Consider the following 57671-nt stretch of genomic DNA (forward strand, 5'->3'; position numbering starts at 1 on the left):
ACGGGCGATCTCACCCTGAATGTCAGGGCCTTCGGGATCGATGACGATGGGGTCGGTGTGGTTCTGCACGAGAACTCCAATCCGACCGTAAAGCGGCGGACGGGAGCTTGCGATCCACCCCCTCGGCCTCCAGGGCCCTGGGCAACCGCTTATACCGTTGCCTCTCTATCCTTTTCGGAGCAGTTGTCACGTCGAGCGGTCGCGCGCAGATTGACGCAACAGCACAATGATTTTCACGAGATGAGAGCCATTTGACTGGAGCCCACAACACATTTCGGCATTGCTCTGGAGGCCCCGTCACGCCCAACAACACAAGAACGACCGCAACCGATACCCCAGCGCTCACGAAGACGCCCCTGGCAGGCGTTGACCGCCCCGCCGTGGCGTTACCGCCAGCAAACTGGCTCAGGTCGCACCCGTTGCCGAAATCGACAGCCAGACAATCCTCGACAACTGGTCAGCCAGCCTGTCGCTGCCTCGCGAAACTATAGCCACACGGCACAACTGCATGGCTACGATCGCATCATGAGGATCAACATCGCCGCGGTGCTCGGTCTTGTCGTCGCGACCAGCGTGGCGCTGAGCGAGCTGGTCTGGCAATGGGGTCCGGCGTGGTTCCATCAGGCGAGCACCGGACTAATCGTCCTGGGATGCATCGTCGGACTGCTGGTTCCTGCCGGACTGTGGCTGCGTGATGACCGCGCGGGCGGTCCCCCGATCGGCATGATCGGGATGTATCTCGGTGGCGCGGGGATGGTCGGCTTCATCGTTGTCAGTCAGATCCGGCTGTCGGAACCCTGGCAATCGACTGCGAGCATGGCGTCCACCGGGATGTTCTTCATCGGCATGGCGATCGTTGCGATCAATGAAGCCGGGAAGCAACCAGGGGCGGATACGGAAAGTGTTGGAGCACAGATCATGTCGCTGCTGCTGAGGAAGCTCCGCGCAGAGGCGAGACCGCTCGACCGTTCACTTCCCTTGAACGCGCCGGTCGGCACCCACCTGGCGACTCTGGCCCAGCGAACCGACACTGTGTTTCAGCTTTTCCCGCCGCGCTGAACGACAATCACATCACACTCAGAGCCAGCCGAACCTTCTTCTGGACACGACGACTGAGTCCGCGCTCGCGCAGAATGCCTTGCGCGATGTAGTGCGCCGGGTCGGGGCGGCCAATCGCACCGAGTTCCTGAACAGCGCGAATTCGAAGGTCGATGTGCAGGCCGATCTGTGCGAGCATTGCCGCCACAAGGAGGCCCCACATACGATCCGGATCACCCGTGATGTCGGAGATGTCCCAGCGGACGGCCCAGTCACCGATATCCGATCGATGCGCTGCCGCAACGAATTCCCGCATCTGCCGCAATGCCTCGGCACCACGATGACCGCCGACTATACCCTCCATGATCGCGACCGCCACGACCTCGGAACCACACCGGGAGATCTCGGGTAGGCACCTGAGCCGAATGAGCAAGGGCACGTCAGGATCCCGCGCCAATTCGGTCAGCTCATGTGTCGCAACAGTATCCGCGGCAGCCTGGTCGGCAAGGTCGAGCATGGCGGTCAGGCGTGTGTCGAAGTCGATCCGTGCGTCAGCGGCGATCTTCCGCAATGCCTCCGGCTGACGGTGGTCGCCGCGGAGTCGCTGTAGATGTGGAGCATTCGGAAAGAGCGGGATACCGGCGACATCGCCCTCGCGCTGGTCGGGAGAGTGCACCTCCGGCCGCGGCGGATCGTCAGGCAGATCGGATAGCCGCTGCCAGGCCAGCTCGCTGATTCGGCGAAGAGTCAGGTGGCTCGACAGCTCAGGGTCACCGGTCGCCAGCACGTCCAGGATCGCTTGCCCGAATCGTGTTCCCGCGCCGGACGGATCCAATCGTGCGGGAGATTTCGCATCTGCGGCACAGAGCAGCGCGACACCTCGCGGCCCCGTTCGGACAGCAGCCTGCAGCGCCACCGATGTGAGGCTTCTCGATTGGAAGTGCTTCGCGGCCTCGCCCGCGAAGCAAGCGTCCAATATGCAGATTCGCATGCTTTCAGGAGCGGCGGCGCGAAGGAGCCCGGCGATATCGGTGACGCCCAAAGTGGAGGTAGACATCAGTGGTTCGTGTGACGATCGCACCAGCAACGAGTACTCGGACTGTCTGATCGTCGGGTCACCGTGGCCGACATAGATGAACAGGATAAACAGCCCACGTCCGCGCTTGGTCCCCAGTCGGCCGGATTCTGTTTCGATGAATGAATGGATCCGACCGAGTTGCCCGGACGCGCTGTCCTCGCTGTCGAATAGCGACAGCACTTGTCCGGGAGAAAGTCTCAGCCCTCGAGGACTATGCAGGTAGGTTTGCAGACGCATCGCCGTGTCGGCGAACCCAGGCGAGTCCTGCACGTTGACCAGGTGCGGCCACGACTGCGCACCGCACAGGATGGCTATCGTATGGGACGCCGACAACAAGGGAGTCCGCTCAATTCTCTAGGAAGTCGCGCAGCGCACGTTCTTTTCGCGCGTCGAGCGGGCCTTTCAGGACAATCTTGGTCCCCACGCCGTGGGCGTCCTTGCGCTCCATGACCAGTTCGTTCTTGTGCCTGAGCGCCAACCACTTCGATACTTCCCGTACCACGACCATCACCACCGGTGAGCTCATCACAATCAATAGCGTCGCTCCCAGATCTTGAGTGTGAGGGTCCAGGCGGAGGCGCCGAGTTTCCAGGTCAGCGGCGATGTCGATGAGGTGTTTGTCGAGATCCGCGCACGCCTGGTTCGCCTCTACCGGATCAATGGAGGGGAACGAGCACGCGATCATCAACTCGGTCATAGATACTCCCTAGCTAGATACCAACCGACCGGACAACTTTACGAATTTCATATGCCGACAGGGCAATTGACGCCATGGGACCGAGGAATGCCACCAAGATTCCGACGGCGATCGGGAAGGACGGATTTAATCCGCCGCCAACGGTTTTGACGGCGGTATTGATCAGGCTCCATAACGAAGACAGCAGGATCACCAACGCGGGCAAGGCCGGATGGGCTTCGCCGAGACGGAACTGGTCCGCGGCGGCCAAGCGGAGGGTGTTGACGAACGCGGCGATTATCAGGCCCAGGAAGGGCACGATCAAACACGCTGCGCCGCTGCTCCCCCCGATCGCACCCAGTATCCCCAAGAAGATCCCAATCGCCATCGCAGGACCACCGAGCCGTCGGATGAACCAATACTTGTCGACCTGGGCGCGTGAAGTCGGTCTGAACAGGGACACGGCAGCCAGCAGCACGACGGTGGCCGTCGAGATCAGGAAGATTCGCATCACCGAACCAGTGAACGAACCGAGGATGTCGTCGATGTCGAACGATTCGAGAGACCAGTACATGTAGGTGGCGAACAGGATTGCGATGCCGACCATGGTCACCACGCTGGAGATCCGCTGATACACCCGCCCTGTTCGACTCCGCATCGCCCAGGCCGCCCAACGCCATCCGTACCGGTGCTGATTGAGGAACAGATCCTTGATGCCGGTGGGAACGAGGCCCACCTGCGCCTCGGCGGAGGGATTCCAGCCTGTGGCTGCGGGGTTGGGCCGCGGCGGCGGCTGTTGCGGCCGGAACCACACGCCGCAGTGCGTGCATCCGTTCGCGCCCACAAGCACCGGACCACCGCATCGACCGCATCGAGTGATCTGCGGACCACCATGCATGTGAAAACCCCACTTCTCGATATCTCGACCCCGTGCCCGGCGCGCGACTTCTGCTTCCGAGAAGTGCTCGAGCATGTCGGTGGTGCGGAAAGTGCTGTGCTTGCCACCGCAACTCACATGATCGGCGGGGCTGTTTCAGGGTATGAGCAGGTCACTGGTGTGAACCACGCAGAATGCGCAAGCTTGTCGCCAGTTTGCGCACGGGATAGGGCGAACCGGCCATATCGGCGAGGAGTAGTCGAACTCAGCGCAAGGAGGATCGCTGTCTGCGCACCTGAGCGGGGGGCTTGCCGAAATGGCGGCTGAAGGTGCGGTTGAAGGTACTGAGCGTATCGAAGCCGCATGCGTAGGCGATATCGCTGATACTTGCGGTTTCATAGGGATCGATCAACCGGCGATACGCGCGCCCGGCCCGCGTATCGGCGATGAGACGCGCGGGCGCTGGCGCCCCGACGGTGTGCAAGGCGTATTCCAGTTGTCGCCGCGAACAACCGAGGTCCCCGGCGACAGAACTCGGTGTCAGTCGCGGATCGTCGCTGCGTTCGGCGATATGAGCATGCGCGGCCCGCGCCCGCGTCGCGAATCGGGTTTCTTCGTCTGAACTCTGCTCGTGCAGTGAGAGATTCAGCAGTTCCATCAATCGAGAGTTGATCGCTGTGAATTCCGAGCCGGACAATGCACCCGCGTAGTCGGACACGGTGCGTAACAGGGCCAGTGCCGCCGCGACGGAGGCTCGCTCCGAATTCAGGAGCAGTGGCATCCCGGCCCGAAACGCCTTGGTCGGCATATATTCCTCGGGAATATTCGCTGCCCAGACCCGGGCGTGGGTGCGGGTTGACACGCACATCGCCCGGCCCATGTCCACCAGGCCGATCTGACCGTCGGCAACCCGAATCTCGTTGTCGCCGTGGCTGAGTAGGACGTCACTGCCATGCGGCACGATGATCCGGCCGGTGCGGTCGTCGTCGCAGTGGGCCTGCCGCCGAGTCCTGGAGTAGTCGGCCGCGCCGGCGGTGAAGTCGACGAGTTGGAAATCGCCGCCGCGCTGGACACTCATGGTTCCGGTGAACTGTTGGGGGCTTGCGAAATCACAGCTCAGCTCCCCCTGGTTGGTTCAGCAGTCCCGTGCGTGATCCAGTAGTCGATCCGGTCGGTATTCGAGACAAGGGGGGTATCCACATCCACTGCCACTGCCTCGTACCCAGCGCCCATTGCGGCCCCCACACGCGAATCCAGAAAGTCTGCGCGACATGCACGGAGCTGGGCCCCTGCTACCTCATCATAGCCGACAGCATCGTCTTGATTTCGTGAAAAACCTTGAACTTCAAGGGCTTCGACATTCCAATAGTTGTTCAAACCAACATGACCGGACTACCCGCCAGGGCACTCGGGAAGGCCACACTGCCTCCGACGATCCACGGGATGCCGTTCCCGCCCGCGATGATCGGGCCGGCACTGGCCATGGGCTGGGTTCGCCGCATTCAGTCCGGTATCCGCACGTCCTCCACAGCGATTCGCGGTAAAGGCGTGCGGTTTCAATCCGGTCCGGAATCAGCGCACGAAGCGGACAGTGTCGTGCCGGTGAGGATCAGAATCGCGACGGCTGCCGTCCGGATCCGGGTTTTCATTGTGGTTTCTCCCCGAGAAATGGTGCGCAGGAGGCCAGGGCTCAGATGTTGTGTGCCGCCCACCCCTCGACCGGGCGGCACACGATCCATTACGTGTAGTAGCGGCCGACAAGGACAATGCGACTGGGCGAGGGATCCTCTGCGGAAGCGAACAGTGGCGTGGTGTGGTGTTCGATTCGGGTTGCTTCGAAAACCACTGCGTCGCCGGCGGAGAGGAAGAGTTCTGTCCCCGCAATCACAAGGGATCCGCCTTGGTATTGAGTGCGCACGGATTTCAAACAGACAAGCAGCTGAACAGTTCCGTACCGGTCGCGATGTGGGTTGATGTACTCGCCGGCGCCGTAGTGGGATGTCCAGCACATCAGGGTGTTGATCGTGACGGGACCGACCAACGCTTGAATCAGGCGAATGAGCTTCGGATGCCGGAAGAAGTCGTAGCCGGGATCCAAGGCTACGAGTTCCTGTTCCTCCCACGACACATTCTCGAGTCCGCATCGCACACGCCTCGGGAGGTTTCCGTCCGTTGATTCCAGCAGGTACGCGGCCTGGTCCGGGCGAATCAACCCCGGTAGGTGAACGAAGCGTTGTGCCGTGAACAGGGAGATCAATTCAGGCAGGTCGGCATATCGCACGACGAGTTGGTCCTCGGACTGGAGAATGCGCTCCCTCATCCCATCACCTCACCCCGGTCGGTTCCCTGACGTCTATCACTTGAAGGGGTTACAGATGAGACCAGGCGCACAGCGCGGCCCGCAGCCAGGGTGGCAGACCGGATTGCAATTCGGATCACAACTCCCGTCCCGGTGACGCTGATTCGCTGCGGTGGCGTTCCCGATGGCGGTCCTCGCGGTCGCCAGCTGGGGGCTGTCGATAACCTGTCGCAGGCTGGACTCCAGCACGTCACCCACCCGGAGGGACCGGGTGAAGACGCACGGGCGCACCGCGCCATCGGGATACACGGCAAGGACATCGCCGGCGCATTGTCCGCATAATTCCTCGAGCGGCGTATCGACATCTGTATTCGCCCGCCCCGCGCGGCGAACATGATCGATATCGATGTTTTCGACTCCCAGGTCAGCCAGGAGTTGGCGGGCTTCGTCGATCCGCTGATCCTCGAGCACCGACACGATGCCGACCCGAACCGGAATACCCAGTTCGATTGCCTTGCTGATGTTCTCAGTGGTCCGTTTGTGTGCCAAGGCATTTCCGGTGATCAGCCGATGCTGTTCGGGCTGGTCCGAGTAGTAGCTCGTCGCCAGACGGACCTTGTACTCGACCAGCGTGTCCCAGATGTCGGCACGGATGCGGACCAGATTCGAGTACACCTCGGTGGCGATCCCACGCGACGAGGCGTACCCGATGAGTTTCGGCAACGCGGGGTGCAATGTCGGTTCGCCGCCAATGAACTGGATTTCCCGGACACCGATATCAGCGGCATCGTCGATGACCGACAGCCAGTCACTCGTCGTCATCGTGCCATGCGATTTCGTGGGTCCGCTGTCGGCGTAGCAGTGTGTACAGCTGAGCTGGCAGCGCTCGGTCAGTTCCAACCAGAGGAATGTTGCGCCCTGCCTTGATGATTCGACCGTAGTCACTACGTTCAACTCCCTATTCCACGGATGATCATTCCTAGCAAGTTCAGGATATGAGCAGGTCAGAGTGTTATTCTGCGCAGAATGCGCAGACTCCTCCCCGATTTGCGCACGAGGGTACGAGTGGGCGATCCCGAATTGCCCGGTCAGGACGCGCGCGGTCGCCGTCGACGCACCTCGGTAGGAGATTTCCCGAAGCGGCGGTCGAAGGTCCGGTGGAAGGTGCTCAGCGAATCGAACCCCGAGGTATAGGCGATCTCGGTAATCGAGGCGCTCTCTTGGGGATCGGTCAACCTGCGGTACGCACGCGCGGCCCGCGTGTCGGCGATGAGGCGGGCCGGTGCCGACGCTCCGACGCTGCGCAGCGAATACTCGAGTTTCCGCCGCGAACAGCCGAGGTGGTCGGCGACCGCATCCGGAGTGAGTCGTGGATCGCTACTGCGCTCGGCGATGTAGGCACGCGCGGCAAGGGCAAGAGCCGCGGATAGGGATTGCTCCTCTGCACTCGGCGCGTGCAGTGCGAGATTCAGCAGTTCCATCGTTCGGGCGCTGATCTCAGTGAATTCGTGGCCGGACAGACCGCCCGCGTGCTCGGAGATAGTGCGCGACAGGGCCAGCACCGCCGCTGTGGAACCACGCTCCCGGCCGAGGAGCAGCGGGGCGTCGTCACAAAACGTATCGCCGGGCACATATTCTTCAGGCACACTAATCGCCCAGACACGCGTCTCGGAGGGAATCGATACACACAGCGGACGCCCCATGTCCAGCAGGCCGAGTCGACCACGGGAAACCCCAATCTTGTTCTCCCCGTGGCTAATTACGATGTCAGAGCCAAGTGAAACAATGGCCAGCGCGGACCGGTGCCCATCACAGCGGGCTTGCCGACGAGTTCGGGTGTAGTCGACCGCATCGGCAGTGGCGTCGACGAGCTGGAATCCGCTGCCACGCTGGACGCGCATCGTCCCGGCAAACTGTTGCGGGGTTGCGAAACCGAGCCGCAGATCCCCCTGGTTGTTCCGGCTGTGCGTGGCCCAGTAGTCGATCCGATCCGCCTCCGGGACAGTGGATGTATCCACATCCACTGTCTCGTACCCAGTGTCCACTCCAGCCCTCCCGCAGGCAGATCTGGCAGACGTTCTCTCTCGCACACGAATCCGTACCCCGCCCGGCACCGATTGTATCGCGGGCGTCCCGCGGTAGCCCGTGAAATACCCTCCGCCCCAGCCTGAGTTTGAGCTCCGCGGCGCGGTCGTGGTCCGGCAGACTTCCGGGCGTGGCGGTCGGTTTTCCGAGGAACTCGAAATCGGTACAGGCGTTCTCAGCCCTGGACCTCGATAGCTTGTACCGCGAGGCGGTCCGTAGAGATCGCCGACATTCATCACGGCGGGGGCGAATCCGCTTCGGTAACTCCATTCGGAAAGAGAAAGAGGCTCACCCCGACCAGCGAACCAACGCCGGTTGAAGTGAGCCTCTCTTGGTGGTCCCAGCTGGGTTTGAACCAGCGACCCCTCGCGTGTGAGGCGAGTGCTCTCCCGCTGAGCTATGAGACCGGAAGGGTGGTCGACCCGACGTTTTCGTGCCGTTCCGACGGGAGGAAACATTAACACGGTCCCCCGGTGTCACACCAAATCGACTGGTTAGCGGCGTAAAAGTGGGTTCTGAGCGGGTGAATGTGCAGGAGGGTCGGGCGTGGCGCCCGCTGGTGTTGCGGTGGCCATTCGGCAATCCTCGGGACCGCCCTCCTGCCGACTCACGACCGCCTCCCAGCGAACCCTCAACGCCACGAGCGACTTCACGTGGCGGCTACGAATTACACCCCTGTAGTTCATATCCACCCCCTCCTACCAGCCGATTTGTTGCTTGCGATGGTCGTCGGCTAATGTTCTCTCTCGTCAGCGGGTCAGCCGAGAGGCGCCCGGGGCGAAATGCGGATGTAGCGCAGCTGGTAGCGCATCACCTTGCCAAGGTGAGGGTCGCGGGTTCGAATCCCGTCATCCGCTCGAAGGCCATCCCGGCCTTGCTTGGCGGTGTGGCCGAGTGGTGAGGCAACGGCCTGCAAAGCCGTGCACACGGGTTCGATTCCCGTCGCCGCCTCTTGTAAAAAGAGGCACCAAAGCAAGCGCGATTAGCTCAGCGGGAGAGCGCTTCCCTGACACGGAAGAGGTCACTGGTTCAATCCCAGTATCGCGCACCAAAATGCAGGTCAGGCCCGGTTTCCACCGGGCCTTTCTGCTGTCCTGACCTATTTGTGAAACCTGAGCGGACAATGGCCCTGGCTGCTACTGAGCCTGATCGACGAACCGCGGCCGCCCTCCCCTGACCGGCTCTCGCTCGTCCACTTCAACGGTTCGGCCGCGTCCTTGAATTCACTCCGGTGCAGTCGTCGGAACGGCGACCTTCGGCCAACGAAATATCAATGGCAACAACCGAACTCTCCCATCATCCAGACGATCAGCAGAGAGCATCCGCTGTGATCGTTCACGCCGGTAGGTGATGGGGAAAGTTGGGGACCGGGATTTCGAACTGCCAGGGGCCCGGGAGGCTGGGGCGGGCGGCGGCCTGGGTGTGTAGGTGCAGGTAGTCCGTACGGGGCAGGTCGATGGCGCCGAGGGAGGTGAGATGGCTGGAGGTGACCTGGCAGTCGATCAGGGCGAAATCCCAGGCGGCGAGTTGGGTGCAGAGCCAATACAGCGCGACCTTGGAGGTGTCACGGGCGCGGGAGAACATGGACTCGCCGGCGAAGGAGCGGCCGTATGCGACGCCGTAGAGGCCGCCGACAAGGTCGCCGTCGCGCCATACCTCGACCGAATGCGCATGGCCTAGGTGGTGCAGCCGCAGGTAGGCCGCCAGCATGTCGGAGCCGATCCAGGTTCCGGTCTCCTTGTCACGCGGTCCGGCGCAATTCGACACCACATCGGCGAAGGCGCGATCCATGGTCATCGCGTAGTCGGCGTTGGCGACAGATCGGCGATAGGACTTGGTCACCCGTAAGTCGGTCGGCACCAGAATGCTTCGCGGGTCCGGGCAGTACCACTGGATCGTTTCGCCGGGGTTGTACCAGGGAAAGATGCCTGCGGAATAGGCGTCCAGCAGCCGCTCCGGCGACAGATCTCCACCGAAAGCGACCAGGCCGGACGGATCCGCTAGCTCGACGGGTGGGAAAGGCTGGTCTGGATCGGCCAGATACATCCGCATCAGGTCGGTAGCGTCGGTCACCGGGCAGACATTACCGACCTGGGCGAACACCCTCAGGCAACGAAGACGGGACGAACCGTCGCACGGGGATCGGTCCGCAGCGGCCTGACGCGCCTCCCTGGCCAGGATAGGCGGGAAGTCCCATGCCGCGGAGAGCGGATGGCCAGTTCGATCGAGCGCTCACCGGATGGTGGTGGCAGGGTGAGGGAATGGTGAGTCGTGGCGTATTGGTGACGGGTGCTTCGCGAGGGATCGGGCGGGCCGTGGCGGTGGCTTTCGCCGAGAGTGGGGATCGGGTAGCGGTGCACTATTCCTCGAACCGCGCGGATGCCGAGGAGACGCTGCGACAACTGCCGGGCACGGGGCATGCGCTGATCGGTGGGGATATCGGGTCGCCGGAGGAGGCCGAGGCGATTGTGGCCACTGCTGTCGAAGGGCTGGGCACCGTGGACGTGCTGGTCAATAACGCGGCAGTGAATATCGCGCACCCACTCGCCGACATCTCCTATGCCGACTGGCAACAGGCGTGGCGAAAGACTTTGGATGTCAACCTTTTCGGTACGGCCAACGTCTCCTACTGCGCCGCTCGGCACATGATCGACAAGGGTGTGGCCGGGCGGATCATCAATATCGGTTCGCGGGGCGCTTTCCGGGGCGAGCCCGACCATCCCGCCTACGGTGCCAGCAAGGCCGGGGTGCACGCGCTCGGGCAGACGCTCGCGGTCTACTTGGGCCCGTACGGGATTGCGGTCGCCTCGGTCGCGCCGGGGTTCGTGGCGACCGAGCGGGTCGCGCACCGGGTTACCGACGAGGTTCGGGCGCAGAGCCCGTTCGACCGGGTCGCCGAACCGGCCGAGATCGCTTCCGCCGTAAAGTATCTCGCCTCGCCGGAGGCGACGTGGAGTTCGGGTGCGGTGCTCAATGTCAATGGCGCCTCATACCTGCACTGACGGCTATTTCGCTTTGGGGCTGGCGCGCAGGTGGGCGCGTTCGCCCTGTTTGCCGAAGAGACTGAGGAATTCGACCGGCTCGTTGTCGGCGGGGCCGAACCAGTGCGGAACGCGGGTGTCGAATTCGGCGGCCTCGCCCGGAGCCATGACCAAATCATGTTCGCCGAGGATGACGCGAAGGCGGCCATTGAGGACGTAGAGCCACTCATAGCCCTCGTGGGTTTTGGGGTCGGGTTCGGTACGGGCCGAGGCGGCGGGGATGACGAGCTTGTAGGCCTGGATGCCGCCGGGGCGACGGGTGAGCGGGACCATGGTCATGCCGTGGTGGGTCACAGGGCGCATGTGGACGCGCGGATCGCCGGTGGGTGGGGCTCCGACCAGTTCGTCGAGAGTTACCCGGTGGGCTTTGGCCAGGGGCAGCAGAAGTTCGAGGGTGGGGCGGCGGGCTCCGGATTCCAGGCGGGACAGCGTGCTGACCGAGATGCCGGTTTCGGCGGAGAGGTCGGTGAGCGTGGTGTCTCGCTGTTTACGTAGGGCGCGCAGGCGCGGACCGACCGCGTCGAGGGCCTGATCGAGGTCGTTGTCCATGATTTCAGTTTGCCATTTCGGCAAAGAACTTTGCCAGTATGGCCGGTCGGGCGGATGGTTTGTCGTAGGAGGTGGTCAAGGTGACCGGAATGCGGCAGGACTATGACGTGGTAGTGATCGGCGGCGGTGCGGCCGGGTTGAGCGGGGCGTTGATGCTGACACGGTCACGACGATCGGTGCTGGTAATCGACGCGGGGTCACCGCGCAATGCCCCGGCCGCCGGGGTACACGGACTGCTGGCTCGCGAGGGTATGCCGCCGGAGGAGCTGCTCGAGCGCGGGCGGGCCGAGGTGCTCGGGTACGGGGGCCAGGTAGTGACCGGGGAGGTCACCACGGCGGCCCGTGAGGGCGACAGGTTCGTGGTGACCATGGCCGACGGGGCATCCGTGCGGGCCCGACGGCTGCTGGTGACCACCGGGCTCGTCGATGAGCTGCCGGATATCCCGGGGCTGCGAGAGCGGTGGGGTCGCGATGTCCTGCACTGCCCGTACTGCCACGGATGGGAGGTTCGCGACCAGGCCATCGGCATCCTGGCCACCGGACCGATGTCGGTGCATCAGGCGCTGCTGTTTCGCCAGTTGAGTTCCGACATAACGTTTTTCGCGCACACCGCGACGTTGAGTGCCGAGCAGGCCGAACAGTTGGCCGCGCGCGGAATCACCGTGGTGGAGGGCGAAGTGGCCGCGCTGGAGATCGCAGACGACCGCATCGCCGGTGTCCGGCTCAGTGACGGCACCCTAGTCCCCCGCTCGGCCATAGTCGTCGGCTCACGCATGGTTGCCCGCACGAAATTCCTTGCGGCACTGGGCCTGGAACCGATCGACCACCCGTCGGGCATGGGTGAGCACATTCCCGCCGACGCGACCGGCCGGACCTCCGTGCCCGGAGTATGGGCAGCGGGAAATATCACCGATCTCTCCGCCCAGGTCGGTGCGGCCGCGGCCGCCGCCGCGATGGCCGGTGCCCACATCAACGCCGACCTGGTCGCCGAGGAAACCCAAGAGGCGGTGGCCGCCCACCGTGGTTGATGGAAACCGCTCCGGGCTGCCGGATGTCGCGCTGCGGCTATGCGCCCGGATCGTGGAGCGAGATCTTCGCGACTCGAGTGGGACTCGGGACGTTTTCTATCCGGAGCGGGGATCTGTGGCGGCGGCCGAATGGCTTCCGTCATGGATTCTCCGGCGCGCGGCAATCCTCGCTGGATGACATTCGGCGATGGGGGTGACCTGCGCCGAACCCCCTCCGGTGCGCCCGATTTGGATTCTACGCCCGGTCGTGGCTAATGTTTGTCCTCGCAAGCCGGAGGGTGAAAACTTCGGAGGGCGTGCGGATGTAGCGCAGCTGGTAGCGCATCACCTTGCCAAGGTGAGGGTCGCGAGTTCGAATCTCGTCATCCGCTCTGTAGTTCCCGCGCGATTAGCTCAGCGGGAGAGCGCTTCCCTGACACGGAAGAGGTCACTGGTTCAATCCCAGTATCGCGCACCACCATTGACGCAGGTAGGCCCCGGTTTCCGCCGGGGCCTTCGTGAACGCCGGTTATGCGGAAATGCTCCGTGCTGGACAACGATTCGACGATCGGGTCTGGGCGATCGAGGGCTGCAACGGCATCGGCCGCCACCTCGCGCACCGACTGATCCACGACAGTGAAACCGTCCTCGACGTCCCCGCGAAACTCTCCGCGCAGGTACGGGTCTACGCCACCGGCAACGGCCGCAAAACCGACGCCGTCGACGCGCACTCGGTCGCCCTCGCCGCACTGCACGCACCGGATCTCCGCCGTGTACAGCTCGATTCCGAGCTGATCGCGCTCGGGATGCTCGCCGACCGCCGCGACGGACTCGGCCACTCACACCGACACCCTCAACCGCATCCATCGGCTGCTGCTCGATTCGATCCCGGGTGGGGTCAAGAAATTCCTGTCCGCGCCGCAGGCTCGCGACCTGATCAGCACGCTGCGACCGGCTGACCCGGTACCGGGCAGGCGGTGAACATACTGGCGGGCATGGGTATTCACGCCGATATGGTGGAGGGCACCGTGTTTTTCTCCCTGCCCGCCGACCGTCCACCAGTCCGTGACTCGGACTGAACGCACCGTTTCGGCATAGTGGCAGCCGCATAGATCGACACCCAAGGTGGCGAATGTCCACCCCTGAGAGGTAGTCGATCACTCCTCGGGTTCGCGGTTCGGTGCCCTTCTACCACGTTGAATTGTCTCCGAGAGATAAGCCCAGCAACCGTAGGAGCGCTTTTGTCCACACCGACCACCGCCAAGAAGATCGCAGCGACAACTCTGCTCATGACCGGACTTGCCGCTCTGACCACGATCGTCGCTCCCGCCGCGAACGCGGCCAATGGAGTCGACGGGAGTATCAGCAGTCCATCCGCGGGGGCGGTAACTCTGAGTTGGCAGATATACATTCCCGCGGGTAGCACCGCGACCTGTGACATGGCGGTCGAGAACAGCGCCAATACCGCGGGCACGTACCGGGAATTCGACTACACGGCCATCGGCGGTTCGGCCAATCATCAGGGGCGGTGGATCAGTTCCTCACTCCAGGCGTCGGCGCCCGGGGGCAGCACCGCATATGGCGATGTCTACTGCACATTCCTGAACTCCAGTGGCCAGGCGACCACCGGCGGATGGCAGGGCAGCACACAGGTCAAACTCGTGGTCAAGGGCGGCGTTCCGGCGATCCCGCCCGGCGGTACGGTGGGTTGAGCGGTTCGCCGCGGCTGGTAGCCTGATGACCGCGTTCGCCGAAATCCTCAGTACTCGTCGCGTTTTCGTGGCCAGTCGTCGAAATTGTCGCCGCGGCCCTTCGGGGCTCGATCCAGCAGTTGCCAGGTGGCGTTGAGGGCGTCGGTGCCGCGGTCGTAGGTCGAATAGGTGTGGTAGACGACGCCGTCGGCGCGGGCGAAACTGCTCAGGGCCATCAGCTCCATGACGTCGAGCATATTGCCGGGGCGCTTGGGTGAGGGCACTTCCATGAACTGGTAGAAGTCCTCGTTGAATCCGTTGTCGCCCATGGATACCCATTCGATATCCCAGCCGAAGCGACGCTTGTAGTCGTTCAGTGTCGGCAGCGGGGATCGCGACGCCAGGATGAAGGTCACGTCGCGGTGGGCCAGGTGCGGTACCGCACCGACGAGGTTATCGGTTTCGAAGGTGCAGCCCTCACAGCCCTGTGGGGTTTTGGGGCCGTGCATGAAGTGCCGGATGATGAGCTGTGAGCGTCCGCCGAACAGCTCCGCGAGGGTCTTGACCCCGGTGTTGGTATCGAAGCGGTAGTCCTTGGTGACCGGGACCCACGGCAGCGCTTGGCGCTCCCGGGTCACCTCGTCGCTACGTCGGGTGAGTTCCTTTTCCTGCGCGCGTAGCTTCTCGTAGGCCGCACGCCACTGCTCTCGGGTACCGACATCGTGGGTGTCCATGACCGTCCTTCCGTGCTACGACTGCCTTTCGAATGAAGACGGCGTGCGCGAGCGGAATTCATCGCAGGATCGTGCGCAGGACCGCTTCCCATTCCGTCCGGGTCGGCGGCGCGCCGGTGACCAGCGCCTGCATCAGCATGCCGTCGATCGTTCCCGCCAGAATGCGCAGCCGCACCGGGTCGTCGGTGTAGCGGCGGCCGAACCGTTCGATGGCGGCCAGCCACCGGCGCGGTGGATCGCGTAATTCGGGGCGGCAGGCGGCGAGCAGGTAGAGCTCGAATTCCGCTTGCAGGTGCGCGGTTTCGGTGAGGGCGGTGACCATTACCGCGGCCAGTGCGCGCACCCCCTCCTCGCCGCCGCCGCTGGTATCGGTCAGCTGGCGGATGCGCTCGGCATCCTGGTCCATGCACGAGGTGAGGGCTGCGGTGAGCAGGTCGTCAATGGTTTTGAAGTGGTATGCGGCCGATGTCGGCGGGAGACCCGCTTCCTTGGCGACGGCGCGGTGGCTGACTCCGGCGACGCCGTCGCGGGCGACTATTCGGATGGTGGCCTCGATCAGTTCGGCCTTGCTCCGCTGCCCCTTGAGTTTGCGACCGTCAGTGCTCGCCTCGCCCAACCTCGACCTCCTCGCGCACGGCTCTGCCCAGCGGCGCTCTGGCCAGCAACGCCACCGTCAAGGCTACGGTGCCCGCCGCGACCGCCACCGCGAAGCCCGCTACAGACCCCGACCGGTCAACGACCGTGCCCGATACCAGCGCGCCGAGCGCTATGCCCGCGCTGAGACCGGTCAGTGCCCAGGTCATGCCCTCGGTGAGCGCGGCCGCGGGCACGGTGCGCTCTACCAGTCGCATGATCACGATCATGGTGGGCGCGAAGAAGACACCGGAGACGAACATGGCCACCGCCAGTACGGCGATGCCGTCGACCAGGAGCAGCGGCAGCGTGGTCAGCATGGTGCCCGCCACCACGACGGCGAGCTGTCGCGGCAGTGGCATCGACAGCTGGAATGCCCCGAAGGCAAGACCCGACAGTGCGGATCCGGCGGCGTAGGCGGCCACCACGATCCCCGCACTCGCCGGTGCGCCGACCTGCTCGGCGAAGGCCACGCTGACCACATCCACGGTGCCGACAATGACGCCGCCCGCCGCCAGCAGCAGCGCCAGCAGCCGCACCGCCGGGATGCTGATGGCCGAGCCCCGCTCGGAGTCCGGGATATCTTCTCGCACAGGGGGTTCGGTGTGCTTCTGCGGTATGAACAGCAGCACGCCCACCAGCAGTAGCAGCGCCGCGATCAGCGGTCCGGCCTCGGGGAACAGGGCTGTCGACAGGACGACCGCCAACGCCGGTCCGGCGACGAAGGTCAGCTCGTCGACCACCGATTCCAACGAGAACGCCGTGTGCATGCGGGAGGACCCGGCGTGCACGTAGGCCCAGCGGGCCCGCACCATCGCCGACATATTCGGCAATGTCCCGGCCAGTGCGGCGGCGGCGAACAGGGTCCAGGTGGGTGCGTCGTAGCGGGCGCTGAGTAGCAGCGCGGCGAAGCCGAGCACGCTCGATCCCATGGCGGGTAGCAGTACTCGCCCCTGCCCGAGCCGGTCGACCAGCCGGGAGACCTGCGGTCCCACAATGGCCGTGCTCACCGTGAAGGTCGCCGAAACGGCTCCGGCCAGTGCGTACTGGCCGCGAAGCTGCGAAATCATCGTGATGATGCCGATCGCGGCCATGGCGATCGGTATCCGGGCGATAAAGCCGGCAGCGGAAAACGCCACGGCCCCAGGGGCTTTGAACAGGACGGCATAGGGGTTCCCCATGGAAGCAGACCTCCGCAAACAAATTGAACGAGTGTTATATTTGTTGACGGTACACCACGCGGGAACGGTGGGCTCTCGGGCCGATCGCGGTGACTTCTTTCGACCGACCGATGAGTTTGCGCTGGCTGCGGCGTCTGATCTGGTGGAATCCAGTGACCGAATGAAGGAGCGGCTGTGCCGAACGATGTCTGGGCGATGGTGCACGCGGAGCGTGCGGCGCTGATCGAGGATCTGTCGCGGGTCGCGGATGAGCAGTGGACAGTGCCGTCGCTGTGCGAGGAGTGGACCGTGCACGACGTGGTTGCCCATTTGGTCGATACAGCTCGCACTACCCGTGTCGGCTTCGCGGTCGCGCTCGTCCGGGCGCGGTTCGACTTCGACCTGCTGAACACGCGCGGAATGGAGCGCGAGCGCGGTGCTACGCCGCGTGAGACGTTGGCGCGGCTTCGTTCGGTCGCGTCACGGACGTCCACTCCCCCGGCACCGCTCGACACTCGGCTCGTCGAGGAGGTTGTCCACGGTGAGGACATTCGCCGGCCCTTGGGGATCGAGCACGTTTACGCGCCGGAGGCTGTGGTGAGATCGCTTCGGCTACAGGCGCGTACCTCGGCGTCTTTCGGAGGGGCCAAGGAACTGGTGGCGGATGTCCGGATCATGGCGACCGACGCCGACCTGGTACTCGGAGACGGCCCGGAGGTGCGGGGAACCGCGCTTTCGCTGCTGCTGGCGCTCTCCGGGCGGCGGGTGGCGTTGGACGAGCTCCAGGGGCCGGGAGTCGCCGCGCTGGCCCGGACTTCGTGACGATGCGCCCCGGACTTGACGGGAGCCACTGCGGGCCAAGCCATCCCAGCTCGGCATCAGGGACGAGCGGGGTGTGGTAGCCATGGAGGTAGTAGTGGCGGCTCTCGGCGCGAGGCCGGGGCCATGAGGTCAGGGGATTTATGACCGCGATAGCCAAACTCGGTGCGGTTTCGCTCGACAGCCGGGATCCGCATCGTCTGGCGCAGTTCTACCGGGAGTTGCTGGAATTCGAGGTTCGGTACGAATCCGATGAGTTGGTTGTGCTGCAGGGTGCGGGCGTGATGGTGACGGTCGAGAGGGTGGCGGACCACCAGCCGCCGAACTGGCCGGGCAATGAGGTGCCCAAGCAGATGCATCTCGATCTCTTCGTCACCGATCTCGATGCCGCCGAACGGGCTGCGATCGAGATCGGTGCGGTCCGAGCGGAATTCCAGCCAGCCGCCGATCAGTGGCGGGTACTCATCGACCCTTCGGGTCATCCGTTCTGTCTCACCCTCCCTCCCTCAGCATTTGCGTGAATCGTCCAGCACGGAGATCGCGCTGCGAGCAGCGGGCCCGGGGGTCCGAGATCCAGATCGAGGTCCTCGGGCGCGAAGTTGACGTGCTCGCGTAACTCATCCATCGCGTCGGAGTGGCGCGCATATGCGCACCGTCTTGCGCACCCGAGCGCGAAGTAGGTCTCGAACTGACCTAGATGCCGACGACAGTGTGAAGTAGCCGGGAGGTCGCCCGCTCCGAACGAGGAAGCTCCCGCGAAGATCCGCACTTTCGAAGGAGCACGATGACCACGACCGGCACGATCACTTCTCTCGCGTTCTGGGCTCAGGACGGCAAGGCGCTGGCCGCCTTCTACGCCGCCGCACTCGGCTGGGAGCTCGGCCCCGCCTACCCGGACGAGAGCGGCACTCCTATCGCCTTCACTGTCACCGACGGCACCACGGCCTGCATCTTCTACAGCGCGCACGATTTCAAGGCTCCACGCTGGCCCGAGGAGCAATTGCCCTTCCACTTCAACCTGGCTTTTCCTGATCCCGCCGCCGCTGAGGAACGCCTGCTGGAACTCGGTGCGACGAAGCCGGAACATCAGCCCGGACAGGGACACTGGACGGTTCTGCTCGATCCGTCGGGCCAACCGTTCTGCGTGAGTGAGCCGCCGAATACGTGACTGACGCCTTGCCGGATTCGTCCCCGCCGACGCGTCAGTCGAAGATCGCGAAGGTCTTGTCCGATGGGTCGACTACCGCGTCGAGACGGTCGCCGACCTCATAGCTGCGGCCGCGAACGCCGAGTTCACATGAGGCTTCGAAGGTTTCGAAGGTCGGGCCGCTGAGGCGGATGGTCAGTTCGGCGGTGTCGTTGGTTTCGCCGCCGGGACGAATTGTGGCGGTGAGGACTTCAGCGATGGCGTCGACGCCGACCGCGGCCAACCGTTTCGCTTGACTACGCCATATGACGGTTTGGATGGCCAGGAGTAGGCCGATGGGCATGGTGAAGATGCCGGGGAGAATGCCAGCGGCCCAGGAACCTTCCATGTAAGCCAAGACCGGGCCCGTCAGGGCGAGGCCGATCGCAAAGACAAAGACGAACGCGCCCGCGACCGGGCCGATGGGCCGGGCGTGGACCGCCTCTCGATGACTGCGATAGGGCGTGCCATGCTGGCGGCGCCGGAGAAGCCGTTGGCCAGGATGACGATGACGATGACGACGGTATAGGAGATATCCATGCCAGCTCCGCGTGATGGGACGTGGAGGTCGGTTCATCGGCGTCGAATCGAGCCTTCCAGACATTATGCGGCGCGACTCAGTCCGGTGCGGGCGAACCTGGATTTCGATGCGCGCTCCTTTGCGGTCGGTGATCGGGGCAGCCCGGTCGGGTGGGTACCGGAGGGGCAGATGATCGCAGAGCTTTAGACGTATTCCAACGGGCCGCTGTTGAACGTACCGCTTTCTAGCGGTATAGTTAGTCTCGGCTCGGCATTCCCTCATCTGCCGGTCCAACCTCACCGGGCGGTGGCTGGGTTCTGAGACACCCAGTCGCCGCCCATCTCGCGGTCGCCGTCATAGACGTTCCGGGCACATCACCTGCGCCGCATCACCCGCTGTGATCGATACGCGCTCGCCCCGTATCGCGGGCCGGAGAGGCCCGGTGGCGATCACCGACATCAAGGCTTACAGCCATCTCACCGAATCGGATTGGGATTTCATCGGGCCGTCCTCGCAGTGGAAGCGCTCACACATCACCCCCCAGGATTTGTTCGAGGAGGCAGCGCACCATCTCCCTGGCTTCCGACAATCGGCCCCCGAACGCGTCGGGCTCGCATTCCACGAGTTCTGCGAACAGCCGCACCGAACGATCCGCCAGTACGACCGCGTCCTGCGGTTCATATCGCATCAGCGCGACAGCGGCCGAATAGCAGATCAGCGCTAGATCGGGAAGGTGGCGAAGAGGGCGCTCGGCGGCGCCCTCCGTCAAGCGCACTGCTCGCCTGGCATACTCGCCGGCACCGATACCGTCACCGGCGCGCGAGAGATGTACAGCGTGATCAACGAGTGCTCCCGCCCGAAACTCGTTGTTTCGCGACAAACTCTTCCATAGCCCGTCATAGATTTCGACGGCGCGCCGCGATATCATGAGCACTTCGGGGTCGGTTGGCTCGACCGCTGCCCGCCAGCGGGCCCGGTGCCACAGCGACCATGCCAAATCCGCTGACGGTTCACCACTTTCGCGTGCAAGGTCCTCCCACAGCGCCAAGGCACAGTCGTTGTGGGCGATCGCCTCTCCGACGCACCCCACCGAGGCAAGGCTGTCAGCAAGCGCGTCGTGATAGTCGGCCAGACGAGCACGTTCGACCTCGTCACCCTCCCCGATCATTTCGTTCAGTACCTCGAGCGCGGCGCGGCCGGAACCCACGGCGAGGTGTCGTCGCCCAGCCGAGGCCAACAGCCATGACTGAGTACGCAGTGCGCCGGCCAGACAGGACCGATACGTGACTCGGTCGGCGACAGCCAGTTGGACCGTCCATCGCATCGCCTCGTTCATCACCGCCGGCGCTTCTGATCGGTAGCCGTTCTCGCACAGGGCTTTCGCGTACTGGTGGTACACATCAGCCAACTCCGGCACGAGGTCGTCGTGGCCCTCTTCGATCAGGACGCGGTAATGATCGGCACTGCTGCGCAAGTTTCGCCCAGCGAGCTCGGGTTCATCGAGAAACAGCCGGAACCGTGCGGCCCAGCCCTCCGACCTGGCCAATCGCATCGCATTCCACTCGTTGGCCTCGTCGACGGCATCGCGTCGAATCGCCAAAGCGCGATCGACCCGTATCGAAGCCTGCTTCCACTCAGCTAACCCGTAGCACACATATGCCGAATACTCGACCGCCGCTGCCCATTCGGGGCGGTACCGCACCGAATCCCACTTGGTCAGCTCCTCATACGCGATTTCCACACTTTGCGCGTATTCGGCTGCCTCTGCCCATTCGTCTGCGGCGACGCAACTCTGGGCGTGGCGGTCGAGTAACGAGGCGAGCCCGGGAAGGTACCTCTCGGCATCGCGATCGACGAGTTCCCGATACATGGCCAAACCGCGTAGCGCCATGGCGATAGCTTCCTCGGTCCGGTCCAAACGCCCAGCATGATTGGTCAGGCAGATGGCGGCGGTATCCAGATACCGATCCCGTTGTTCGGCCAGCAGGCGCTCAGCCTGCTCGACTGCCTCGGTCGACATCTCGACGGACTCCGCTGTGCGGCCGAGCGTCCACAGCACGGTCGCACAGCGGTCGAGCGCGCGGGTAAGCCGTTCGCGGTGCGTTGCCGGATCGCCTTCCGCCAGCACGCGCCACAGCGCCAAGGAACGGTATGCGTACTCGATCGCCTCGCGAGGTCGGCCGGCGCTCCACAGACATACGGCGTGGCAGCCGAGCGCGACAGCCAAATTCACGGCGCCAGCCGCCGGGTCGGCCGCTGCCGCGCGTTCACGGATCTGCAGTAGCGACGTCGAATAGGCCAGTGCCGCCGCCGGTTTCTCATTGCAGGTCAGGATCTGGACCAGCAGGTGCAGTGCGAATGCTCGCTGGTCGTCCCAGCTGCTGTCGGCCGACGGACTGCCACAGATCTCCAGCACCTTCGTCGCGATGCCATGAACCTCGATGCTGTTGCTCAACTCCTCATGAACCGAGGCGACCCGGTTCAGCGCAAAGGCCACATTGCGGAGTTGGATGGCGGGACCACGCTCGGCCAATCGCGCGTACATCGCGAGCGCCCGCTCGGCACATACGAGTGCTTCGTCGAACGCACGGACACCGCACAGGGTAATCGTGAAGGTGCACAATGTATTTGCCAGCGGTTCGTGATAATCGACCGCATCCGCGGCCAACGTCTCGTACATCGCCACCGCACGCACGGCGAACACCCGAGCACCGGTGTAGTCGGCGCGACGGTTCAACACCACCGCGCGATTGTTGAGTGCATCGGCCAGCTCGGCGGCATCTGCGTCGGGGTCGAGCTCAGCCAGCCGCTCGAGCAACTCGACCGCCTGTTCCGAACGCAGTTCCGCGTCCGCGGTCCGCCAGGAGCTCAGATGTATTCGGGTGGCGCAGGTCAATGCCCAACTCAGATTCCGCTGGTGACGGACGGTATCCGACAACGCGAGCTCACGGGCGTGAGCGACTGCCGCCTCTACGGTACTCGAGGCTTCGGCGCTACGGCCCGCCCTGCCCAACCGGTCCGCCTGAGCGCACAGTTCGTCCACCAGGGTGACCAGATACGAGCCTCGGTCGTGCCCGGACAATCGCAGCCATTCGTCGACGGCACGGGCACCGAAATCCAGGGCGATCGCGGTGTCGCCGAGGTTCGTCGCCAAGGCCACAATCGACCGACAGCCCGCAGCGACAGCTGTCGCATTGCCAGCACAGGTATCACGCAACCGCGTCAGTCCAGCGAGATATCGGTTCCACGCTCGCAGTGCGTCGTCGCGGCGACCGGCACGGTACAGGCACTCACCCTGGCGAAGCACCGCCTGCGCACGCTCCCACAGCCTGTCCTCATCACCGTCGACAGCGGTATCCTCGGCCACCGATACCGCCTGCGCGGCTACGCCTTCGGCTTCGGCGTGCAACCCGTGCTCACCCAGCAGCCGAATCAGTCGCACGAACTCATGCGACGACACCGAGCCGTCCAGCATCCCGGTCAAGCACCGAAGGCGCTCGGTGCGATGCCGTTTCCATTCGCGTACCCCACAGGTGTCGCCGTCGCTATCGAGCAATGCGATGTGCTTCGACCAAGCACCGAGGAGCCGGCCCAGATTCGCGGGATCGCCCGTGCCGGACATTTGTTCGTAGAGTCGCACTCCACACGCGGAATGTTCGAGGCCCGCACGCGGGCCGTCGGCCCGTGCCACGATCCCAGCGGCAGCCATATGAGCGCCGGCCAGCGGACGCAGGAACCGATCGCGATCGAATTCCACGAGTTCGTCGAGGATTTCGATGCGCTGGCGCGCGGCGGCGGCACCGCGTTCCACTACCTCATGCTCCAGGGTCGGCGCGCAACCGGCCTCCGCCAGCGCCGCCACCAGTTCCCGCAAAAGGTCAGCCAGCAGTGGCAGCGTTTCCGCGCGGTCGGACACCAATTGGATCTCACACAGTTCGACTGCCGCGGTGAGCAGATCCGCGGCCTCCAGACTGCGGTCCTCGCTGTGCTCGGATTCAGCCCGGTCCCGCAGTACCCGCACCAACCGCGACCGATCCGGATCCTGGCGCCATGCCGCCCGAGCCGCTCTGATCAGCGCCCGGCGCAATAGCTCCAATTCCGGGCCGGCGAACGTCGCAGTATCGACTACGAGTGCCGCAGCCGTGGAGACCCGTGGGTGTTCGCGCCACTGCCGCAGTCCGGCAAGAAGATTCGCGGTCGGCGGGTCCATCCTGCAGGAAGTTGTGGCCCAGACCGCATCGGCCACCAACAGGCTCAACGCGTCCGCGAATTCATCCGGCCCGTCGAAGGTGTACTGCGGCGGAGTGGATACTTCGCGCTGTGTCGATATTTCCCGCTGATTCGAGTTCTTCATTACTGAGCGATCAGTGACTCACGATCGATATCGGTGACATATAGCGGGAAATACTGCACAAGGCGTTCCATCAATGCGGACGCGTCGCCGCCCTGGGCGGATTCGAATTCATCGAGAGTGAGTCCGACAACCTGTAGGAACCTCACCGTGCCATTGAGTGTCGCGATGGTACCGAGTTCCGGGTCGGCGGTGACGGCGACCGCCCGAATGGCAGAGTCCTGTCTATTGGCCACGATCGGCCCGTTCACCCGTATGGCGTCGCCGGGCTCTAAGCACTTTCCGGATCGACAGACATACCGGCTCAGATTCTGCAGTACGTCACCGGGCCACATCGGCGGTTCGTAATCATCGGGTTCACGGACGAGCCGGAAGGTGACTTCGAAGCCCCACCCTTCGAAGTCCCATCCCGAGATCTCAGAAGCCGGAGATTCCTTCCCATACAGCCCGGACATACCGAAGCCGATGTAGTGCCAGTGCGGGATTGGTCCGCTACGCGGATAAGCACGGACCATATCCAGCAGGTCCGGCCCACCGAACGCCCATGGATGCCGAGGCCCCCATTGTCGCGCCGGTGCCGTCCCGTACAACCGACCCAGCGCCTTATCAATCGAGTCATGACCGATCGAATCACTCACTTCCACAACATTACCCGCCACCCACGCTGCGAAAGGGCGCTACTCGACCGAACTTACAACCACTTGAGATATCAGGCTCAACTCTACTCGACCAGTCACTGGCCCGGGTGCAATCGCATCTCCACGATTGCCTTGCGGGCATCAAAAATATTCGAGTCAGCGGTCGATCTTCCATTTCGAATTCGTTGGTGGAACACCGAGTTCGACAATGCCGTTGACGATCCATAGCGCTTCCTCGAGCGGCACTGTGTCCTTGTCGGGGTATTCATCGCGTTGCCCGCCCGCGAGAATGAATCCAGTGCTGCCCCCCTTGGCCATTGGGTCGACCGCGTGCTCCCCCGGGTCACCATCGCCGTCGAGTAGTACAACCATGGCACGCACGCCATTGGTGACGATGGCAAGAGCACGCCCCGCCGAGCTGCCGAACCAGGTCTCGTATCGACCACGGCCGATTCTGGCCCTGACCAGGTACGCAACGTCGCTGGAAAGCACCGGTCTACAACGCGATTCCGTCGGCACGCCTTCTTCACTGATCGCCCACTGCTCAGCCATTCGGTGACACCCTCCTACCGATCAACCACCGCGCCGCCGCCATCCGCCTCATCCGCACCGGTGAGTACTCGGCAGTTCTGTAGGGACTTGCGGGCCAGAGGGTTTCATATTCCTCTGACCCTCCTCGTGTGATCGGCGACCAGGAAACCGTCAAGGAATCGCGATGGTGATACCAAACGGTAGTGCGATCGGTCCATGCCCCGATGAACCACCGGAACCGGTCGCCCACGGCAGTGGGCGGTAATGGCGGTCCCAGCCCGGCCCGGACTCGCACCCAGGTCGCGGTCGCACCGGCGTGCACCTGGTGTCATCGTCACCGTGTCGGGACCAACCGTTATGCCCGTCCCAGGCCGGACCGCCGGGCAACTGCGGCAGGACCGGCACTCCGGGGTAGCCGTGACGAGGGTGGCGATCGTGGCCGTGCCCATGTCTGCCATGGCCCGGGTGATCGACACCGACACCGACACCGCCATGCCCACGATTGCCATGGCCGAACCCTCCATGCGCTGGACTGGTACCGGGCACGCCATCATCGAATTGAGCTGGTGCACTGTGCGTATCGGGTGCGGCGGATGCGAAACCCGCCGCACCGGCAGCGGATGCGGCCGCGACCGCTCCGACCACCGCGGCACGCGCGAGAAGCCTCAGCGCTCCCCCTCGGCCCAGATGCACTGACATGGTGACGCCTCCGTTCCATCGGGGTTCCGCTTATCGGCGCCTTTCGCTCGACAGGACTCCCCCACCAGCACATAATGGCGCGCTGTTCATCGAATTGTTGGAGACCTATTGCCACGGGTGGGGATGAGCGGCACCCACTCATCCCGGCGACGAGGCTCCGACGCCCCGGCGGATAAACCACTCTCAACTGCTCGTTCGCAATGGCGCACCCCAACACCCACAATCGCGCCACGGCACCGAACCTCGCGCACTCGATCCGCAGCCAGTTCGACACCGAACGCGAGTACCCGGTGGCGCTACCTCGCGGCAGACAGTTGCACGGCGTCAGCGGGTATGGCTGGGACCGATTCCACCACCACGGTTTTCAGCACAGGGTCTGGTAGCAGCAGCCGCCAGTCGTTGCTCGACCAGACCACCGTCTGCTTGTTCGAGGTGACGCTGTTGTCGGAGTAGGTGCTGTAGACGAGCAGTTCGGCGCGGTCAGCGGTGTAGGTGGTGAATTTGTAGGCGGTTATCCGGGGGGCTACCACGGGGGACGCGGGCTGAGTTACCGAGATTTGGGCACGGGCCAGGACCCAGGCGTCTTTACCGGGGCCGGGCATGAGGGATTGGGCGGCGGTTCTGGCCCAGGTGTCGTCGGGGGCCAAGGAGATTCGGACGGTGTGGTGGATTGCGGCGAGGGCCGCACCCTGCGGGGTGTGCGAGTAGCCGAGGGCGGCTTCGGTGAGTTTGGCGGGGCCGTCTTCGCGGGCGAAGGGGAGGTTCACGCCCTGCCATGGTTCCCAGCGGAGTTCCGACGGTGCACGATCCAGGTCGGGGGGTGGAGTGGTCACCACGACCGGGGAGGTGTCGGAGAGACCGCAGGCCGTCGCGCCCAGGGTGACGGACGTGGCCGCAAGGGTGACAGCTAGCGCCACAAATATTCGCCGAAGAATAGCTGATGTTCCCACCTGGCTCCCCTCGTGCAGACCGGCGACCTGGTGAAAGCCATTACGGGGCAGGGCTGTCGCGCGGTCTTGTCGATCTTAGTGTGCGCGATTTTCGGGAGGGTGGCTATTCAAGGGATTTCATACCGGGCGTCCGTATCCGGTTGTCGGAACTCAGTTTCGGGTACGATCATCCCGGCAACAACATCATCGCAGGTGACGGGGACTCATCGCGAGGTATTGCGGCAGGACTCCTGCACCAGTGCTGGTGACGGCCGACCGCATAGGGCGCGTCCGCAGGGTGGACGTGCGGTCGGGCGAGAAGCGCCACGAATATAGGGGATCCGCGATGACCGCCAGACGTAAGTTGACCGCACTCTCCGTCCTGCCGGTAATGATCGCCGTGGGACAGGGGATAGCAGGAGCGGCACCGGGTCAACCGGGGCTCGCGGTGCCCGGGGAAGGGCAGCCAGGGCTGAGCCAAACACCACAGGCACCGGCCGCACCGAGTCCGGCGGATTGGATTCCCGATCCGCCCGCGCCACCGGCGCGGCCCCGGCCGCAGCAGCAGACGCAGCCGAATATCGACACCTGGGTGCAGCCGCCCACCCAGCAGCGGGAACAGGCGGAGCCGGAGCTCAACGAGCCCGCGGAGCCTGCGGTGGACGCCCCCGCCGTAATTCCCGCTGACCCACACCAATTGCGGCTCGGCACCGGCGAAGTCACGCTCCCCGACTGGGTGGATGTGAAAACCCGTGACAAGGCGCAGGCATACGCCGACTACGCGGAATGGCAGATTGCCGCCGCCTACGACAGTCTGGGTTTCTCGCGTGAGGAATCCGATCGAATGGCCGCCACCAGTTCGCTGGGCGCGCTGGTCGGTGCGGGTGCCGCGGGAGCCCTTGCACCCGCCGTCTTTGTTCCGGTGGGTTGCGGTATCGGTGCCGTCGTCGGGGCGGTAGCCGGCGGTGTGATTGCGGGCGTCCCGACCGCTGGAGTCGGCGCTCCGGCAGGCGCGATCGTCGGTGGTATTGCTGGATGTATCGGCGGCGGCTCGCTCGGCGGAATGGCCAGCGTCCCCTTGGTTGTCGGCGGCGGAGCGCTGGCGGCGCTCGCGGGCGGCGCACTCAGTGGTGGCGACTCGAACAAGCCGCAACCCGCCGTTCCGTCTCTGGTCTCGGCACCGGTCGAGGAGGCGGCACCCGCCCCCGCGCCCGCATGGGAACCGGCCCCCACTCCGGTCGCGGCCCCCCAGTACGCCGAACCCATTGCCGCGGTGACCACCCAGGTTTCGACCACCGTCGAAGCGGTCGCCGACTCCGGCCCGGTCGGTAATGCCGTTGTCACCAATCTGCGTGACGCGGCCGCCGCCATGCCCCCGATGGCCCCCGAACTCGGCCCCGCCGCCGATGTGATCAACGGTGTGCTGGGCGCGATTCAAGCCCCGCACTGATTGACGACAACCGAATGGAGTGAGATCGGTGTCCGATCAGCGCGACGCTACGTTCCCTCGGGCGACGATGCCTGACCTGCTGCCTCCTGCCCCGGAGGCGGATGATTCCTCGATACGCCCCTCGGCGGCGGCCGGATGGTCGGAGTGGCTCGAGGCCGACGACGACCGTGGTGTGCGTCCCCAGCGCACGGATGACACGGATGACTTCGAGAACGATGAGCTGTCGCGGGACCTGCATGCGGAGGATCCGATGGCCCCGCTCGTCGAGGAGGCGCGCAGGCGCGCCCTGCTCATGCGGCGACGGCGGCAGCTGCTCACCCGTGCCGCCCTGATGGCCGCGCTGGTGGCGGTGCTCGCCATGGTCGGGGCCGGTGCGTGGTTGTTCACCCCGACCGAAACTCCCACGGCCGCACCGCCGTCCACACCACCGGAGGCGAGGTCCGCGGCGCCGACTCCGGCCGCCGATGCGCAGGCCAATAACTGGTGCCGGGAATCGGTCACCCCGGAGCGGGTGGTCAGCTCGGGCCCGGGCGATACCTCGACCCCGACGGGTGTGATCCTGCGCCTCGAACACGCCTGGTACGTCCAGCGTGACCCCGTCGCGGTGCGCTCGGTAATCGCCCCGGATGCCCGGGTCGCACCGGAAAGCGCCACCCGCGAGGCCATTTCCGCCATTCCCGCCGGGACCCGCCACTGTGTGACCCTCACCGCGCTGCCCGCCGACCGTTGGCTCGTCGCGGTCGACGAGCGGCATCCCGACGGCACCCAGGTGGCCTGGCAGCAGGTCATCACCACCGCGCAGCGCGATGGCCGGGTGCTCGTCACCGCCATTGTGGAGTCGGGAGGGCAGTAAGCCATGACCGAGGCGCCGGAACTGTCGATCACGGCGACGCCTGGCGCGCCGACTGATCCAGTTCCCCTGCGGGGCGGGCACGGTCGCCTCGTCCGCGCCGCGCTGCCGTCGGTGCTGGTACTCGGCACGGCGGGCTCCTCGGGTGCCTCCACCACCGCACTCGGCCTGGCCGCGGCCGCGGTGGCCGAGAGCGATGGCGAGACCTGGCCGGTGGTCGTCGATGCCACGCTCGGCGGCGGCGACGTCGGCCTGCGGGGCTGTGATTCCGCTAAACCGGTGAGCACCATGCAGGATTGGCTCGCCACCACACATCCCGAACTCGCCTCCACGGTGCTCTCATGCACCGGCAAAACGAGTATGGGTGTGCGGGTACTGCCCCGCAGCCCGGACCCGATGCCGCGCCGCGAAACCCTCGTCTCGGTGGCGCGCCATCTCGAAACCGCCGGACTGCTTACGGTTTTCGACGCGGGCGCGCCGGTGACCAGCCGGTTTGCCGCACCGTTGCTCTCCGATCCCCGGGTGGGACTGGTGATTACCGTCGCCGCCCGCGCCGACGCCGTCAATCGGCTGCAACCCGCACTGCGCTGGCTCGACGAGCAGTACAGCGAATTCCTCATCGGTGACGCGGTTATCGTGCTGACCGAGCAGGTGAAGGACTCCGGGCAGGCGTCCATCGAACATGTCCGCACCTACCTGAGCAGTTGGGTGCGCGATGTGGTGACCATTCCGTTCGACGCGCATCTGGCAGCGGGCGGGGTCATTTCGTGGCATCGGCTCGCGGCGGAGACACGCGACGCGTACCTGCGATTACTCGGGGTGCTGCGATGAACGAATGGCCTCCGGTACCGATGTGGCACAAGGCCGTACCGACTCCGCCCGGACGACCGCCACTGGTGTGGCTGGTCGGTGTGCACGGCGGTGCGGGAACCACCAGCCTCGCCGCCAGTATGAGCTGGACCGGAGACGCCGGGCGGCGCTGGCCCGGACGTATCGGCCTGGTGCGGGATATGGATTCACCGCTCGTCGTCCTGGTGGCGCGCACCCATATGAGCGGTATCGCCGCACTCGAACACGCCCTGCTCGCGCACGAACACGACGCGACGCCCGCCGGGAGCAACCTCGTAGGCATTGTCACCGTTGCCGATTCGGCGCGACCGCTGTCCCCGGCGGTGGCGAAGCGGCGCGAAGGCGTCGAGGCACGCGCCGTCGATATCGGCGCGGAAGTCTGGCGGCTGCCCTGGCTCGAACAGTGGCGTGAACTCGAACCGCATCGGCTGCCGGTGTGGTCACCGGACTCCGTTTCCAGTCCCGTCGACGAGGGCGACGCGACTCGCACTCCCCCGCAACCGGTTCGGCAATTCGCCGAGCAGCTCTTCATCGCCTCCCGCGCGGTGGGCATGCGCCTCACCGCATCCGACGACACCGAGCACCGAAATACCGGCTGACCCCGGCTCGACGTGCGTCCCGCCGACCACACGAGGGAGGATCGAACATTGCTGTCAGGGGCAAGAATTCGACACTCGGCCATTGTCACGGCCACCGTCTGCGTTATCGCGGCGGTCGCCGTCGGCAGCGCGTCGGCCGAGCCCACCGAGGCGCAACCACCCATCGACAAATGTCCGGCGCTGTACGCGCTCGGCATTCAGGGCACCGGCGAGTCGTCACCGGATGCCGCGGTCAGCACCGATACCGGCATGCTGTCCACGGTATTTCGGCCGATGATGGCGGGGGCCAGCGCGGACGGGATGGTCGATCGGGCGTACGTGCCCTACGAATCCTCGTTCGGCGGGGCCGTATCCACCGTCGGGAACATCTCCGCGAATGAGACGCCGTATGCCACATCGGTGGGCAATGGTGTGCTCAGGCTGAAATCCATGGCGAAATCGGTGCTCGACCGTTGCGCGAATACGCGGATCGCGGTGACCGGGTACTCCCAAGGGGCACACGTGGCCTCGCTGTTCGCACAGGAGGTGGGCGCGGGCCGGGGGTCGATACCCGCCGACAAGATTGCGGCGGTGGCGCTGTTCGGCGACCCGACGCGCAATCCCGGGTCGGCGCTGTTCCCTGGTGCTTCCGGGCAGACCGCACCCGACCCGGCACCCGGTACGAATGGGGAGGCGCTGTCTCGACTCATTACCGTCACACCCGCCCAATCGGCGGAGGGCGGCGGCATCAGCACCGAACGCGATGTGGCGGTCAGCTTCGGATCGCTCACCGGGCGGGTGGCCAGCTTCTGTACCTCCGGTGATCTCGCCTGCGATGTGCCCGACAATGCGGCGCTGCTCAAAGTGGTGGCCAATATCGCCGGGCAGGTGAAGATTTCCGGGGCCGATCCGATCGGATCGCTGGTATCCATCGGACAGGCGCTGGCGTACACGTCGATCAAAACGTTTACCGAGGTGGTCAATAACGATGTTTCGGGGACCAACCTCACCAATCTGTCGTACTCGCCGGATAAATCGATCTCGCAGCGGCTGGCCGAAGCCGCCGATCCGGATACGCAGGTCAATATTCCGGGGGCGTTCCAGGCCATCTTGAAGCTCGGCACCATTGCCATCAATACCGTGGTGAGCGTCGCGAGGTCGGTGCTCACCGCCTCCAATATCGCCGAAATCGCCACTGCCGGGCTGGCGAATCCCCTGGCCGGGCTCGCCGTGCTCGGGACCAGGGTGCTCGGTGCGGTCACCCAGCTGGTGCAGCCGACCACCATCAATAATCTCGTCACGTCGGCCTTCACAGCGGTGCGGCAGAACGTCGAGGACAATCAGGATCTGCTCGATATCACCACCTGGGTGCGGTACTGGCAGACCGCGCAGAAGCATGACTACTCCAACCCGCAGGGCAGCGATTTCGGCGACAGCCCAGCGCAATTCGTGGGGCAGTGGTTCGCGGCGCTCGCGAACGATCTCGCCGGGGTCGCCGCACCCGGCGGTGACCCGAAGGGCGGCAGCGATAAGCCCGAGGGCGGATTCGACTTCTCACCCAGCACCACCACCGCGCCGTCCACCTCGCCGGGCAGTCAGTTCCCGCTCGGCGACCTCGGGGGTGCGACCACCACCGCACCCAGCAGCACCGAATCCCCATTCAACGCCCCGACCAGCACCACGAATCCCGGCGGCGCCGACGGATTCCCGCTCGCGCCCAGCACACAACCGCAGGCGACACCATGAGTACCACCGACACCCACAACCCGATGGCCGCCGACGGCGGATACTCCGGCAGTTGGGCCGACTGGATCGGCGAAAGTCTCGGCGGCGTAGCGGAAAGGTCGCATCGACGCCGGGTCGAGTACGACGACGGTGCGGACGACTACGACGAGTACGACTATCGGCGCAGCGAATACCGCAGTGCGCACGAGGATTATGGCGGGGGGCACGGCGGATACCGCCGCGACGACGACGAATTCGACAGCGGGCCCGGCGGGTACGCGGGCAGTCGGGGCGATTACAGCGCCGCGGAAGACGATGTCGGCAGTGTGGGCGGGTACGGCGACGGGACTTCGGACGGGCGCGGCACCGAACAGGGCAAGCACGGTCCGCCCCGCGGCGGAATTGCTGGTGGCGACGACATTCCCAGCGGTGGCGACCTCGGTTGGGATGACGACAACGCTGCGAGCAAGGGTGATATCGGCCGGGATGACGACACTCCCAGCAAGGGTGACATCGGTTGCGGTGACGACGATCCCATTGGCGACGACATCGGTTGGGACGACGACGAGTCTCCCGGTAGCGACGACGCCGGTCGAGATGACGTTGGCGCTGCGCGCGGCATCGGCCGGGGCGAGTATGGCGGCGGCCAGGACGAATTCGTCGACGACGAGATCTACGCCGGAGACAGCGACGACATAGCGGGTGACAACAGCGAGGATGACGACGACGCGAGCGCCCGCGCGGCCGTCGCGGGTGCGGAAGTCGAGACGGGCGGGCGTGAATTCGAATCCGCGGGCGGCGGATCCGATGCCGGGCCGGGCAATGCCGGACCGGATTCGGACGAGGTGGTGTCCGAGGTGGTCGGTGCACCCGTTATCGCACCGCGTCGCGCCCGTATGGTGCGCCCCCACCCCTTCCCGTCCTCGGATCCGCATTGGATTCCCGACGATCCGTCGCCGAGCGCGATGCCGCATCCGCACATCGCCGCATCGCCCGATCGCTCATCCGCCGAGGCTCTGCAACATTCGGCAGCCGAACCACTCCCGCACGTGGAATACGAGCCGCACCCGCACGGGGCCAAACCTCGCACCCGTGCGGACTTCGAACCGCCTTGGCGCCGGGATTCCGGAACTCGGGCCGCCCGCGCGGATGTCGAACAGCGACCGCGCACGGGTGCCGCACCGCGCGCCCGCACCGATCACGGACCGCGCACGGGTGCCGAACCGCACGCCCACGCCGACCACGGACCGCAACCTCGCACGACCTCCGAGTCACCCACCCGTCCCGATCACGGACCGCACCCGCGCACGCGTTCCGACCCGCATCCCCGTACGGACCACACGGCGCACCCGCGCACGGATTCCGAACGCCGAGCCCATACCGACCACGAACCGCGGCCCCGCACCTCCCCCGTGCCGCGATCGCGTGCGGCGCTCGGTCCTCGCGCGGACCCGGATTTCGAGTCGCACCCGCGCACCGGCGTCGAGCCTGGTGCACGCGCGGATTTTCAACCCCGCCCGCGTGTATCGGCCGAACCGTATGCGCGCCCGGCGGTCTCGCGGCGCGGCGCGGCCGCCGCTGCTCGCCTGCACCGCGCGCCCACCTCACATCGCCGCGGGGATGGCTCGTCGTGGGACAGCTGGGCGATTCGGGAATGGCTCAGCGAATCGCGGGAGCGGTGGGGAGCGCCACTGCTGGGCATTCTCGGCATCTGCGCGATCGTGGCGGCGGTGGCCGTGCAGCTCAATAAATCCGACTCCGCACCGGAATCGGAAGCCGCGGCCGCTCCGATTGCCGAATCGACCGTCGCACCGGAATCGACCACCCCGGCGGCACCCGGACCGGCCGTCCCCGCCGTCGATGCCGCGGGCGAGTGCCCGACCGAAACCAAAGGGTCCAGCATTCGCGGCAATGGACCCGGTGGTTCATCCTCGGGACCCGCGGCCATCCTGGCTGTGCAGCACGCCTACTACGTAGCGCGCTCCGGGGCGCTCGTGCGTGAACTCGTCACACCCGACGCGTCGGTTCCCTCCGCGGTCGATATCCAGGCCGGTATCGATACCGTTCCCCCGCTCACCACCCACTGCGTACAGATCACCCCGGGCGCGTTCTCCGGCCAGTACATCGTCATCGTGACCGAGTTCCGGCCCGATAAGACCCGCCGCGTCTGGAGTCCGCAACTCGTCATGACCACCACCACCGGCGACGGCACCTTCATCACCGCCATCGTCCCGCTGGCCGACGACGCCACCCCACCCTGATGCCGTCCACCGGACCCGAACCGTTCACAACGAACGCGGGCCATTCGGGTCCATTGGCTGATCACACGAGGCGGCGCGAGTCGCGCGAAGGAGATCCGGTGGCAGGGCCCACATATACGATGCCGCCGCGGATTACCCCTGATCACGCGCCCCGAGGCGGCTGCCCGCCGGGTACGGTCGGGAGTCTGCCCGAGGGCGTTTTGGAGATTCGATGGGGCTTCGGCTAATCTTCTTTTCGCACGCCGGAGGGTACAGGCTCCGGTTGGCGGAATGCGGATGTAGCGCAGCTGGTAGCGCATCACCTTGCCAAGGTGAGGGTCGCGAGTTCGAATCTCGTCATCCGCTCCAACGAAAGCCCCATCAACGGACTCGACCTCCGGTGGTGGGGTTTTTGTCGTGTTCGGGGTGGCGAAAAGCCGGGTGTGAGACACCCTTTGAAAGCCCCTCGGGCACAGTAGATCTCGCGCACATTCAGGAACACCTTCCGGCGATTTGCCGGTAACCTTCGTGTGGTGACGATCATCAGCGTTCTGCACGATACCGTGCTCGCCCAGATCGGGAACCCCACTCCCGAGGCGCCGCCCGCGGCGGACAAGCTCATGAAGCTGGTGCGGTACTTCACCTGGTTCGTATTGCTGTCCGGTGTACTGGGCATTACCTACGCGGGTGGCCGGTTCGCGTGGGAGAAGTGGAGTGGCGGCGGACTCGCCTCGCCGAAGATGGTGGCGGGCGCGATGATCGGCGGCATTATCGCCACCAGCGCGGGCACCATTATGAATGCCGCTATCAGTTGAGGTACTACGCCGCCATCGGCTGAGTACGAGCCGGTGCGGCGGACACGGCCGCAGGTCGGCGCGGTTGTCGGTGGGCGACGTTAATCTCATCGAACAGACTGTCGAAGACGGGTAGGGGCCGCGGTGACCAGAAGCGTGCGGAGTACGAGCGGGCAGCTCGACGACCCGCGAGACGGCGTGACCTTCGGCATCGAGGATGTCAATGAGGTTTTGGCCGTCATGGTCGACGAACAGGCCGAGGAGCGACCGCGCGATCGCGAGCTGATCACCTGCCGGTTGGGCCTGGATGGTGAGAGCCCCGAAACGCTGACGCTCCTGGGTGCGCGGTTCGAGGTATCGCGGGATCGGGCGCGGCAGTTGTATACGCGGGCCGTGGGCCAGATGGTGCGGCGGGTGCAGGGCACCGGCTATCCGGATACCGGGGTGTTCGCGAAGCGATATCCGGTCGGGTGGAGTGATGAGCGACTGGTTCGTACGCTGCTCGCGGAAACCTATGCCACCGACAGCGATATCGCCGCCCAGGATTGGGCATATCTGAAGCTCCGGTTGGCCGGGCACGATCTGCAGGATTCGAAGCGGCTCGCCGGGTTCGTATTTCAGCGCATCGCGGGCTGGCAGCAGAAGGGTCGCTGGCATGTGCTGCCGAATCAGCAGGCCGAGGAGGTTCCCGCCAGTGCGTGGAATCCCTGGCTGCGCCGGGTGGAATGGGCCGAGGCGACGCCCGATGAACTACCGGACGGTCCGGCGCGCGGTATCGACTACGGCGATGACGGGCGCGGGTCCATGTTCGCCGAGAAGCTCGGCCGGGAGGTGAGTTTCGATACCGGATTGCAGGCGCGGTTGCTGCGCATGCTGGACGGGAGTGAACGCGTCGAGGCGTTTCAGGACTCGCCGGTGGGCGTCGAGTACGAATTGGATGGCGCGCAACGGGTCCACTACCCCACCGCCGTGGCGCGATTCAGCGATGGGCGGGTGGTGCTCATGGATGTGATTCCGCTCGGGCACGCCGCCGTGTACGCGAATCGGGCCAAGGCCACCGCCGGGCGGGCATACGCGCACGCGCACGGCTGGGGGTGGCTGGTGTGGACCGGAAGCGGAACCGGGGTCGCTGATCTCGCGCAGCGCGCGGTCGATACCAAGGTCGAGAACATTCTCCGCAACCGGCTGGCGGCCGGACCGGTCGAATGGGATGAGCTACGCCGCTATCGAGACGAAACCGGTATGGAATTACTCGATCTTGCCGCGCTGGTGCTGAAGCACGAGTGGCGTTGGGACCGTGGGCCGTTCCGATTGAGCCGCACTTCCTGATCACCGCGCCGGAGGTTTGCACCGGCGTTCCCGGGGCACGTCCAACTCATAGTCTATTTCCTCTCTCGGAGATCGATCATGGGTATGGCATCGGGCACAGCGAAAATATTGAGCAACACCGCGTCCGCGTCGCTGCATGTGGCCGGGAATGTGGTCGGCACAATCGGTGGGGCGGCGGTGGGGGCGACTGTCGGCGCGGCGCGCGGGGCGGTCGAAGGCGCGATCTCGGGAGCTAAATCCGGAATCGACGCACCGGCCGCGGTAGCCGTCGGTGCGGTGGGTGCGGGAACCGTCGCGGGGATTGTGTACGTGGTCAGGCGCGCACGGCGACACAATGACTCGGCACGCGATGAGCACGTGCGGGACGAACCGAACGGCCAGCGGCGCAGCGCGAACGCACGCGGTGCCAGCGCGGGTTCACGCGGCAGCACCACCGGTAGCCGCAGTAGCGCGAGTATATCCGACAGCGGTACGAGTTCACCGGAAAGCACCACCGGTAGCCCCGGTAACTCCGACGCATCCGACCCGAGTGCGAGTTCACGGGAAAGCACCACGAGTTCACGCGATAGCAGCGCAAGTACGCGCGAGAGCGACGCGGACCCGGCGCGTGGTAAGCGCGCGAAGGCCGCGGCAAGCAGCGAAGAGGCGGCGAGCAGCGAAGAGCGGGAACCGGAGTCGCGGCGCGACGAGACGCCCGAAGCGGATGCGCTCGGCAATGCCGAAGCCGACCCCCATGCCGATGAGCGCGAGGACAGCGCGAAGCGGGCGCGGCGGAAGAGGGCCGGGAGTCGGCCCGCGCAAGCCGATCACGCGCAACGGAAACCCGCTACCCGTACCGCGCACCGCAAATCGACGCGCAAAGGAGAAAAATGACGTCGCTGCGATCGCTGGCGACCGCACCGGTGGCCTGCCCCTGCTGGGGGCGGTCGCGGATGAGGGCATCGCCGCGCCGCTGTGGTGCGTACGCGCGGCGATGCCCGCTCCGAGTCAGAGGACGACGAAGGCCGCTGCCAGGAATGTCACGATCACCATGAGTGCGAACCAGGCGATCAGCTGCCAGTGCACCAGCGCCTGCTTCTGCCCCCTGACCGTCAGGCGCAGCGTCGCGTCCACTCGATCGTGGTCGGCGATGCGGCGTTGTGCCAGGGCGAGATCGTCGGCGTGCTGTTGGACGGCCGATTCGGCGCGGTCGAGGCGGTAGGTGGCCTTCAGGAGTTGTTTGGCCTTCTCGCGCGCGGCCTTGCGGGCCAGGGCGAGTGCGGTGCGCTGGTTCATCAGCTCTCGGCGCTGCCGTGCGATGACAGCGGCCTGCGTGCGGGTATGACGTTCCCAGTCGGTCACCGTCGCCCATCCTCCCGTGTGTTCGTCGCGGTACCCGAAGGCCACCTCGCCCGCGACCCAGTCCGTCATGAAGTTTCTTATCTCCCAGGGGGTTTCACTGGGAGTGGCCAATCCGCCCGGCCCAGCGGCGAGCTGACCGACCACCGCGCGGTAATCACAGTCCGCGGGTGCGAAATCGGCCAGCGCCAGGGAGGGCAGGTGTGAGGTGTGCCAGCCGGGCGGGCACAGCCACAGCACCTCGGTACATCCGGCGGCCTTCAGGGCGGCGGTGCGCTGGCGGGCCTGGGTGAGCTCCGGTACGGCGCTGCATATCTGGATCGCACACACCCGATCGCCGCGCCGCCACAGCACATCCGGCTTCAGCGTGCCGAATGTAGCATCCACCTGGGCTTCCTCAGCACCGGCGGCCAGCAGGCGGCCGCGCAGCCAGTATTTGAGCCGCTGCTCGTCCCACCGGCAATCGGCGCATCCGGGTCTGCGGCACACCGCGCCCGGCAGATGCCCACGCGCCTCCACATCGGTCGTTCGACGTTCACCACGTTCGGTTCGGAGTTCGGTCCGCTCTGTTCGTGATTCGACACCTTCAGCGGGCACCGGGTCTGCGAGCACCGCAGCCCGTCCACGCGGAACCTCAACTCGCCTCGTGTTCAACACGATCACCGCCCCAGCCACTCACGGCGTGGGCCGCTTCCCGTCTGCTCGGAAAACCATCCAGCCCATGCCGTACTTCCAGAGTGCCGCAGCGTACCGGGGCCCTCACCCTTCAGTGCCTACTTTCGTTACCCGATCGCGAGGTGGACGTGATCATCGAAGGTGCGAAATGTAATCCCCAGAGCCGATACCGGACGGTGTTGCGGCGGATACCCTTTCGAGATGGCGTCGCAGGTACTCCCGTTTCCGCAGCTCCGGGCGGCGCGAGCAGCCAATTCGGTGGCATTCGGCCTGCAGGGCTTCTTCCTGGCCGTGGTTTTGACCGAACTTCCGCAGCAACGCGACCATTTCGATCTCTCCGAGGGCGAGATCGTGGCCTCGGTGGTGATGGTGTCGGTGATCGCGGGGATGGGCAGCCTGCTGGCGGAACGGCTGGCACTGCGCTGGTCCAGTCGCACCGCGCTGCGTATCGGGCTGACGCTCATCGCGATCGCCGGTGTGGGTATCGCGATGTCGCCGAACAAGGTCGGCATTTTCGTGGCGCTGGCCTGCTACGGGCTCGTGGTCGGCATGGTCGATGCCGGGACGAATATGCAGGCGGTATTCATCCAGCACGGCTACGGCCGCTTCATTCTGTCGTCGTTCTACGCGGCCTGGAGCGCCGGGGCCATCCTCGGGGCACTGTTCGTATCGGCCTGCGAGAAACTCGAAGTGACACTGCGGCAATCGTTCCTGGCGGCCGCGGCGCTGGTGCTGGTCGCGGCGCTGCTGGTCGGCCCACGACTACTGGGGGCGCAGCAGGCCGAGGCGGGCCCGGCCGAACGGGAACCGACCGGCGCTGTCCCGGTTCGACTTTTCCTGGCCTTCGGTGTGGTGGTGGCATTGGTATTCGCCGTCGACTTCTCGGTGGGCAACTGGTCGGCGCTGTATCTGAAGGATGAACTGCTCGCCACCTCATCGACGGCGGCGCTGGCGCTGGCCGCCTACCAGGGCGCCTCACTGGCCGGTCGGCTCACCGGCGACTTCTGGGTGCGGCGCTTCGGCCCGCGCGCGGTGGTGCGCGCGGCGGCCGCGCTCGGGACGGTCGGATTGGGCATCGTGGTCGTCGCGCCCGGATCCACGGTCGCGATTATCGGATTCCTGATCGCCGGAATCGGGCTCCCGGTCATCGCTCCCCTGGCCTTCGCCGAGGCCGGTCGACTCACCAGCGGACGCGCCCTGGACGCGCTCATCGCCCGACTCAACCTGTTCAACTATGCGGGCACCCTGGTCGGCGGCGCGGTGATCGGCGTGCTCGCGAGCGTGGTGAGCCAGCGCGTCGGGTTCGCGCTCTCGCTGGTCTTCGCGGCCGTCCTGCTGGGCTTCGCGCGTGTGTTCCATTCGCGCGCAACGGCAGGCGTCACGCCGATACCGTCAGACGGCCATGTTTCACTGGACAAGTGAGCAGCAACTCCCTGGTGACGGTCGACCACGCCGTCACGCGCGACATTGCGGAACTGAGTACGGTCGCCGCCGCGACCTTCCCCCTCGCCTGCCCGCCGGGCTCCACTCCGGCCGATATCGCCGCCTTCATCGCCGATGTCCTATCCCCCGAACGGTTCACCGAGTACCTCGCCGACCCCACCCACACGGTGCTCAAGGCCATGGACGGCGACCGCATTGTCGGCTACAGCCTGCTGGTCGCCACCGAACCCGCCGACCCGAATGTGGCCGCCGCGGTCACCCTGCGTCCGGTGCTCGAACTCAGCAAGATGTACGTGCTGCCGGGACAGCACGGCAGTGGCGTCTCCGGCGCGCTCATGGCCGCCGCGCTCGACACCGCGCGCGCCGACGGCAAGGCCGGAGTATGGCTCGGCGTGAACCAAGAAAACGTTCGCGCCCAACGCTTCTACGGCAAGCACGGCTTCACCGTGGTCGGCACCAAGACATTTCTGGTGGGTGCTCAGCTGCACAGCGACTACGTCATGCAGCGCCCGTTCTGACCCCCTAGCGCTCTCGCCCTTTCCTCGCACAACCGCCTCTTGACATGTTCTATGTGTTCAATGTTTACTGAACACATCGCACCTACAGAACATGGTGTGGGTAGCATCGAAGGAGTTGAAATGACTGTCCCCGCCATCCGCGTCGAAGGTCTCACCAAGCACTACGGCAAACATGCCGCCCTGACCGACCTCGATCTCGAGGTCGCCCAAGGTGAGGTTTTCGGCTTCCTCGGCCCCAACGGCGCCGGGAAGTCGACCACCATCCGGATCCTGCTCGACCTCATCCGGCCGACCGCCGGACGCGTCGAGGTGTTCGGCACCGATCCGCGCAAGGGCGGGGCGGAGCTACGGAGGCGCATCGGCTACCTGCCCGGCGAGCTCTCCATGGAGGGCCGCAATACCGCGCGGGATCTGCTGACCTTCCTCGCCGATCAGCACGGAACCGTGCCGGCCGAGCGCATCGAGGAACTGGCGGTGCTGCTGGATCTGGACCTGGCCAAGAAGGTCGGGACCATGAGCAAGGGCAATAAGCAGAAGGTCGGGATAATCGCCGCGTTCATGCACCGACCGGATCTGCTCATTCTCGATGAGCCCACCTCCGGGCTGGACCCGCTGCTGCAGCAACGCTTCCTGAACCTCGTCTCCGAGGCCAAGGACAACGGACAGACGGTATTCATGTCCTCGCACATCCTCACCGAAGTGCAGCAGAGCGCCGACCGCGCCGTCATCATGCGCGCCGGGCAGCTGCTCGGCACCGAGAATGTGGAGGATCTGCGGCGGCGAGCTCCGCGCACCGTGGAAATCACCTTCGGCGTGGATATCTTCGCCGACGACTTCGCGCGCCTGCCCGGTGTGCGCGATCTGCGCATCGAGGACCGCACCCTGTACTGCACCACCGAAGGTGAAGTGGACGCCCTGTTCAAGATGGCGGCCAAATACCCGCTCATCAGCGTGCTGTCCACCGAACCCGACCTCGAGGAGATGTTCTTCAGCCTCTACGGCCGCTGAACCCCTCACCCCCGATACCACCAGACCGCTTTCGCACAGGAGATTTCGACATGACCCGTTCGGTCTTCACCCAGACCCTCGAGGAACAGCGCCGCGGCCTGATCGGCTGGTCGATCGCACTGTTCGCGGTGCCCATGATCTATGTCCCGTCCTACTCGACATTCAAGGAGCAGGGGACCCTCGACAACATCAAGGGCGGCGGCATCTACGACGCCCTCGGCATGGGAGATGTCGGCGGCGCCGCCGCCGGGTATCTGCACTCGACCATGTTCGCCCTGATGGGCCCGCTGCTGATGGTCATCTTCGCCATTACCTTCGCCGGCCGCAGCGCCTCGCAGGAGGAGAGCGGCACCCTCGATCTGCTACTGGCGCAGCCGATCAGCCGGACCGGGCTACTCCTGCAGCGTTTCGCCGCCCTGGCCGCGCAGACCGCAATCGTGACCACGATCTTCGGGCTCAGCGTGCTGGTCGGGGCACAGTCCGCGAATATGGAAATCCCGGCGGGGAACATTCTGGCCGCCGCCGCCGGAGTCGGCCTGCTCGCCCTCACTGTAGGTGGGGTCACCCTGCTGGTCGGCGCCGCGACCGGACGGCGCACCCTCACCCTCGGAGTGGCGGCGCTCGTGGCGGCTGCCGGGTACCTCGCCAATAACCTGGGCGCCATGAGCGACGGGGCCGGGTGGCTGCGCAAGCTGTCGCCGTTCTACTACGCCATCGGTGACTCGCCGCTGATGAACGGCTGGAACATCGGATACCTGGGTGTACTGGTGGTACTCATCGCCGCTGCGGTGGGGGTGGCGCTGGCGCTCTTCGACCGCCGTGATCTCGCGGTCTGAATTGCCCAACTCTTTGGGAATTCTCAGGGGCTTCGCCCCTGAAACCCCAACAGCGGGGGCGGGGCGGGGTTCTCCGGAACCCCGCCCCGCACGGCCGCAGCACCGGAGGGCGGGTCTGTGGAACCCGCTCCGCACAGCCGTATCAATCGGAAGGATAATCGTCCCATGACCAGCGCAACCCCCGAGCCGTCCACCACCCCCAGCGATGCTCAACTCGCCTTCGTGGAGGATTTCGCGCTCGTCCTCGAACGCATGGGCCTGGTGCGCATGGTCGGCCGCACGGTCGCCTGGCTGTTGGTCTGCGACCCGCCGGAGCAGACCTTCAACCAGGTCGCCGAAGCGCTCCAGGCTTCCAAGGGCTCCATCTCCAGCTCATTGAAGACGCTGACCACCATGCGCTGGGTCGATAAGGTCTCCAAACCGGGCGATCGGCGTGACTACTACTCCGTTCGCCCCGGGATTCTGCCCGAACTCACCCGACAGCAGAGCAGCATGTACACGAACCTCACCGAGACGACCTCGCGCGGACTGGCGCTGTTCAGCGATCCGAACGGCCGCGATGCCGCGCGGGTCCGGGATATGCACGATTTCTTCGTCTGGATGGGCAAGGAGATGCCCGCGCTACTGGACCGGTGGGACGCCGAACACGGCAGCGGTGCGAAGTAACGGCAGCAGTGCGAAGTAGTGGGGGCGACTCGGTCAGGAAACTCCGCTCAGCATCTGGACGATCGAGCGGACGAAATCCTCCAGTCGCTCCTTGGGATATTCGGCCGGTTCACTCACCGCGAGTCGGCCGAGCATTTCGGCAATGGTGAGTAGCGAATTCGCGAGCAGGCCGGAATCCATTGCCGCCCACCGCGGGTCGAGGGTCGAACCCATCCGCACCAGTGCCTCGGCCTGATCGAAGATGCCGGTGCGCGAACTGCGCAGGGCCGCACGGTATTCCTCCGGCGCGCTGCCGGGTGAGGTCAGGATCAGACGCCAGCGCGTCGGATTCTCCAGCACCACAGCGACGAACGCCGCCACCGTCGACGAGGCGGCGAGAACCGGGTCCGCGCCGACGAGATCGGTCGGCAGCGTATCGGCCACCTGCTCCAGACCGAGTTCACGCTCGCGCTCCAATAACGCCTCGACCACATCGGCACGGGTCTTGAATACGGTGTAGAGCACCGGTTTTCCCACGCCCGCCTGCTGGGCGACCGCCTCCATGCTCAGCTCGTGCAGCTCCACTCGACTCAGCACCGCGTATGCGGCGTCGAGCAATTGGGCACGGCGCTGCTCCGGAGGCAGGCGTGGGGCGTAACGACGGCGCGGTCGTTCCGCCGCGGTGCGCGATGTCGTCACAGCTGCTTCTCCTCCACGCCGACCATGGTGTCACTCCCCGCTCTCCGAAACGAATCCTACGGGACCGTTGTATTGAACGCATCCAATTGCTACGGTTGCGTTGTATTCACGGGCACACCGCACAAGGGAGCAGCCGATGGGCTTCGATCCGACCACACTTCGCCGGGACGACTACGGATTCTTCGGCCCCGATTCCCCCAGCTGGAAGGTGTGGACCTCACCTACGGCCGTGATCGGCTTCCAGCGCGCGGTCGTCCTCGAGCATTTCGACCCGTTCCTGACCGCGGCGGTGGCCGATTCGCGCGGCATCTACACCGATCCGCGCTCGCGACTCGACCACACCTTCGCCTACTTCCTGCTCGTCGCCATCGGCGATGGGCGCACCGCCATCCAGGCCTCCGAGCACCTGATGCAGGTGCACGCCCCGATGACCGGGATCGAACCCATTACCGGGCAGCGCTACGCCGCGAACAGCCCCGAAACCCAGCTGTGGATTCACATCACCGGCTGGCATTCGGTACTCAAGGCCTACGAGGTGTACGGGCCGGGGCTGACCCCGGAGGAAGAGCAGCGCTTCTGGGAGGAGTGCGCCATCGCCGCCGAATTGCAGACCTGCAAGGTGGAGGACGTTCCGCGCTCGCGTGAACAGGTGCGGGCGTACTACGAGCAGGTGCGGTCGCGGCTGTGCAATTCCGAACGCGCACAGGAAGGTATCGACCAGCTCGTGCGGACCTCGCCGAAGAATGGCGCGGGCCTGGCGTATGCCCTCGGCGCTCGGATACTTTCGCTGGCATCCTCGCCACTGACACCGAAGTGGATGCGCAAGCTCGGTCGCTTCAATATGCCGCGCATCGTGGATCTCGCTGTCCGGATTCCCGCGCGGCTCATTGTCTGGGCGACCACGCTGTTCGGCTCGCTCGGCCTCCTCCTGGCCGCGCCGTTCATCGCGCCGATGGCGGGAAAGATTCTCGAGCAGCACTTGAGCAAGGAGCTACCCGCCAAGTTGGAGACCATCACTCCCGCGCAGGCTCGGGAGCTGTACAGCTTGCGGGGCAGCGCCCATCAGGCGGTCGCGGAAGCCAGCTAGCGCCCCGCTCGTCCTGTCGCGGAAGCCAGCCAGCGCGGCCCGCTCGTCATCCCGGCATGTTTCGGCCGGGATCCACACCTGTCGACGCAGGGTGGATTCCGGCCACAAGCACGCCGGCATGACGGGGGACATGACATTTCGCTACGGCGTCGAAACCGCCTGTTACGCCAGCAGTTTCGACTTCAGTGCGGTGATATCGCCGTCGGTGAGCTGCAGACCGTCGCGCACATAGTTGTCGAAGCTGCCGTAGCTCTTATCCACCTGATCGAAGGAAGCGTCCAGGGCCGAGGCGACCACGCCATTGAGGGCGTCGTTCTCGCTCGCGCCGCGGTAGTAGTTCGACAGGAGGTAGTCGTACATGACGGTGTCGCGATCAACGCCGAGGATGGTCAGCAGGACGGCTGCGGTCCAGCCGGTGCGGTCCTTGCCCGCGGTGCAGTGGAACAGCACCGAACCGTCGGAATAGGCGATATCGCGCAGCACATTCGCGAAGCCGTCATTGGCGCCGGGGGCGGTGATGAAGGCGCGGTAGAGGTCCGACCCGGCCGACAGCGTGGAGGCCAGCACCTGCGGCGGGGCCTGGCCGATGATGTCGTCGACGTTCTCCTGCGCGCCCGCGGGGACGCGGTCCGGAGACATCGCCCGTTCGAACGAGGTGCGCAGGTCGTCGACGACCTTCACCTCGCGACCGGTGAGGTCGGCCAGATCCGCGTCGGTGGCCTTGCTCAGGTCGCCGCTGCGATAGACCAGGCCGGTGCGCACGCTGTGGCCGTCGGTGGTGCGGTAGCCGCCCGCGTCGCGCGCGTTGAGCACGCCCTGCAGGTGCAGGGAACGGCTATCGGTATCGACGACGACACTGCTGGTCGCGGCCGGCGGGTCGACGGCCAGGGCGGTGCCCATCGATCCGGCGGTTGCCGACAAGCCCACGGTGATTGCCGCGACGGCCTGGAAAGCTCGGTTGCGTAGCACGGTTTCCTCTCGAGAATCAGCCGTGGACGCGCGCCCGAACCACGGGATCAGCAATACCTTGGCAAACTACCGGATGGCATTACTGGTCCACATACCGCCAGTTCAGCCCATCCGAAGCTGTGGATCCCGGCCAAAAGCACGCCGGGATGACGGGGCGAGGCCGCCGGATGACGGCGTTCCGGACAACGAGCTGAGCCCACCGGGACGACGACGCCCCGGATGACGGGGTGAGCCACCGAGTGACAGGGATGGATCAGGAGGCGGCTGGCTCCGCGAAGCGCGACAGCGCCAGCAGACGGGAGATGGCACGCAGGTACTTCTTGCGGTATCCGCCGTCGAGCATTTCCTGGGTGAAGATCTCATCGAGCTTCGCACCCGACACCGTCACCGGGGTGCCCGCGTCGTAGAGCCGGTCGGCCAGCACCACGATGCGCAGCGCCACCGCCTGATCGCTCACCGGATGCACACCGGAGACGAATACCGCCGACACTCCGCTGATGAGCGCGTTGTAGCGCGACGGGTGCAGGGTGCTCAGGTGCTTGCACAGCGCGTCGAAATCGTCGAGCGTGGAATTCGGTGTGGCGGCGGCCTTCTCGGTCAGCAGCTCGGGTGCGGTCGGATCCGGGGCGGGCGGCAGGTCGCGGTGGCGGTAGTCCGGGCCGTCGACGCGCACGGCCTCGAACAGCGAACCCAGCTTCTTGATCTCGCGCATGAAATCCGAGGCGGCGAAGCGGCCCTCACCGAGCTGGCCGGGCAGGGTATTGGAGGTGGCGACCACCGAAACGCCGCGCGCGGTGAGCTCGCTCAGCAGCCGCGAAACCAGCATGGTGTCGCCCGGATCATCGAGCTCGAATTCGTCGATACACAGCACGCTATTGGCCGACAGGCGCTCGACGGCATTATTGAAGCCGAGCGCACCCACCAGGTTGGTGACCTCGCCGAAGGTGCCGAACGACTTCGGGGCCGGAGAGCTGTGGAAGATCGATGCGAGCAGGTGGGTCTTACCGACGCCGAACCCGCCGTCGAGGTAGAGGCCCGCGCCGTCGATCTGCTTCTTCTTACCGAAGAGGCCCTTCTTGTTCACCGCCTTGTGAATCTTATTGACCTGGAGGGCGAAGTCCTCGGCCTTGCGGACCGCGGCGGCCTGCGAGGGCTCCTTCGGGTCCGGGATGTAGGAGGCGAAGCTCACCTCGTCGAAGGTGGGCGGAGGCACCATCTGAGCGACGAGCTGATCTGCCGGAACCTCCGGATGGCGATCGACGAGGCGTTGTTGCACGCGCGTAGCGTACTGACGTGGTGTGATGGACAGTCATGCAGCGTATCCCCAATGTGACCCAGCTCGCAGATCTCGGCGATGAACAACTGGTGGGCATGTACGCGTACCCGGCACGGTTGGACCGGCCGTGGATGCGCGTCAACTTCGTCACCAGCATCGACGGGGCCGCCACGCTGGACGGACGATCCGGCGGGCTGGGCACGCCCGCCGATAAACGCGTCTTCCACCTGCTGCGTGACCTGGCCGATGTGGTGCTGGTCGGGGCGGGAACGGCGCGAGCGGAGAACTACGGGGCTGCCCACACCAATGACCACCTGCGAATTCGGCTGCACCACCACGGCTTCGGCGGGCACCCGGACGGCGCGCCGCCACGCATCGCCGTGGTCACCGCCGGTGCCGCACTCGATCCGACCAGTCGGCTGTTCACCGATTCCGGTGCGCACCCGCTGATTCTCACCACGGCCGACGCGCCCGCCGATCGCAAGAAAATACTCGCCGACGCCGGAGCCGAAGTGGTCGAAGCGGGCGAGACCGCCTGCACCGCCAGCGGTATTCGCGCCGCACTGGCCGCGCGCGGACTGCGCCGCGTGCTGTGTGAGGGCGGCCCGGCGCTTTTCGGTGACCTCATCGAGGCCGAGTCCGTCGACGATCTCTGCCTGACCGTGGCCCCACTGCTGGTCGGCGGCCCGGGGCGGCGAATCGCGCTGTCGCCCAACGCAATGCCCACCGCCATGTCCTGCCGTCATCTGCTGATCGCCGACGACGGCACCATGCTCACCAGATGGGAGCGCGGCCACCCGCGCTGTTGACGTCCGCGACAAGCCCGCACACACCCAGAGCTGAAACCGGTCGCCGGACCTGGCAGGCTGTAGCGCATGCGCTGGACTCGGGCCGCTCTGCTGGCGTCGACACTTTCGATCCTGGTGACCACCGGCTGCGGTGCCGGGCCGTCGGACCGCCCCGCCGTCGCCGTGGAGCGACCGCATCAGGCCGGGGACGCGGCGACCTCCGCGCCCACCGAACCCGAAGCCCCCACACCCGAGGTGCCGAAAAGCGATCTCGCCTGGCGCGATTGCACGGTACCCAGCTTCAATCTGCTGTCCCTCGGCACACCGCCCGCCGGATTGATCCTGGAGTGCGCGGAATACACCACGCAGGTCGACGCCACCGGCGGTGTCGGCGGCAACTTCCGCACCGCCGCCATGCGCGCGCGGTTCGACCGGACACCGATGGACGCGGCACCGCTGGTGCTGACCTCCGGATCCGATCGCGCCTCGACCGCCACCCTCGCGGGCCTCGCGGCCGGACCGGCCGGACCGATACTGTCGACGCGCCCCATTGTGGCGGTCGATCGGCGCGGTATCGGAAGTTCGGAACCGATCAACTGCCTGGGCAGCGATGTGCGCCAGCCGATGACCGATCAGGCCCAATTCAGTCCGGACGCAAGCGATCCGGTGCAGGCCGTGGCCGGGCTGAGCCAGGACGCCACCATTTCCTGCCAGGACTATCTGCAACCGGGGCAGGGCACCTTCGATGCCGCGCATGCCGCCGATGACATCGAACAGCTGCGGCGACAGTGGCAGGTGGAGCACATCGCGCTACTGGCTTCCGGCAGTGGTTCGAAAATCGCGCTGGCCTATGCGCGCAAGTACGGCGACCATCTGGCGCGCCTGGTGGTCGATTCGCCGGGGGCCGTCAATACCGATGCCGTCGGGCTGGCCGAGCAGCGGGTGAAGGGGTCGGAGGCCGCGCTCACGGCCTTCGCGCAGCGGTGCGTCTCACTGGGGTGTTCGCTGGGCGATGATCCGCGCGCGGCCATTACCGAGTTGGTGAATCGGGCGGGCCGCGGCGAGTTCGGGGAGCTGTCGGCGGCAGCGCTGGTGACGACCCTGAACGATTTCCTCGGCGATCCGCGGCCCCTGCAGAACAGCTACATCACCGAATTCGCCGATGCCCTTTCGGCATTGGGGCGTGGGGATCGCGGACCGATCGGACCGCTGGTGCGGCGGGCGGGTGCGGCCATTGCCAATGATGGCGTATTCGTGAACCGGTGCAGCGACACCTCGCAACCGGCCACGCCCGCGCGCGCACAGGAGCTGCAGGACACCTGGGGCACCCAGTTCCCGGTATTCGGGCGGGTGGCGGCCATCGATCTGATGGCCTGCTCGGCGTGGCCCGCATCCGCGCCGCAGGCGATGCCGAAGAAGTTCGAATTGGCGACCCTGGTGCTCGGCGCCAAGGCCGACCCGGTGGCAGGTGCCGAGGGGCGGCCGACGGTGACCGGTGCGCTCCGCGCGGCCGGGGCACCCACCGCGACCGTGGAATGGCAGGGCTGGGGGCATCCGGCCGTCGCGCATTCCTCGTGCGCGCAGCAGAATGTGGCGGACTATCTGACGGACGCGAAACTGCCCGCTGACGGAACCGCCTGCCCGGCTTGACGACCTGTGTCATGGTCAACCGAACTGGACAGCTTGTCTCGTGGGCATCCGCCCGGTCAGGACCGGGACTCGGCACCGGGTCGCGGAATGTGTGCCATGGGCCGCTTACGGCGGGTCCCCGCACCTATGACGGCGGGTTCCGGTGTACCGTGCCCCAGTGTTCCTTCGTCAGCTCGAGCCCCGCACCGCTCGGACCACCTCAGAGGTCCTGAACTTCGCGCTGTGGCCAATCGCGATCTTGACCGTGCTGAATCGCGTGTTCATCAAGGCAGTCAACGGCAGCATTACCGATGACTTCCGACCGGTCTACAACGCGTCGCTGGCGTTCCTGAACCACAAGGCGATCTACACCGCCAATTTCGACTCGACCGACCCGCACTATCTGTACCCACCGAGCGGAACGCTGCTCATCGCGCCCTTGGCGATCCTCGATCCCGAGCGGTCGCGCTGGTGCTTCATCCTGCTCAATGCCGCGGCGATCATCCTCGCCGCGTATCTGCTGCTGCGGCTGTTCAACTTCACGGTGAATTCGGTGGCCGCGCCCGCACTGCTGCTGGCCATGTTCATGTCCGAGACCGTGATCAACACGCTGGTATTCACCAATGTCAACGGGTGCATCCTCTTGGCGGAGGTGGTGTTCATCCACCTGCTGTTGCAGCGCCGAGACCTGTGGGCGGGCGTGATCATGGGATTGGCGATAGCGGTGAAGGGACCGATTCTCGCGCCCCTGCTGTTGATCGCCCTGGTGCGCGGGCAGTGGAAGGTGTTCCCCACAGCCATCGCGGTGCCGGTGGCGCTCAACCTCATCGCCTGGCCGCTGATTGTGGACTGGAAGGAATTCTGGACCCACACGCTGCCCTACCTGTCCGAAACGCGGGACTACTTCAACAGCGCCATTGTCGGCAATGCCGCGTACTACGGCGTCGCGGACTGGCTGACGTGGATCATCCGCCTGAGTCTCGCCGCACTCGTACTGATCTCGCTGTGGCTGCTGTACCGGTACTACCGCGATGACGAGGTGTTCTTCATCTGCACCAGCTCCGGGCTGCTGCTGACCGGAACGTTCCTGCTCAGCTCGCTCGGCCAGATGTACTACTCGATGCTGGTGTTCCCGTTCCTGATGACCGTCGTGCTGCGCAATTCGGTGCTGCGGAACTGGCCCGCGTGGGTGGCGATCTTCGGATTCATGTCCTACGACAAGTGGCTCTCGGATCGCTGGCAGAGCAGCGGACGGACCTTGGAATACCTGCGCACGACCTTCGGCTGGGGCCTGCTGCTGATCGTGGTGTTCTGCGTGCTCGGCGACCGGTACCTGGCAGCCCGGCGTGAGGGCCGACTGCGCGAAGGCCAGACCCTCGATCCCGCGTGGATGCACCCGGAAGCCGATGCGGTGCACGAGGATACCTCCCGCAATGGACATGCGCGTGAAGTGGTTGCCGTGCCGACCACTCAGCCCTCCACTTCGTGACGCGACAACTGAATTGTTTGAGGATCGGGGTCACTCCTTGGGTACGCTCAGAATCGGATCGGCACCAACCGCGGGCACGCGCGCACGACGGTCGACGGCTCTCGGCCGGGCGCTGAACTCGCAGAGAGGCGGACCAGCATGAGTTCCGACGCTGATACTTCGCTACCGGCTCCGCGTATCCATCTGACGCCGCAGGAATGGCGCACCCGGCTCTCACCGGACGAGTACCGCGTCCTGCGCGAGGCCGGTACCGAGCGCGCGTTCACCGGCGAATACACCGATACCGAGACCGAGGGCATCTACGAATGCCGGGCCTGCGGAGCCGAACTGTTCCGCAGCACCGAGAAATTCCACTCCCAGTGCGGCTGGCCGTCCTTCTTCGATCCGGCGAAATCCGAGGCGGTAATCCTGCGTGCCGACAACAGCCTCGGCATGCCCCGGGTGGAGGTCCTGTGCGCCAACTGCCACAGCCATCTGGGCCACGTGTTCGAGGGCGAGGGTTACGGCACGCCCACGGACAAGCGGTACTGCATCAACTCCATTTCGTTGCGGTTGCGGCCTGCGGAGGGTTCTACCAGCTAGAACGCCGGAGCTCGGTCCCCCGCCGATGCCGTGTGAACGTTTTGTGAACGTTTTCAGTTGGCGCGCAGGATCTTGCCGACCCGGCTCAGAAAGACCAACTCCTCCCCCGGCGCCGCCGCGATCTTCCGTCCTCGCAGCATCGCGAGACAGCCAACGTCGACTTTGATCGTCCGCATGGAGCCACGGGTCTTGGTGAACGGTTGACGAAAGGCCACCGTCACCACGGCCTGATCGTCGAACTCGTGCCAGTCGCCACGCACAACGATCTCGTGCTCGGCGAGCTGGTAATCGTCGATGACCTTGCGGACCTGCCACACCCGCAGCGAGCAATCAACGATCGTTCCGGCGATGGTCACCGTTCCCGCGGGGAAGTCGACGTCGTCCCATCGCACGGCCACCGCTTCGCTGGGACGTGCCGCCAGCGCGTACGCCAGCTTCGTGTAGTCCCGGTACCGCTTCGGCGTTCGATTGGCGGAATTCGCGAATCGTGCCGCTTCCAGCTCCCAGTACCGGCGCATCTCGTCGGGTGTCAAAGGCTGCGGCTCGTCCGGGAAGTACGGGTTGACCGCAGCCTGTCCCGCCTTCCGTCGAGGGCCTACCCGCCCATTGGATTTCACCGCGGCGACAGGGTTGAAATCCAGCAACCCGTCCTCGACCGGCATCTGGAATGTCATGCGCAGGTGAGTCGCCCCGGTGAGTCCGGAGACCTATTGGTGTGACAGCTCAGCTGTTTGCTGAGCTGATTGTTGAGCGTAGTAGGCGGCCTCCAGTTCGACAGGTGGGATGTCACCGCAATTGCGATAGAGGCGCCGGTGATTGAACCAATCGACCCATTCAGCGGTGGTCAACTCGACATGATCGACAGTGCGCCACGGGGCCCGACAAGCTGTTGACACCCTGCCAACAGTGCGGAGAATGAGTATTGACGATCGGCGCTATGTCGCGTCGGGACGGAGGCTCTCGGGATGAACAAGTACGCGCGGAACAGTGGGCTGGGGCTGCCCGAGGGGCCACCGCCGCTCTCGTTCGCTGAATCGGATGCGCAGGCGGCGGAGTACTTCGAGGAATACGGGCGGGGCTTCGAAGAGCGGTTGCGGGAGATGCTGCCGCTGTGGGGCTCCGCAGGCCGAGGCATTGCGGGAGTGGGCGCTAGCTTGGGTTCTCGATGGTTACCAGAACCATGATCCGGATGTGTTGGCGTCGTGGGTGACTGAGGATTTCGTGCAGGACGATCCACTGAATCTGGGGCGGTTCGTACAGGGGCGGGAGGCGTTCCGTCAGGTGATGGTGGAGACGTTCATCGCGTTTCCTGATTGCGCGTTCGTCGCGACGGGTCCGTTCTGCTTGGGGATGGATGGGGAAACCCTGGTGGTGCCGTGGCGCACGTTCGGGAATTTCAGTGGCCCGTTGGCGTGGGGCCCGCCGGGGCAACGGAAGTCGTTCGCGCCGACACATCGGAGGTTCGATTTCGAGGGTTGCGATTTCTATCGGTTCCGAGACGGCAAGGTCGCGTCGCTGCGCAGTCTGTACGACCCGTTGCAGGTCGCGGAACAGCTTGCGATGATTCCGAATCGGCAGGGTGTGGTGATGCGGATCGCGCCGTATGTGCAAGGCGTGGCCGCGAGCCTGCCCCTGATTCGGGGCTGAACGACCACGCCCGGAAACGTCCACTCCCGCCACTGGCCGTGCGTTGGTCGGCCTTTCAGATTTGTTGTCCGACAAGGCTTCCCAGCGCTCCCCAATGGTCGATTACCGTGCGGCGTGCACTGCGGCATTTACCCGATCTGCTGGGCAGCCTCAAGCCCACCCTGCACGGAGCGCGCATTGCTATCCCGCTGGCGCCGGCGCGCGGCGTCGGCGGCATCCCCGAGATTGTCAGTCGGCTGCCTTACTAGTGGAGTCCCATTCTTGTAAAACCCCCAAGATCGTTCCGCGACCGGGCGATCTTGGGAGTTTCACCTATTCTGACCTGGCATTTCATCATCCCAAACGCACCCCATCTGTTCTGGCTGGAACCCATGAATTCATGCCGTTTCGGACCGCAAAATGGAACGCAAAATGGCACCCACATTCCGATCACTTCCCAACGATTCCGCCCGACCAGCCGAACGGATGTCCGCCTGATCGGAGTACGCGAGCACGGCCGCCACCCTCGGGTGGCGGCCGTGCTCCGGATTCTTGTGCTCGTAGGAAGTTCAGTCTTGCTGCTCCAGTACGCGGCGCAGCACTTTGCCGGTGGCGTTGCGGGGTAGCTCCTCGAGGAACAGGACGTCGCGGGGGACCTTGTAACGGGCCAGGTTGGCCTTGACGTAGTTCTTGATGTCCTGTGGCTCCGGAGTCGCGCCGGGGGACGGAACTATATAGGCGCGCAGGCGTTTTCCGAAATCAGCATCGTCCACACCCACCACGGCGACCTCGTCGATGTCGGGGCGTCGGGCCAGCAGGTTCTCCACTTCGAGCGGGTAGACGTTCTCGCCGCCGGAGACGATCATGTCGTCGTCGCGGCCGTCTACGAAGAGCAGTCCGTCGGTGTCGAAGTGACCCATGTCGCCGGTGGACATGTAGCCGTCGATGAGCTGTTTGTTGCGGCCGTCGGTGTAGCCCTCGAAAGGGGCTACGGTGCGTGCGAAGATGCGGCCTCGGATATTCGGCTCGGTGATGCGGCGGTCCGCGGCGTCGAAGAGCGCGATCTTCGCGGTCACCGGGGCGCGGCCGACCGTGCCGGGGGCCTGACGCAGTTCGTGCGGTTGCGCGACGGCGGTGATGGCGACCTCGGTCGAGCCGTATCCGTTGTAGAGGACCTCGCCGAAGGTGTCCTGCCAACGCGTTGCCAGCTCGGGCGCGAGGGCCGAACCGGCCACGAACACCGTGCGCAGACAGGATGTGTCGTACTTGCCGATGATCTCCGGGCCCAGGGCGAGGATGCGGTTGAGCTGGGTCGGCACCGCGACCAGCATCTCGGCGCGGTGCTGTGCGATGGCCGCCAGCGTCGCCTCGGCGTCGAAACGGCGCATGAGGACGATCTTGTTCGCCAGCGCCGTACCGATGGTCCAGGTGCCCATGCCCGTGGTGTGGAAGATGGGCGAGACGATCACCATCGCGCCGCGACGCGGGAACGGCACGCGGTCCACCACCAGCACGGTCGCGAACGGCGACACCTTGGTGCGCGGCGCGCCCTTGGGCAGGCCGGTGGTGCCGCTGGTCAGGATGATGAACCCGGCCGGTTTGGCGGGCGGGGGCAGGGCTTCGGGATTGTTGGCCGCGATCAGCGACTCGATGGGCACCGCCGCGTCCGGCACCTCGTGGCCCTCGTCGACCCAGGTCAGCACGCGCGGCATGGTGGCGGGCAGCGCGTCGAGCAGCCCGGTGAACTCGCTGTCGAACATGATGGCGCGCACCTGCTCACGCTCGGCGACCTCGGCGAACTGCGGCTTGGCGAATCCGGTGTTCAGCAAGGCGATTCGCAGTCCGGCCTTGCCTGACGCGGCGGTCGCCAACGCGAGTCCCCGGTGGTCACGAGCCAGCAGCCCGACCACATCGCCCTGTCGCAACCCCAAGCCGAGCAGTCCGCGACCGAGCGCATTGGATTGCTCGTCGAGTTCCCGATAGGTCATTATCCCACGCTCATCGGCCACGGCGGGTGCATCGGGATAGGCTGCGGCAGAACCCATGACGACCGCCGCCTGCGGCCCGTAGGACCGATTCAATCGCGCCAGGCTCACCACATCGAGCGGGCGCCGCAGATCTATGAGACCCCGAACCTGGAGCCGTCCGACGGCTTTCAGCATCTCGGCGACTTCACCGACCCGGTCGGAAACGAAGTCCGGAACAAACATCATCGATTCGTCTCTCTCACATTCCGAAGCGCCGCTTGATATCCCGAGCACCGAGCAGCCGCATGGTCTGCCCGACCGCCCGTGTCTTCCACGGCGAGTACGGGAACCACAGCAGCGCCGCGATGGCGGACAGTTCGATGCGCGGGCTGGTCACGGCGGTCGTCCTGCAGTACTTACGAATTCCCGCCGCGCCACCGAGGCGGCCACCACCGGCCCCCGAGGACTTCCACCCCGACATGGGCAGCGGGAAGCACGCCAGATGCGCATTCACGTCATTGACATCGACCGAACCCACCTCGATCCGGCGCGCGATCTCCTTGCCGCGCCGGGTATTCCCGGTCCACACACTCGCCGACAGCCCGTACTGCGAGTCATTGGCCAGCCGGATCGCCTCCTCGACATCCCGCACCGGCATGACGGGCAGGATCGGGCCGAAGGTCTCCTCGGTCATCACCCGCATCGAATGATCGACGCCCGTCAGCACCGTCGGCTCGAAGTAGTGGCCGTCCCCGCTGCCGCCGACGCGCACGGTCGCGCCCTTGTCGACCGCGTCCCGGACCTGTTCGGTCGCGACGGCGACCTGCGAGAGGGTGACCATCGCTCCGATATCGACCGAACCGTCGTCGAGCCCGCCGGGCCGCTGCCGCAATGCGGCCACCACCTCGACCAGCTCCGTCACGAATTCGTTGTAAACGGAGTCCTCGACATAGACCCGCTCGACGGCCGTGCACATCTGCCCCGAATTCGACAGCCCGCCGAAGGCGATACCCGCCGCGGCCTGCGCCAGATCGGCGTCGGCGAGCACGATCGCCGCATCCTTCCCGCCGAGCTCGAACCCGTATGGAATGAGGCGCGCCGCGGCCTGCTGGGCTACGGTGCGGCCGGTCGCCGTGGAACCGGTGAACTGTACGTAATCCACACTGTCGACGACAACCGAGCCGATGCCCGCCCCGACGACCGTTGCGAAAACCCGTGGCGCGCCGATCTCTTCCCAGCCGGCCACCGCCGCCGAAATGGCCAGCGGGGTCTCCGACGACGGCTTCAACAGCACCGCGGCACCGGCGATCAATGCGGGGAGTGCATCGAACAGGGCCAGCGCGAGCGGATAGTTCCACGGGCTGATCACGCCCACCATCGGATACGGCCGGTAGTTGACTTCGAGCCGCTTGGTAGCGGTCAGCATACCGTGCGGCCACGGCTGGCCCGTGCCGAGGAATTCGGCGGCATGGTCGCAGTAGTAATTGAGCGCGTCGATGCTGAGCCCGAGTTCGATCGGGGCCTCGGCCTTGGCCTTGCCGGTCTCCTCGTGCAGCAGCCCGGTGATGCGATCGGCGTTGTCCAGCAGCCAGTTTCGATAGCGGCGCAGCCAGGTCAACCGCCCCTCGAGGCCGAGCTCCTCCCAGGCGGGCTGCGCGGCCCGCAGCCGGGTGGCGGTGCCACGTACTTCCTCGGGTGTCACGGCACGCAGCACATCGACCGTCCGGCTGTCGATCGGTGAGGTGACGGTCACGGTGGGGAACCGCGCACCGGGCGTCCGGTCGACAGCTTCCAGGTGCGCCGTCACGACGAACGCCCGGTCTTGCGCACCGGCTGCGCGGGTTCGACTGCCGCGGCGGGCTTTTCGGTGCGCTCACGGTATGCCGCACGCGCGGTCTCGTCCGAGTCGAGGGTGACGTGCTGCAGGCCGAGCGCACCGTAGATGCCATTGCGGAAGTTCTCCGGCAGCGGCAGCAAGATCTTGAGGAAGATGCCACCGATCCGCGGGACGGTACGGAAGCCACCGCGCCGGGCGGCGATCGCGTCGCAGATCGCGGCCGCCACATCCTCGGGCTCGACCCAGCCGATCTGGCGCACCAGCCAATTCGGCGACAGTCCCGCGGTCAACTCGGTATTGACGAAGCTGGGCGCGATGGTGGTCACGGTGACGCCCTTGGGCGCGAGCTCCTGGTGCAGGGCCGAGCCGAGCCCCACCACCGCGTGCTTGGTGGCGCAATACACGGCCACACCCGGTGCGGCCGAAATGCCCGCGACAGAGGCGATATTCACGATGTGCCCGGAGCCGCGCTGCGCGAAGCGGCGACCGGCGAGTTTGGAACCGGTGATCACACCGCGCAGATTGATCTCGATCTGCCGGTCGGTGACGGCGTCGGTCTCGTCCAGGAATTCACCGGTCGGCATGATGCCCGCATTGTTGATCAGCACATCCAGGCCGTTGAGCGCCGCTTCGGCGTCGTCGAGGAAGGTCGCGAACGAATCACGGTCGGTGACGTCGACTTTCAGTCCGGCCACGCGCGCACCGGTCGCGGCGGCGATCGCCGCCCCGGTCTCGGCCGCCAGGTCCGCGTCGATATCGCCGATGGCGACGGCCGCGCCGGCCTGAGCCAACCGGCGGGCGGTGGCCGCGCCGATACCGCGCGCGCCACCGGTGATGACGATCTTCTTACCGGTCAGATCGATGGTGCTCATAGTTCGGCTTCCTTGTCGCGGTGGAGGTTTG

At 65.6% G+C, this 57671-nt stretch carries 56 protein-coding genes, 7 tRNA genes and 1 pseudogene (1 of these 64 running past the window's edge); 35 read left to right on the top strand and 29 right to left on the bottom strand.

The annotated features are described in order from the left end of the window. Positions 1-525 precede the first annotated feature (525 nt). Positions 526-1059 (top strand): hypothetical protein, encoded by a 534-nt coding sequence (locus tag NU1_RS23650; RefSeq protein WP_067524276.1) that lies wholly within the window; start codon positions 526-528, stop codon positions 1057-1059. 7 nt (positions 1060-1066) lie between these two features. On the opposite strand, the gene NU1_RS23655 is transcribed toward NU1_RS23650, so the two are convergent. The 8 genes from NU1_RS23655 to NU1_RS23690 all read right to left on the bottom strand — a co-directional run bounded on the left by NU1_RS23655 (position 1067) and on the right by NU1_RS23690 (position 8460). Then, the gene (locus NU1_RS23655; protein ID WP_157552899.1) at positions 1067-2095 is read right to left on the bottom strand and encodes a hypothetical protein; all 1029 of its coding nucleotides are present in this window, start codon (positions 2093-2095) and stop codon (positions 1067-1069) included. A gap of 367 nt (positions 2096-2462) precedes the next feature. Beyond that, positions 2463-2813 (bottom strand): hypothetical protein, encoded by a 351-nt coding sequence (locus NU1_RS23660; protein ID WP_067524279.1) that lies wholly within the window; start codon positions 2811-2813, stop codon positions 2463-2465. Between the two features lie 13 nt (positions 2814-2826). Beyond that, on the bottom strand, positions 2827-3765 hold the full coding sequence (locus NU1_RS23665; protein ID WP_157552902.1) for a hypothetical protein: 939 nt from the start codon (positions 3763-3765) through the stop codon (positions 2827-2829). A 169-nt stretch (positions 3766-3934) separates the two neighbouring features. After that, a complete protein-coding gene (locus tag NU1_RS23670) occupies positions 3935-4789 on the bottom strand; it encodes an AraC family transcriptional regulator (protein WP_281221266.1) in 855 nt (284 codons plus the stop codon). A 618-nt stretch (positions 4790-5407) separates the two neighbouring features. Further along, positions 5408-5950 carry a hypothetical protein gene (locus NU1_RS23675; RefSeq protein ID WP_157552905.1) on the bottom strand — a complete coding sequence of 181 codons (543 nt, stop codon included), beginning with the start codon at positions 5948-5950 and terminating at the stop codon, positions 5408-5410. A 75-nt stretch (positions 5951-6025) separates the two neighbouring features. Continuing rightward, a complete protein-coding gene (locus NU1_RS23680; RefSeq protein WP_169815130.1) occupies positions 6026-6913 on the bottom strand; it encodes a radical SAM/SPASM domain-containing protein in 888 nt (295 codons plus the stop codon). Between the two features lie 143 nt (positions 6914-7056). Next, positions 7057-7614: a helix-turn-helix transcriptional regulator gene (locus NU1_RS42335; protein ID WP_169815131.1), complete on the bottom strand. Its 558-nt coding sequence runs from the start codon at positions 7612-7614 to the stop codon at positions 7057-7059. A gap of 771 nt (positions 7615-8385) precedes the next feature. Then, a tRNA-Val gene (locus tag NU1_RS23690) sits at positions 8386-8460 on the bottom strand. 377 nt (positions 8461-8837) lie between these two features. On the opposite strand from NU1_RS23690, the gene NU1_RS23695 reads away from it, so the two are divergent. The 3 genes from NU1_RS23695 to NU1_RS23705 all read left to right on the top strand — a co-directional run bounded on the left by NU1_RS23695 (position 8838) and on the right by NU1_RS23705 (position 9104). Further along, positions 8838-8910 (top strand) — tRNA-Gly (locus tag NU1_RS23695). A gap of 23 nt (positions 8911-8933) precedes the next feature. Continuing rightward, positions 8934-9004, top strand: a tRNA-Cys gene (locus NU1_RS23700). 25 nt (positions 9005-9029) lie between these two features. Further along, positions 9030-9104 (top strand) — tRNA-Val (locus tag NU1_RS23705). Positions 9105-9388: 284 nt separating this feature from the next. Here the strand turns inward: NU1_RS23705 and aat are convergent. Further along, positions 9389-10126 carry a leucyl/phenylalanyl-tRNA--protein transferase gene (aat, locus tag NU1_RS23710; protein ID WP_245720273.1) on the bottom strand — a complete coding sequence of 246 codons (738 nt, stop codon included), beginning with the start codon at positions 10124-10126 and terminating at the stop codon, positions 9389-9391. A gap of 122 nt (positions 10127-10248) precedes the next feature. Between aat and NU1_RS23715 the strand changes: the two genes are divergently transcribed. Then, positions 10249-11055, top strand: coding sequence for an SDR family NAD(P)-dependent oxidoreductase (locus NU1_RS23715; RefSeq protein WP_245720274.1), 807 nt, complete (start codon positions 10249-10251; stop codon positions 11053-11055). 3 nt (positions 11056-11058) lie between these two features. Here the strand turns inward: NU1_RS23715 and NU1_RS23720 are convergent, their stop codons facing one another. Then, positions 11059-11643 carry a helix-turn-helix domain-containing protein gene (locus NU1_RS23720; protein ID WP_067524289.1) on the bottom strand — a complete coding sequence of 195 codons (585 nt, stop codon included), beginning with the start codon at positions 11641-11643 and terminating at the stop codon, positions 11059-11061. Between the two features lie 89 nt (positions 11644-11732). Here NU1_RS23720 and NU1_RS23725 point away from each other — a divergent pair, with 89 nt between their 5' ends. From NU1_RS23725 to NU1_RS23745, 5 genes are all read left to right on the top strand, one after another. Further along, positions 11733-12671, top strand: coding sequence for an NAD(P)/FAD-dependent oxidoreductase (locus tag NU1_RS23725; RefSeq protein ID WP_067524454.1), 939 nt, complete (start codon positions 11733-11735; stop codon positions 12669-12671). A 298-nt stretch (positions 12672-12969) separates the two neighbouring features. Next, positions 12970-13042, top strand: a tRNA-Gly gene (locus NU1_RS23730). Between the two features lie 11 nt (positions 13043-13053). Next, a tRNA-Val gene (locus tag NU1_RS23735) sits at positions 13054-13128 on the top strand. 40 nt (positions 13129-13168) lie between these two features. Continuing rightward, positions 13169-13609 (top strand): IS110 family transposase, encoded by a 441-nt coding sequence (locus NU1_RS23740; protein WP_157552914.1) that lies wholly within the window; start codon positions 13169-13171, stop codon positions 13607-13609. 282 nt (positions 13610-13891) lie between these two features. Beyond that, positions 13892-14362: a hypothetical protein gene (locus NU1_RS23745; protein ID WP_067524293.1), complete on the top strand. Its 471-nt coding sequence runs from the start codon at positions 13892-13894 to the stop codon at positions 14360-14362. A 47-nt stretch (positions 14363-14409) separates the two neighbouring features. Here the strand turns inward: NU1_RS23745 and NU1_RS23750 are convergent, their stop codons facing one another. The 3 genes from NU1_RS23750 to NU1_RS23760 are packed head-to-tail and all read right to left on the bottom strand — an operon-like array spanning position 14410 to position 16889. Next, positions 14410-15075 (bottom strand): DUF899 domain-containing protein, encoded by a 666-nt coding sequence (locus tag NU1_RS23750; RefSeq protein WP_067524295.1) that lies wholly within the window; start codon positions 15073-15075, stop codon positions 14410-14412. Between the two features lie 58 nt (positions 15076-15133). Then, complete coding sequence (locus tag NU1_RS23755) at positions 15134-15691, bottom strand: TetR/AcrR family transcriptional regulator (RefSeq protein WP_067524297.1); 558 nt, start codon at positions 15689-15691, stop codon at positions 15134-15136. Beyond that, positions 15672-16889, bottom strand: coding sequence for an MFS transporter (locus NU1_RS23760; RefSeq protein WP_067524299.1), 1218 nt, complete (start codon positions 16887-16889; stop codon positions 15672-15674). The genes NU1_RS23755 and NU1_RS23760 overlap by 20 nt, the downstream gene beginning before the upstream one ends. Positions 16890-17084: 195 nt before the next feature. Here NU1_RS23760 and NU1_RS23765 point away from each other — a divergent pair, with 195 nt between their 5' ends. From NU1_RS23765 to NU1_RS23775, 3 genes are all read left to right on the top strand, one after another. Next, a complete protein-coding gene (locus NU1_RS23765; RefSeq protein ID WP_067524456.1) occupies positions 17085-17690 on the top strand; it encodes a maleylpyruvate isomerase family mycothiol-dependent enzyme in 606 nt (201 codons plus the stop codon). A gap of 140 nt (positions 17691-17830) precedes the next feature. After that, positions 17831-18208 (top strand): VOC family protein, encoded by a 378-nt coding sequence (locus NU1_RS23770; protein ID WP_067524301.1) that lies wholly within the window; start codon positions 17831-17833, stop codon positions 18206-18208. Between the two features lie 263 nt (positions 18209-18471). Next, on the top strand, positions 18472-18855 hold the full coding sequence (locus NU1_RS23775; protein WP_067524303.1) for a VOC family protein: 384 nt from the start codon (positions 18472-18474) through the stop codon (positions 18853-18855). Positions 18856-18889: 34 nt separating this feature from the next. On the opposite strand, the gene NU1_RS23780 is transcribed toward NU1_RS23775, so the two are convergent. The 5 genes from NU1_RS23780 to NU1_RS23795 all read right to left on the bottom strand — a co-directional run bounded on the left by NU1_RS23780 (position 18890) and on the right by NU1_RS23795 (position 24934). Next, the gene (locus NU1_RS23780; protein ID WP_157552917.1) at positions 18890-19231 is read right to left on the bottom strand and encodes a hypothetical protein; all 342 of its coding nucleotides are present in this window, start codon (positions 19229-19231) and stop codon (positions 18890-18892) included. Between the two features lie 11 nt (positions 19232-19242). Further along, a complete protein-coding gene (locus NU1_RS41710; RefSeq protein ID WP_157552920.1) occupies positions 19243-19413 on the bottom strand; it encodes a hypothetical protein in 171 nt (56 codons plus the stop codon). A 506-nt stretch (positions 19414-19919) separates the two neighbouring features. Further along, complete coding sequence (locus NU1_RS23785; RefSeq protein WP_067524307.1) at positions 19920-23747, bottom strand: tetratricopeptide repeat protein; 3828 nt, start codon at positions 23745-23747, stop codon at positions 19920-19922. Further along, a complete protein-coding gene (locus tag NU1_RS23790) occupies positions 23747-24382 on the bottom strand; it encodes a suppressor of fused domain protein (RefSeq protein ID WP_084521758.1) in 636 nt (211 codons plus the stop codon). The genes NU1_RS23785 and NU1_RS23790 overlap by 1 nt, the downstream gene beginning before the upstream one ends. Before the next feature lie 156 nt (positions 24383-24538). Further along, entirely contained in the window at positions 24539-24934 is a 396-nt protein-coding gene (locus NU1_RS23795) for a hypothetical protein (protein WP_067524308.1), read from the bottom strand. 336 nt (positions 24935-25270) lie between these two features. On the opposite strand from NU1_RS23795, the gene NU1_RS23800 reads away from it, so the two are divergent. Next, the gene (locus NU1_RS23800) at positions 25271-25609 is read left to right on the top strand and encodes a hypothetical protein (protein ID WP_157552923.1); all 339 of its coding nucleotides are present in this window, start codon (positions 25271-25273) and stop codon (positions 25607-25609) included. Positions 25610-25908: 299 nt separating this feature from the next. On the opposite strand, the gene NU1_RS23805 is transcribed toward NU1_RS23800, so the two are convergent. Beyond that, positions 25909-26529 (bottom strand): DUF8175 domain-containg protein, encoded by a 621-nt coding sequence (locus NU1_RS23805; RefSeq protein ID WP_245720275.1) that lies wholly within the window; start codon positions 26527-26529, stop codon positions 25909-25911. 358 nt (positions 26530-26887) lie between these two features. Here NU1_RS23805 and NU1_RS23810 point away from each other — a divergent pair, with 358 nt between their 5' ends. From NU1_RS23810 to NU1_RS41715, 10 genes are all read left to right on the top strand, one after another. After that, entirely contained in the window at positions 26888-27991 is a 1104-nt protein-coding gene (locus tag NU1_RS23810; RefSeq protein WP_157552926.1) for a hypothetical protein, read from the top strand. A 67-nt stretch (positions 27992-28058) separates the two neighbouring features. Continuing rightward, positions 28059-28844 carry a DUF8176 domain-containing protein gene (locus NU1_RS23815; RefSeq protein WP_067524314.1) on the top strand — a complete coding sequence of 262 codons (786 nt, stop codon included), beginning with the start codon at positions 28059-28061 and terminating at the stop codon, positions 28842-28844. A gap of 3 nt (positions 28845-28847) precedes the next feature. Continuing rightward, positions 28848-29672 (top strand): MinD/ParA family ATP-binding protein, encoded by an 825-nt coding sequence (locus tag NU1_RS23820; RefSeq protein WP_067524316.1) that lies wholly within the window; start codon positions 28848-28850, stop codon positions 29670-29672. Then, entirely contained in the window at positions 29669-30289 is a 621-nt protein-coding gene (locus NU1_RS23825) for a hypothetical protein (RefSeq protein ID WP_157552929.1), read from the top strand. Before NU1_RS23820 ends, NU1_RS23825 begins: the two co-directional genes overlap by 4 nt. Positions 30290-30337: 48 nt before the next feature. Continuing rightward, on the top strand, positions 30338-32014 hold the full coding sequence (locus NU1_RS23830; protein ID WP_245720276.1) for a cutinase family protein: 1677 nt from the start codon (positions 30338-30340) through the stop codon (positions 32012-32014). Continuing rightward, entirely contained in the window at positions 32011-34254 is a 2244-nt protein-coding gene (locus NU1_RS23835; protein ID WP_067524320.1) for a DUF8176 domain-containing protein, read from the top strand. The genes NU1_RS23830 and NU1_RS23835 overlap by 4 nt, the downstream gene beginning before the upstream one ends. Before the next feature lie 272 nt (positions 34255-34526). Next, a tRNA-Gly gene (locus NU1_RS23840) sits at positions 34527-34602 on the top strand. Positions 34603-34766: 164 nt separating this feature from the next. After that, positions 34767-35048: a hypothetical protein gene (locus tag NU1_RS23845; protein ID WP_371859832.1), complete on the top strand. Its 282-nt coding sequence runs from the start codon at positions 34767-34769 to the stop codon at positions 35046-35048. 135 nt (positions 35049-35183) lie between these two features. After that, complete coding sequence (locus NU1_RS23850; protein WP_212761547.1) at positions 35184-36356, top strand: hypothetical protein; 1173 nt, start codon at positions 35184-35186, stop codon at positions 36354-36356. A 108-nt stretch (positions 36357-36464) separates the two neighbouring features. Further along, the gene (locus tag NU1_RS41715) at positions 36465-37229 is read left to right on the top strand and encodes a hypothetical protein (protein WP_157552932.1); all 765 of its coding nucleotides are present in this window, start codon (positions 36465-36467) and stop codon (positions 37227-37229) included. A gap of 114 nt (positions 37230-37343) precedes the next feature. Here NU1_RS41715 and NU1_RS23860 read toward each other — a convergent pair whose 3' ends face one another. Then, complete coding sequence (locus NU1_RS23860) at positions 37344-38306, bottom strand: hypothetical protein (RefSeq protein ID WP_245720277.1); 963 nt, start codon at positions 38304-38306, stop codon at positions 37344-37346. A gap of 264 nt (positions 38307-38570) precedes the next feature. On the opposite strand from NU1_RS23860, the gene NU1_RS23865 reads away from it, so the two are divergent. The 5 genes from NU1_RS23865 (at position 38571) to NU1_RS23885 (ending at position 42840) form a co-directional block, all read left to right on the top strand. Continuing rightward, positions 38571-39791 carry an MFS transporter gene (locus tag NU1_RS23865; protein WP_067524327.1) on the top strand — a complete coding sequence of 407 codons (1221 nt, stop codon included), beginning with the start codon at positions 38571-38573 and terminating at the stop codon, positions 39789-39791. After that, entirely contained in the window at positions 39788-40330 is a 543-nt protein-coding gene (locus tag NU1_RS23870; protein WP_245720278.1) for a GNAT family N-acetyltransferase, read from the top strand. The genes NU1_RS23865 and NU1_RS23870 overlap by 4 nt, the downstream gene beginning before the upstream one ends. A 120-nt stretch (positions 40331-40450) precedes the next feature. After that, a complete protein-coding gene (locus NU1_RS23875) occupies positions 40451-41338 on the top strand; it encodes an ABC transporter ATP-binding protein (RefSeq protein WP_067524329.1) in 888 nt (295 codons plus the stop codon). A gap of 50 nt (positions 41339-41388) precedes the next feature. Next, positions 41389-42174 carry a DUF2705 family protein gene (locus NU1_RS23880; RefSeq protein WP_067524332.1) on the top strand — a complete coding sequence of 262 codons (786 nt, stop codon included), beginning with the start codon at positions 41389-41391 and terminating at the stop codon, positions 42172-42174. 165 nt (positions 42175-42339) lie between these two features. Beyond that, entirely contained in the window at positions 42340-42840 is a 501-nt protein-coding gene (locus tag NU1_RS23885; protein ID WP_067524334.1) for a GbsR/MarR family transcriptional regulator, read from the top strand. 33 nt (positions 42841-42873) lie between these two features. Here the strand turns inward: NU1_RS23885 and NU1_RS23890 are convergent, their stop codons facing one another. Continuing rightward, the gene (locus NU1_RS23890) at positions 42874-43518 is read right to left on the bottom strand and encodes a TetR/AcrR family transcriptional regulator (protein ID WP_067524336.1); all 645 of its coding nucleotides are present in this window, start codon (positions 43516-43518) and stop codon (positions 42874-42876) included. A 136-nt stretch (positions 43519-43654) separates the two neighbouring features. Here NU1_RS23890 and NU1_RS23895 point away from each other — a divergent pair, with 136 nt between their 5' ends. Further along, positions 43655-44605 carry an oxygenase MpaB family protein gene (locus tag NU1_RS23895; protein ID WP_067524338.1) on the top strand — a complete coding sequence of 317 codons (951 nt, stop codon included), beginning with the start codon at positions 43655-43657 and terminating at the stop codon, positions 44603-44605. Between the two features lie 162 nt (positions 44606-44767). Here NU1_RS23895 and NU1_RS23900 read toward each other — a convergent pair whose 3' ends face one another. Both NU1_RS23900 and zapE read right to left on the bottom strand, forming a co-directional pair. Then, entirely contained in the window at positions 44768-45574 is an 807-nt protein-coding gene (locus tag NU1_RS23900) for a tyrosine-protein phosphatase (RefSeq protein ID WP_245720279.1), read from the bottom strand. 253 nt (positions 45575-45827) lie between these two features. Next, the gene (zapE, locus tag NU1_RS23905; protein WP_067524340.1) at positions 45828-46850 is read right to left on the bottom strand and encodes a cell division protein ZapE; all 1023 of its coding nucleotides are present in this window, start codon (positions 46848-46850) and stop codon (positions 45828-45830) included. A 35-nt stretch (positions 46851-46885) separates the two neighbouring features. Here zapE and NU1_RS23910 point away from each other — a divergent pair, with 35 nt between their 5' ends. From NU1_RS23910 to msrB, 4 genes are all read left to right on the top strand, one after another. Next, positions 46886-47659, top strand: coding sequence for a pyrimidine reductase family protein (locus NU1_RS23910; protein WP_067524342.1), 774 nt, complete (start codon positions 46886-46888; stop codon positions 47657-47659). 66 nt (positions 47660-47725) lie between these two features. Then, the gene (locus tag NU1_RS23915; protein WP_067524344.1) at positions 47726-49288 is read left to right on the top strand and encodes an alpha/beta hydrolase; all 1563 of its coding nucleotides are present in this window, start codon (positions 47726-47728) and stop codon (positions 49286-49288) included. Between the two features lie 157 nt (positions 49289-49445). Then, positions 49446-50756: a glycosyltransferase family 87 protein gene (locus tag NU1_RS23920; RefSeq protein ID WP_245720280.1), complete on the top strand. Its 1311-nt coding sequence runs from the start codon at positions 49446-49448 to the stop codon at positions 50754-50756. Positions 50757-50894: 138 nt separating this feature from the next. After that, positions 50895-51338 carry a peptide-methionine (R)-S-oxide reductase MsrB gene (msrB, locus tag NU1_RS23925; RefSeq protein WP_067524346.1) on the top strand — a complete coding sequence of 148 codons (444 nt, stop codon included), beginning with the start codon at positions 50895-50897 and terminating at the stop codon, positions 51336-51338. 53 nt (positions 51339-51391) lie between these two features. On the opposite strand, the gene NU1_RS23930 is transcribed toward msrB, so the two are convergent. Together NU1_RS23930 and NU1_RS41720 are read right to left on the bottom strand one after the other, a co-directional pair. Further along, positions 51392-52012, bottom strand: a complete 621-nt coding sequence (locus tag NU1_RS23930; RefSeq protein WP_067524348.1) for a site-specific integrase — start codon at positions 52010-52012, stop codon at positions 51392-51394. A 33-nt stretch (positions 52013-52045) separates the two neighbouring features. After that, positions 52046-52213 (bottom strand): annotated as a pseudogene (locus tag NU1_RS41720) (IS3 family transposase); the annotation flags it as partial. Between the two features lie 163 nt (positions 52214-52376). Here NU1_RS41720 and NU1_RS23940 point away from each other — a divergent pair. Beyond that, entirely contained in the window at positions 52377-52985 is a 609-nt protein-coding gene (locus NU1_RS23940) for an ester cyclase (RefSeq protein WP_084521751.1), read from the top strand. Between the two features lie 548 nt (positions 52986-53533). On the opposite strand, the gene NU1_RS23945 is transcribed toward NU1_RS23940, so the two are convergent. The 4 genes in view from NU1_RS23945 to NU1_RS23960 are tightly spaced (at most 13 nt apart) and all read right to left on the bottom strand, a layout consistent with a single transcriptional unit that may run on beyond the window. Next, positions 53534-55177 (bottom strand): acyl-CoA synthetase, encoded by a 1644-nt coding sequence (locus NU1_RS23945; RefSeq protein ID WP_067524354.1) that lies wholly within the window; start codon positions 55175-55177, stop codon positions 53534-53536. 13 nt (positions 55178-55190) lie between these two features. Then, on the bottom strand, positions 55191-56738 hold the full coding sequence (locus tag NU1_RS23950; protein WP_157552935.1) for an aldehyde dehydrogenase family protein: 1548 nt from the start codon (positions 56736-56738) through the stop codon (positions 55191-55193). After that, positions 56735-57640: an SDR family oxidoreductase gene (locus NU1_RS23955; RefSeq protein WP_067524355.1), complete on the bottom strand. Its 906-nt coding sequence runs from the start codon at positions 57638-57640 to the stop codon at positions 56735-56737. Before NU1_RS23955 ends, NU1_RS23950 begins: the two co-directional genes overlap by 4 nt. Continuing rightward, on the bottom strand, positions 57637-57671 hold the end of the coding sequence (locus NU1_RS23960) for an SDR family NAD(P)-dependent oxidoreductase (RefSeq protein ID WP_067524357.1). The gene runs 910 nt beyond the window's last position; the window shows 35 of its 945 coding nt (coding positions 911-945); its start codon lies off the right edge, out of view; its stop codon occupies positions 57637-57639. Before NU1_RS23960 ends, NU1_RS23955 begins: the two co-directional genes overlap by 4 nt.

The sequence above is a fragment of the Nocardia uniformis NBRC 13702 genome (genome assembly GCF_001613345.1).
Lineage (GTDB): Bacteria > Actinomycetota > Actinomycetes > Mycobacteriales > Mycobacteriaceae > Nocardia > Nocardia uniformis.

Bases quoted from the DNA above. Each gene is read 5' to 3' on its own strand.
- NU1_RS23775 (WP_067524303.1), top strand. From the start codon at position 18,472: ATGACCACGACCGGCACGATCACTTCTCTCGCGTTCTGGGCTCAGGAC.
- NU1_RS23875 (WP_067524329.1), top strand. From the start codon at position 40,451: ATGACTGTCCCCGCCATCCGCGTCGAAGGTCTCACCAAGCACTACGGC.
- NU1_RS23865 (WP_067524327.1), top strand. From the start codon at position 38,571: ATGGCGTCGCAGGTACTCCCGTTTCCGCAGCTCCGGGCGGCGCGAGCA.
- NU1_RS23815 (WP_067524314.1), top strand. From the start codon at position 28,059: ATGCCTGACCTGCTGCCTCCTGCCCCGGAGGCGGATGATTCCTCGATA.
- NU1_RS23760 (WP_067524299.1), bottom strand. From the start codon at position 16,889: ATGGGGAACCCCTATGCCGTCCTGTTCAAAGCCCCTGGGGCCGTGGCG.
- NU1_RS23720 (WP_067524289.1), bottom strand. From the start codon at position 11,643: ATGGACAACGACCTCGATCAGGCCCTCGACGCGGTCGGTCCGCGCCTG.
- NU1_RS41710 (WP_157552920.1), bottom strand. From the start codon at position 19,413: ATGGATATCTCCTATACCGTCGTCATCGTCATCGTCATCCTGGCCAAC.
- NU1_RS23660 (WP_067524279.1), bottom strand. From the start codon at position 2,813: ATGACCGAGTTGATGATCGCGTGCTCGTTCCCCTCCATTGATCCGGTA.
- NU1_RS23915 (WP_067524344.1), top strand. From the start codon at position 47,726: ATGCGCTGGACTCGGGCCGCTCTGCTGGCGTCGACACTTTCGATCCTG.
- NU1_RS23650 (WP_067524276.1), top strand. From the start codon at position 526: ATGAGGATCAACATCGCCGCGGTGCTCGGTCTTGTCGTCGCGACCAGC.
- NU1_RS23930 (WP_067524348.1), bottom strand. From the start codon at position 52,012: ATGACATTCCAGATGCCGGTCGAGGACGGGTTGCTGGATTTCAACCCT.
- NU1_RS23715 (WP_245720274.1), top strand. From the start codon at position 10,249: ATGCCGCGGAGAGCGGATGGCCAGTTCGATCGAGCGCTCACCGGATGG.
- NU1_RS23770 (WP_067524301.1), top strand. From the start codon at position 17,831: ATGACCGCGATAGCCAAACTCGGTGCGGTTTCGCTCGACAGCCGGGAT.
- NU1_RS23800 (WP_157552923.1), top strand. From the start codon at position 25,271: ATGCCCGTCCCAGGCCGGACCGCCGGGCAACTGCGGCAGGACCGGCAC.
- msrB (WP_067524346.1), top strand. From the start codon at position 50,895: ATGAGTTCCGACGCTGATACTTCGCTACCGGCTCCGCGTATCCATCTG.
- NU1_RS23955 (WP_067524355.1), bottom strand. From the start codon at position 57,640: ATGAGCACCATCGATCTGACCGGTAAGAAGATCGTCATCACCGGTGGC.
- NU1_RS23665 (WP_157552902.1), bottom strand. From the start codon at position 3,765: ATGCTCGAGCACTTCTCGGAAGCAGAAGTCGCGCGCCGGGCACGGGGT.
- NU1_RS23820 (WP_067524316.1), top strand. From the start codon at position 28,848: ATGACCGAGGCGCCGGAACTGTCGATCACGGCGACGCCTGGCGCGCCG.
- NU1_RS23880 (WP_067524332.1), top strand. From the start codon at position 41,389: ATGACCCGTTCGGTCTTCACCCAGACCCTCGAGGAACAGCGCCGCGGC.
- NU1_RS23885 (WP_067524334.1), top strand. From the start codon at position 42,340: ATGACCAGCGCAACCCCCGAGCCGTCCACCACCCCCAGCGATGCTCAA.
- NU1_RS23940 (WP_084521751.1), top strand. From the start codon at position 52,377: ATGCGCAGGCGGCGGAGTACTTCGAGGAATACGGGCGGGGCTTCGAAG.
- NU1_RS23835 (WP_067524320.1), top strand. From the start codon at position 32,011: ATGAGTACCACCGACACCCACAACCCGATGGCCGCCGACGGCGGATAC.
- NU1_RS23725 (WP_067524454.1), top strand. From the start codon at position 11,733: ATGCGGCAGGACTATGACGTGGTAGTGATCGGCGGCGGTGCGGCCGGG.
- NU1_RS23750 (WP_067524295.1), bottom strand. From the start codon at position 15,075: ATGGACACCCACGATGTCGGTACCCGAGAGCAGTGGCGTGCGGCCTAC.
- NU1_RS23945 (WP_067524354.1), bottom strand. From the start codon at position 55,177: ATGATGTTTGTTCCGGACTTCGTTTCCGACCGGGTCGGTGAAGTCGCC.
- NU1_RS23810 (WP_157552926.1), top strand. From the start codon at position 26,888: ATGACCGCCAGACGTAAGTTGACCGCACTCTCCGTCCTGCCGGTAATG.
- NU1_RS23785 (WP_067524307.1), bottom strand. From the start codon at position 23,747: ATGAAGAACTCGAATCAGCGGGAAATATCGACACAGCGCGAAGTATCC.
- NU1_RS23765 (WP_067524456.1), top strand. From the start codon at position 17,085: ATGGTGCACGCGGAGCGTGCGGCGCTGATCGAGGATCTGTCGCGGGTC.
- NU1_RS23655 (WP_157552899.1), bottom strand. From the start codon at position 2,095: ATGTCTACCTCCACTTTGGGCGTCACCGATATCGCCGGGCTCCTTCGC.
- NU1_RS23795 (WP_067524308.1), bottom strand. From the start codon at position 24,934: ATGGCTGAGCAGTGGGCGATCAGTGAAGAAGGCGTGCCGACGGAATCG.
- NU1_RS23910 (WP_067524342.1), top strand. From the start codon at position 46,886: ATGCAGCGTATCCCCAATGTGACCCAGCTCGCAGATCTCGGCGATGAA.
- NU1_RS23895 (WP_067524338.1), top strand. From the start codon at position 43,655: ATGGGCTTCGATCCGACCACACTTCGCCGGGACGACTACGGATTCTTC.
- NU1_RS23825 (WP_157552929.1), top strand. From the start codon at position 29,669: ATGAACGAATGGCCTCCGGTACCGATGTGGCACAAGGCCGTACCGACT.